General features: G+C 62.4%; 31 protein-coding genes (1 of these 31 only partly in view). 24 read left to right on the top strand and 7 right to left on the bottom strand.

From position 1 onward, the window contains the following. The 6 genes from G3O01_RS26895 to G3O01_RS26870 all read left to right on the top strand — a co-directional run. Window positions 1-647 (top strand): phosphopantetheine-binding protein (locus G3O01_RS26895; RefSeq protein ID WP_205809670.1); only part of this gene is annotated, 647 nt, incomplete at its 5' end. A gap of 11 nt (window positions 648-658) precedes the next feature. After that, a complete protein-coding gene (locus G3O01_RS26890; protein WP_205809669.1) occupies window positions 659-5641 on the top strand; it encodes a non-ribosomal peptide synthetase in 4983 nt (1660 codons plus the stop codon). Window positions 5642-5657: 16 nt separating this feature from the next. Continuing rightward, window positions 5658-6656, top strand: coding sequence for a GNAT family N-acetyltransferase (locus G3O01_RS26885; protein WP_241024284.1), 999 nt, complete (start codon window positions 5658-5660; stop codon window positions 6654-6656). A 64-nt stretch (window positions 6657-6720) separates the two neighbouring features. After that, entirely contained in the window at window positions 6721-8106 is a 1386-nt protein-coding gene (locus tag G3O01_RS26880) for a lysine N(6)-hydroxylase/L-ornithine N(5)-oxygenase family protein (protein ID WP_205809667.1), read from the top strand. 49 nt (window positions 8107-8155) lie between these two features. After that, window positions 8156-10339 (top strand): TonB-dependent siderophore receptor, encoded by a 2184-nt coding sequence (locus G3O01_RS26875; protein ID WP_205809666.1) that lies wholly within the window; start codon window positions 8156-8158, stop codon window positions 10337-10339. 42 nt (window positions 10340-10381) lie between these two features. Continuing rightward, on the top strand, window positions 10382-11329 hold the full coding sequence (locus G3O01_RS26870; RefSeq protein WP_205809665.1) for a GNAT family N-acetyltransferase: 948 nt from the start codon (window positions 10382-10384) through the stop codon (window positions 11327-11329). A 15-nt stretch (window positions 11330-11344) separates the two neighbouring features. Here G3O01_RS26870 and G3O01_RS26865 read toward each other — a convergent pair whose 3' ends face one another. Continuing rightward, a complete protein-coding gene (locus G3O01_RS26865; RefSeq protein WP_205809664.1) occupies window positions 11345-11818 on the bottom strand; it encodes an Lrp/AsnC family transcriptional regulator in 474 nt (157 codons plus the stop codon). Between the two features lie 490 nt (window positions 11819-12308). Between G3O01_RS26865 and G3O01_RS26860 the strand changes: the two genes are divergently transcribed. From G3O01_RS26860 to G3O01_RS26850, 3 genes are all read left to right on the top strand, one after another. Next, on the top strand, window positions 12309-13778 hold the full coding sequence (locus G3O01_RS26860; protein WP_205809663.1) for an NCS1 family nucleobase:cation symporter-1: 1470 nt from the start codon (window positions 12309-12311) through the stop codon (window positions 13776-13778). Between the two features lie 227 nt (window positions 13779-14005). Further along, window positions 14006-14932, top strand: coding sequence for a LysR family transcriptional regulator (locus G3O01_RS26855; RefSeq protein ID WP_205809662.1), 927 nt, complete (start codon window positions 14006-14008; stop codon window positions 14930-14932). Between the two features lie 109 nt (window positions 14933-15041). Then, the gene (locus tag G3O01_RS26850; protein ID WP_205809661.1) at window positions 15042-15605 is read left to right on the top strand and encodes an Rrf2 family transcriptional regulator; all 564 of its coding nucleotides are present in this window, start codon (window positions 15042-15044) and stop codon (window positions 15603-15605) included. Window positions 15606-15692: 87 nt separating this feature from the next. Here G3O01_RS26850 and G3O01_RS26845 read toward each other — a convergent pair whose 3' ends face one another. The 3 genes from G3O01_RS26845 to G3O01_RS26835 all read right to left on the bottom strand — a co-directional run bounded on the left by G3O01_RS26845 (window position 15693) and on the right by G3O01_RS26835 (window position 18042). Continuing rightward, entirely contained in the window at window positions 15693-16364 is a 672-nt protein-coding gene (locus G3O01_RS26845; protein ID WP_205809660.1) for an NAD(P)H-dependent oxidoreductase, read from the bottom strand. 517 nt (window positions 16365-16881) lie between these two features. After that, a complete protein-coding gene (locus G3O01_RS26840) occupies window positions 16882-17205 on the bottom strand; it encodes a DUF3331 domain-containing protein (protein WP_241024283.1) in 324 nt (107 codons plus the stop codon). A gap of 456 nt (window positions 17206-17661) precedes the next feature. Then, window positions 17662-18042, bottom strand: a complete 381-nt coding sequence (locus tag G3O01_RS26835) for a cupin domain-containing protein (protein WP_241024298.1) — start codon at window positions 18040-18042, stop codon at window positions 17662-17664. A 383-nt stretch (window positions 18043-18425) separates the two neighbouring features. Here G3O01_RS26835 and G3O01_RS26830 point away from each other — a divergent pair, with 383 nt between their 5' ends. Together G3O01_RS26830 and G3O01_RS26825 are read left to right on the top strand one after the other, a co-directional pair. Continuing rightward, a complete protein-coding gene (locus tag G3O01_RS26830) occupies window positions 18426-19637 on the top strand; it encodes a YbfB/YjiJ family MFS transporter (RefSeq protein ID WP_205809657.1) in 1212 nt (403 codons plus the stop codon). Window positions 19638-19841: 204 nt separating this feature from the next. Further along, on the top strand, window positions 19842-20288 hold the full coding sequence (locus tag G3O01_RS26825; RefSeq protein WP_205809656.1) for a hypothetical protein: 447 nt from the start codon (window positions 19842-19844) through the stop codon (window positions 20286-20288). On the opposite strand, the gene G3O01_RS26820 is transcribed toward G3O01_RS26825, so the two are convergent. After that, window positions 20266-21159: a LysR family transcriptional regulator gene (locus G3O01_RS26820; RefSeq protein ID WP_205809655.1), complete on the bottom strand. Its 894-nt coding sequence runs from the start codon at window positions 21157-21159 to the stop codon at window positions 20266-20268. The two genes, G3O01_RS26825 and G3O01_RS26820, sit on opposite strands and share 23 nt — an antisense overlap. 90 nt (window positions 21160-21249) lie before the next feature. Here G3O01_RS26820 and G3O01_RS26815 point away from each other — a divergent pair, with 90 nt between their 5' ends. The 3 genes from G3O01_RS26815 to catC all read left to right on the top strand — a co-directional run bounded on the left by G3O01_RS26815 (window position 21250) and on the right by catC (window position 23806). Then, a complete protein-coding gene (locus G3O01_RS26815) occupies window positions 21250-22407 on the top strand; it encodes a muconate/chloromuconate family cycloisomerase (RefSeq protein WP_205809654.1) in 1158 nt (385 codons plus the stop codon). Window positions 22408-22486: 79 nt separating this feature from the next. Beyond that, complete coding sequence (catA, locus tag G3O01_RS26810; protein WP_205809653.1) at window positions 22487-23389, top strand: catechol 1,2-dioxygenase; 903 nt, start codon at window positions 22487-22489, stop codon at window positions 23387-23389. Between the two features lie 126 nt (window positions 23390-23515). After that, entirely contained in the window at window positions 23516-23806 is a 291-nt protein-coding gene (gene catC, locus G3O01_RS26805; protein WP_205809652.1) for a muconolactone Delta-isomerase, read from the top strand. A 115-nt stretch (window positions 23807-23921) separates the two neighbouring features. On the opposite strand, the gene hmpA is transcribed toward catC, so the two are convergent. Next, window positions 23922-25103, bottom strand: a complete 1182-nt coding sequence (gene hmpA, locus G3O01_RS26800) for an NO-inducible flavohemoprotein (protein WP_205809651.1) — start codon at window positions 25101-25103, stop codon at window positions 23922-23924. 134 nt (window positions 25104-25237) lie between these two features. Between hmpA and norR the strand changes: the two genes are divergently transcribed. The 6 genes from norR (at window position 25238) to G3O01_RS26770 (ending at window position 32504) form a co-directional block, all read left to right on the top strand. Continuing rightward, window positions 25238-26836 (top strand): nitric oxide reductase transcriptional regulator NorR, encoded by a 1599-nt coding sequence (gene norR, locus G3O01_RS26795; RefSeq protein WP_205809675.1) that lies wholly within the window; start codon window positions 25238-25240, stop codon window positions 26834-26836. A gap of 83 nt (window positions 26837-26919) precedes the next feature. Next, entirely contained in the window at window positions 26920-27357 is a 438-nt protein-coding gene (locus G3O01_RS26790) for a MarR family transcriptional regulator (protein ID WP_205809650.1), read from the top strand. A 175-nt stretch (window positions 27358-27532) separates the two neighbouring features. Further along, entirely contained in the window at window positions 27533-27970 is a 438-nt protein-coding gene (locus tag G3O01_RS26785; protein WP_205809649.1) for a MarR family winged helix-turn-helix transcriptional regulator, read from the top strand. Window positions 27971-28015: 45 nt separating this feature from the next. Beyond that, the gene (locus tag G3O01_RS26780; protein WP_205809648.1) at window positions 28016-29524 is read left to right on the top strand and encodes an efflux transporter outer membrane subunit; all 1509 of its coding nucleotides are present in this window, start codon (window positions 28016-28018) and stop codon (window positions 29522-29524) included. Between the two features lie 34 nt (window positions 29525-29558). Beyond that, entirely contained in the window at window positions 29559-30869 is a 1311-nt protein-coding gene (locus G3O01_RS26775; RefSeq protein ID WP_205809647.1) for an HlyD family efflux transporter periplasmic adaptor subunit, read from the top strand. A 75-nt stretch (window positions 30870-30944) separates the two neighbouring features. Next, entirely contained in the window at window positions 30945-32504 is a 1560-nt protein-coding gene (locus tag G3O01_RS26770) for a DHA2 family efflux MFS transporter permease subunit (protein ID WP_205809646.1), read from the top strand. Between the two features lie 68 nt (window positions 32505-32572). On the opposite strand, the gene G3O01_RS26765 is transcribed toward G3O01_RS26770, so the two are convergent. Beyond that, window positions 32573-34222, bottom strand: coding sequence for a tetratricopeptide repeat protein (locus G3O01_RS26765; RefSeq protein ID WP_205809645.1), 1650 nt, complete (start codon window positions 34220-34222; stop codon window positions 32573-32575). Between the two features lie 706 nt (window positions 34223-34928). Between G3O01_RS26765 and mprF the strand changes: the two genes are divergently transcribed. The 4 genes from mprF to G3O01_RS26745 form a co-directional block, all read left to right on the top strand. Further along, entirely contained in the window at window positions 34929-37523 is a 2595-nt protein-coding gene (mprF, locus tag G3O01_RS26760; RefSeq protein WP_205809644.1) for a bifunctional lysylphosphatidylglycerol flippase/synthetase MprF, read from the top strand. Next, window positions 37520-38797 (top strand): virulence factor family protein, encoded by a 1278-nt coding sequence (locus tag G3O01_RS26755; RefSeq protein ID WP_205809643.1) that lies wholly within the window; start codon window positions 37520-37522, stop codon window positions 38795-38797. The genes mprF and G3O01_RS26755 overlap by 4 nt, the downstream gene beginning before the upstream one ends. 656 nt (window positions 38798-39453) lie before the next feature. Beyond that, complete coding sequence (locus tag G3O01_RS26750; protein WP_205809642.1) at window positions 39454-41760, top strand: molybdopterin cofactor-binding domain-containing protein; 2307 nt, start codon at window positions 39454-39456, stop codon at window positions 41758-41760. Then, window positions 41748-42092 carry the 5' portion of a (2Fe-2S)-binding protein gene (locus G3O01_RS26745; protein ID WP_205809641.1) on the top strand. It continues 117 nt past the right edge of the window, so 345 of the gene's 462 nt are visible here — the first part of the coding sequence; the start codon lies at window positions 41748-41750; its stop codon lies off the right edge, out of view. The genes G3O01_RS26750 and G3O01_RS26745 overlap by 13 nt, the downstream gene beginning before the upstream one ends.

Raw genomic sequence — 42092 nt, 5'->3', positions numbered from 1 at the left:
AAAAAAAAAATTACCTGGGCCGCGCCGATCAGCAGGTCAAGCTGCGCGGCCTGCGTATCGAGCCGGGCGAGATCGAAGCACTGCTGCGTGCGGCACCCGGCGTGCACGACGCCGTAGTGATCGTGCGCGACGAGCAGTTGATCGGCTACGTCGCGCGACGCGCCGAAGAAGCCTTCGATCAGTCCGCGCTGTTCGCGACATTGAGCGCTCAGTTGCCCGCTTACATGGTGCCCGCGCATGTCATTGAGCTCGATGCGCTGCCTGTTACGCCGAACGGCAAGTGCGACCGCAATGCGCTGCCTGCGCCGACGTTGCAAAGCACGGAAGTGGCCGAGCCGCAGACGGACACCGAACGCGAGCTTGCCGCGATCTGGGCGCGCGTGCTGCGCATTGAAGCTGAAAACGCGATTGGCCGCGATGCCGACTTCTTCGCGCTAGGCGGCCATTCGCTGCTGGCCACGCAGGTCAACGCGCAAATCAATCTCCACTGGTCGCTCGCGCTGCCGCTGCGCACGCTGTTCGATGCCCGCACGCTGGCGCGCTGCGCCGCTGCCATCGACGCTGCGCTCGACGCGCGCGGCGCGCACTCACTCGACGATGCAGCGCGCGCGATCGACGCGCTGCTCGGTGAACTCGAAGCGCAATAAGGAACGATCGAATGACATCCAAACCCGATCTGCTGGCGCTTGCGGCGCGGTTCGCGCAACTGCCGGACGCGCAGCGCAAGCTGTTTATCACGAAGCTCGGCGAGGCGGGCATCGACTTTCGCGTATTGCCGATCCCGGCGCGCGCGGACCGTTCGCAGGCCGTGCCCGCGTCGTTTGCGCAGACGCGGCTGTGGTTGCACGCACGCATGATCGACGAGCCGGCCGCGTATCACGTGACGAGCCGTCTTCAACTCGATGGCGAACTGAATCGCGCGGTGCTGCGGCATGCGTTCGATGCGCTGATTGCGCGTCACGAGGCGTTGCGCACGACCTTTACGGAATCGGCGGAAGGCGGCGTCGAGCAGATCGTGCATGCGCCCGCGCGCTGCCCGTGGCGCTTCACCGACCTGTCGCGTGCGGCGAAGGACGAGCGTGAGCGCATTGCCGCCGACGTGGCCGCGAAAGACGAAGACCAGCCGTTCGATCTCGCCAGCGACGCGCCCGTGCGCGTGCATCTGATCGCGCTCGACGACGCGACCCACTGGCTCGTGCTGACGATGCATCACATCGTCTCGGATGGCTGGTCGATCGATGTGCTGCTCGACGAGCTGGCCGCGTTCTATCGCGCGTATGCAAACGGCGAAACGGTCGCGCTTGCGCCGTTGCCGGTTCAATATGCGGACTTTTCGCTGTGGCAGCGACGTTGGCTCGACGCTGGCGAAGCGGAGCGCCAGTTGCAGTTCTGGCGCGAGCACGTGAAGGCCGATGCGGGCGTGATCGCATTGCCCGGCAGCGGCGCGCGCCCGATGCAGCGCAGCGCGCATGGCGGACGTCATTACTTCACGATCGACGCAAAGACGGCGCAGCGCGTGCGTACGCTTGCCCAGACGCGCCGCGCGACGCCGTTCGCCGTGCTGCTCGCGGCCTTGCATGCGTTGCTCGCACGGGCCAGCGGCGAAGCGCATGTGCAGATCGGCGTGCCCGCTGCGAACCGCGAGCGGGCGGAAACGGCGGGGCTGATCGGATTCTTCGTCAACACGCTCGTGGTCGGTGCGAACGTCGATATGCGCGAGTCTTTCGACGCGCTGGTCGACGCTGTGCAACGTGCGCTCGTCGAGGGTCAGTCGCATCAGGACGTACCGTTCGAGCAGGTGGTCGAATCGCTCGGCGTGCCGCGCAGTGCGAGCCATCATCCGCTGTTTCAGGTGATGGCCTCGTATGCAGCGCGCCGTACGATGCCCGCATTCGGCGATGTGCGCGTGACCGACCTGCCGTTCGGCGCACCGTATGCGAAGTTCGATCTGACGCTGGGTTTCGAGGAGCGCGATGACGGCGCGCTGAATGCTGCGTTCGTTTATTCGACGGATCTGTTCGATGCGCGCGCCGTCGAGCGCGTTGCTGGCGAATACGCACAGTTGCTCGACAGCGCGCTGGCTGCGTCGCAAGCACCCGTGGGCGAACTCGAATGGTTGACGCGCGACGAGCGCGCGCAACTCGATGCATGGAACACGTATGAGCGTGACGATGCGCCGTTCGTCCCCGTGCATGCGAAGCTTGCGCAACACGCGAAGAAGAAGCCCGATGTGAGCGCGGTGATCGATGCGGACAAAACGCTCACGCGTGCCGAACTCGACACACGCGCTGCGCGTCTCGCGGCGCGAATGATGGCGGCGGGTGTCGGTGCGGAAACCCGAGTCGGCATTGCTGTCGGGCGTTCGACGGACCTGTTTGTTGGACTGCTCGCGATCCTGAAGTCGGGCGGCGCGTTCGTGCCGCTCGATCCAACGCATCCGCGCGACCGCCTCGCGCACATCGTCGACGATGCTTCGATCGATCATGTCGTCACCGAGCGTCAGCATGTGTCGAAACTGCCGTTGCGGGATAACACGCGTGTATGGCTGATCGACGCCGAAGACGAAGCAACGCAACAGGACATCGCGTATAGCGAACCGAACATCGCGCCGACGCAGGCCGCTTATCTGATTTACACATCGGGATCGACAGGCAAACCGAAGGGTGTGGTCGTCGATCATGCGTCGATCGCGATGCACTGCGCAGCAATCGCCGCGCGTTACGGCATGCGCGAGAAAGACCGCGTGCTGCACTTCATGTCGATCAATTTCGACGGCGCGCATGAGTGCTGGCTCGCGCCGCTGACGGCGGGCGTCGATATCCGCATCACCGACGACGCGTTGTGGCCGCCCGCGCAAACGTGCGAGACGATCGCGAGCGAACGCATCACGATTGCAGCATTCCCGCCGAGCTACGCGCTGCAAATGGCCGAATGGGCGCGCACGCATGGCGCGCCGCGTACGCTGCGCTCGCTCACGGTGGGCGGCGAGGCGACGTCGCGCGAGGCGTTCGCCGCGCTGCGCCAGGCGTTTCCCGAAGTGCGCGTCGTGAACGGTTACGGTCCGACGGAGACGGTCATCACGCCGTTGCTGTGGATGATCGACGCGCACGAAGACGCGAGCGATATTGCGGACGCCGCGTATCTTCCTATCGGCACGCCTGTCGGCGAGCGCACCGCGCATGTGCTCGGTGCGAACCTGCGACCGTTGCCTATCGGCGTGACGGGTGAACTGTATCTGGGCGGCACGGGCGTCGCGCGCGGTTATCACGCGCGCGCCGCGCTGACTGCCGAGCGCTTCGTGCCGGATCCGTTCGGCGCGCCGGGCGCGCGGTTGTATCGAACGGGCGATCTGGTGCGGCGACGCACGAATGGCGTGCTGGAATTCGTCGGGCGCATCGATCATCAGGTGAAAGTGCGCGGCTTGCGTATTGAGCTTGGCGAGATCGAAGCGCGACTGATGGCGCATCACGATGTGCGCGATGCGGTTGCCGTGGTGCGCGGCAGCGGCGCGGATGCCGCGCTTGCCGCGTACGTCGAACTCAGTGAAGAGGCTCGCAAGCGTGATGATGTGATCGACGGCGATGCGCTCGCGGCGCATTTGCGTCGTGCGCTGCCGGACTATATGGTGCCGCCGCATATCGTCGTGCTCGACGCGTTGCCGCGCAACGCGAATCGCAAGATCGATCGCGCGGCGTTACCGGAGCCAGTGCGCGTCGAGCGCGCATTCGATGCGCCTGCTGCGGGTATCGAAACTGAACTCGCGGAGATCTGGCGCGATGTGCTGCGCGTCGAACGCGTAGGCCGCGCCGATCACTTCTTCGAACTGGGCGGCCATTCGCTCGCTGCCGTGAGCGTGGCGACGCGCGTGAGCGAACGGCTCGCGCTCGATGTTCCTGTTCGCACGCTATTCGAAGCGCCGACGCTCGCGGCCTATGCGCAGCGTGTCGCTGAATCGCCGAGCGTTGCCACGCGTGAAAGCACGCGTCACGAGTTTGCGGCAAGCGACTCTGCGGACCTCGCGCTGAGCGATGCGCAACGCGCGTTGTGGTTCCTGTGGCGCGCGCAGCCGGAGAGCGCGGCGTACAACATTCCCGTTGCGCTGCGCTTGCGTGGCGCAGTGGATGTGAGCGCGCTTGAGAACGCATTCGATTACGCGGCGCAAAAGCATCCGGCATTGCGCGTGCGCCTGGTGTCCACGAAGGGCGCTGCCGAGCCGCGTCAGGTGATCGACGAGCATGTGCGCGTGACATTGCCCGTGGTCGATCTGCGTGCGCTTGCGTCGATGGAAGAGCGCATCGCGGCAGCCACGCGGCTCACCGACGAAGATGCGCTCGCGCCGTTCGATCTCGCCAACGCGCCGTTGTGGCGCGCTCGTCTGATCCGCGTTTCCGATGACGATCACGTGCTGTCGGTCGTGATCCATCACATCGTCGCCGATGGTCACTCGATCGACGTGTGGCTCAATGACGTGCAGCACGCTTACGCCGCATCTGTGACGGGCGAACCGTTGAGCATGTCGTCGATGAAAGCGTCGTTCGCTGCGCGCGCGAAGCCGAGGCAAGTCGACCTGAAGTTCTGGCGCGACGCGTTACGCGATGTGCCCGCGATCCACTTGCCGCAGCCCGCAGGCGAGCGACCTGTTTCGCCTTTGTGGAGCGCGGCGCGCATCGCATTCGAGTTCGATACGCAAACGGTCGAGCGTGCGAAGGCGTTGGCCGTATCGACGCATGCGACGCTGCCGATGTTGTTGCACGCGGTGCTGAACGTCTCGCTCGCACGGCAGACAGGCGCGCTGGATCAGGCAGTCGGCGTGCTTGCGTCGACGCGCGATGCTGCAACTGACGACGTGATCGGTCTTTTCATCAACGCGGTCGTCGTGCGCACGGCCATGCGCGAGGAAGCGTCGCCGCGTGAAGTGATTGCTTCTGTGCGCGAGTCCGCGTTGGGCGCGTATGCGCACGTCGCCGCACCGTTCGCGCGTGTCGTCGATAACGTGCGTGCATCGCGCACCGCGAACGGCAATCCGCTGTTCCAGGTGATGTTCAACTATCTGCGCCCCGCGCAAAGCGATGCGCGGCAATGGCATGGCATCGAAGTGGATGAATTCAACGACGTGCGTCATCGCGTCGTGTTCGATCTCGAACTCGATATCGTCGAGCATCCTGATGGCCGCGTGACGGGCGCGTTTTCATACGGGCGCGAACTGGTGGACGGCGCATTCGTCGAGCGGCTGTGCAGCGATTATCTGGCCGCTGTTACGCGCTTTATTGATGCGCCAGAAGAAGCGATTGTCATTTCGGGCAATACGGTGTCGCGCGAGCAGACCCGACAGAAGCACACCGAAGAAGCCGCATCGCCGCGCGCCCCACAACTGATGCAGGCGCTCGCGCGCATCTGGGCGTACACCTTTGACAGCGATGCGCCCGATCACAACGACAACCTGTTCGAAGCAGGCGCGACCTCGTTCGACGTCGTGCGTTTCGTCGATGCCGCGAACACGGCTGGCCACGCAATCACGATCGATGACGTGTTCGTGCATCAGACGCTCGCGCGCACGGCACAGGCACTGGCGCTGCGGATCGACACCGACATCGACCGCGATGCGCGCGAACCGGCTACGGAGGTGCGCGATGCACGCTGATTTCACACGGAGCGACATGAACACATACAAGCAGCCGACGCTGGCGGCGTATCTGGAAGGCGATGCAATCACAGTGGCCGAAGACGGCCGCGCCGAGGGCATCGTTCTGAATGCGCGCTGGACGCGCGAAGGTGGCCTGCGCATCGTCGAATGGTGCACGGCGATTTCGCCGCAAGGACAGCGCCGCGCGGTGCTGGCCGCGTTGCGCGCGGCATTCGGCGCGAGTCTCGACAGCAAGTCGATTGCGCTCGATACCGACGAGCTGCATCGCGACGCGCTCGATGCGCTGCGTTACAGCGGCGTGCTGACGGCACAAAACCTTTGCTTGCGCGATGCGTGGGCGCAGCAGCCCGATCTGTGGCTCACGCGCGATGCATCTGTGCCGCTCGCGGCGCTCTCGTATGCAATGACGGAAGGCGCGCGGCATCCACGGCGTTCGCCCTATGCGGACGGCGTCGTCTATACGCGCGATGTGCCCGGCTTCGGCCATCGCTTCACGCTGCATACGGCTTCCGTTGCGAACGACCTCGACCATCTGCATGCGTGGATGAACGAGCCGCGCGTCAATGCGTTCTGGGGCGAAGCGGGCACGCTCGACGCGCATCGCGCGTATCTGGAGCGCGTGCTGTCGACGCCGCATGTGCATCCGCTGATCGGCGCGTTCGACGGCGAGCCGTTCGGTTACTTCGAAGCGTACTGGGCGAAGGAAGACCGCATTGCGCCGTTCGCGGCATCGGCGGATTTCGAACGCGGCCTGCACATGCTGGTCGGCGATACGCGCTGGCGCGGCGCCGCATGCGTGGCGGCGTGGCTGCCTTCGCTCGTGCATTACCTCTTTCTCGACGATCCGCGCACGCAGGCTGTCGTGTGCGAGCCGCGTCACGACAACGCTCGCATGATCGATTACCTGAAGCAGCATGGTTTTTCGAGCATCGCGCATTTCGATTTTCCGCACAAACGGGCGTTGCTGATGCGCGTGATCCGCGAAGCGTTCTTCGACGGCCGTCATCTGTGATGGCCCGCTGCGCTTTCCGTCATACGTACCACGTCCGTCGCCACTGGTAGAAGGGAGACATTTCATGAGTCAACGAGAATACATTCACGATCTGATCGGCGTCGGCTTCGGGCCGTCGAATCTCGCGCTGGCCGTGCGCCTCGCGGAAAACGGCAATGCGCCGGGTGCGCATTGCTTCATCGAACGGCAGCCGGAATTCGGCTGGCATCGCGGCATGCTGCTCGACGACAGCCGCATGCAGATTTCCTTCCTGAAGGATCTCGTCACGATGCGCGATCCGAAGAGCCGCTTCACGTTCATCAACTATCTGTTCGAGCGTGGACGTCTGCAGGATTTCGTCAATCTGAAGAACTTCTACCCGACGCGGATCGAGTTTCATGACTATCTGCGCTGGGTAGCGGGCGCATTCGACGATCAGGTGCATTACGGCGAATCCGTGACGCTGATCGAGCCGATCGCGGCCGACAGCGATCCGCGCAACGTCACGCATCTGCGCGTGCATTCGCGAGATGCACAGGGCAAGGAGCGTCACAGGCTGACGCGCGCGTTGTCGGTCGGCATGGGTGGCGTGCCGCAGATTCCTGCTGCGTTTGCTGCCTTGCGCGAGGCGGCCGTGATCCATTCATCGAGCTATCTGACGTCGATTGGCAATGTGCTCGGCGATGGCAAGGGCGATGCGGCACGGCGACGTGTTGCCGTGGTCGGCAGCGGTCAGAGTGCGGCTGAAGTGTTCATCGATCTCACGCGCCGTTTCCCGCATGTCGACGCGACGCTGATCATGCGCGCGCCCGCCTTGAAGCCCGCCGACGACAGCCCGTTCGTCAACGAGATTTTCAACCCTTCGTTTACCGACCTCATCTATTCGCAGCCGAAGGACGCGCGCCAGTCGCTGCTCGATACGTTCCGCGACACGAACTATTCGGTGGTCGACCGTCCGTTGATCGAGCAGATCTACGAACTGCTGTATGTGCAAAACGTGAGCGGTTCCGCGCGTCATCGTCTGCTGAACAACTGCGCGATCGAGGCCGTGCGTGAAGTGCAGGGCGCGCATGGAGCAGAGATCGACATGCGCATGCGTGACCGCATGGATGGCGATGCGCGCGCGGAGCGCTTCGATGCCGTGGTGCTCGCGACGGGCTATCGCCGCGATGCGCATCATGCGCTGCTCGATCCGCTCGCGGACGCGTTGGGCAAGCCCGTCGAGCAATGCGAAGTGGCGCGCGATTATCTGCTCGCGACGCCCGCGCACTTCCAGCCGCGCATCTATCTGCAAGGCTGCTGCGAAGACAGCCACGGCTTGAGCGACACATTGCTGTCGGTGCTCGCGCGCCGCGCAGACGAAATCGCCGGCTCGCTCGAAGCCGGCAACAACGAAAACAGTTTTGCAGTGCAAGCGCGCACAGGGGCGCAAACCGGGGTGAGCGGCGGCCGCATGGCATTCGCTCTTTGACAACAATAAGCAGCGCGACGCGCTGCATTCCATATTTCCGAGGTTTCAGATGGAGTGGGTCAAAGGCACGCAGCAGCGTGCCATTGCTGTGGCAGCCAGCATGACTTTTCTCGCTTGCGCAACGGGTCACGCGCAGGCACAACAGACTCAGGACAAGGAGAACAACGCGCAGGGGACCACGCTTCCCGCCGTGAAGGTGCAGGGGACGACGGCGGGCGATACGGAAGGCCTTGTTGCACATCGCACGTCGACCGCGACGAAGACGGACACGCCGCTCGACGAAGTGCCGCAGACGGTCAACATCGTGACGGCGGCGCAGATCGAAGAGCAGGGCGCGACGTCGATCAACCAGGCATTGCGTTACGTGCCCGGTTTTTCGTCGTATGGCGCGAGTACGCGCTCGGACTGGTACACGGCGATTCGCGGCTTTGTGCCGAGCGTATTCGAGGACGGGCTGCAGGTGCCCAACACGCTGAACCTCGCGAGCTGGCGCATCGATCCGTATCAGGTGGAGAGCATTACGGTGCTGCGCGGGCCGACGTCCGTGCTGTACGGTCAGGGCGATCCGGGTTCGCTCGTCGATATCCAGACCAAACAGCCGACGGCCGAGCGTATCCGCGAAATTGAACTGCAGCTCGGCACCGATGCGCGCAAGCAGATCGGCATCGATCTGGGCGGCAAGATCGACAAGGACGGCACGTTGACGTATCGCTTCGTCGGCGTGGGGCGCGACGGCAACATGCCGACGGGACCGAACGCGGACCAGCGTCTGATGCTCGCGCCGTCGATCAAATGGCAGCCCACGGCGGATACGTCGCTCACGCTCTATGCGACCTATCTGCGCGACAACAGCGATGTGTCGGATAACTTCCTGCCTGCATCGGGCACGATTCTGCCGAACCCGAACGGCGTCATTTCGAACGACCTGTACACGGGCGACGGCAACTTCGCGCGTTACGACAAGCGGCAATGGTCGGTCGGCTACAGGTTCGAGCATCATCTGAATCCGACGTGGACGTTCCGGCAGAACACGCGCTATATGCATCTGTCGCTGAACAACTCGACGGTGTATGGCGGCGGCCTCGATCCCACCGACCCGACGGAAGCATCGCTCACGCGTTATGCGGGCCTGTTCCAGCCGAACTACTCGCGCTTCGATATCGACAATCAGGCGCAGGCGCAATTCCGCACCGGTTCGATCGAACATACGGTGCTGCTCGGCTTCGAATACAACAGGCAACTGTCGACGGATAGCGAACAGCTCGCGCTCGCGCCGAGCCTGAACATGTTCAATCCCGTCTATGTGCCGGTGACGTCGGCGATCTTCAGCGGACCGGATTCGTTCGGCTATAGCGATACGAAAACGAAGCTCGACAGCTTCGGCGTGTATGCGCAGGACCAGATCAAGCTGACGCCGCGCATCGTGTTCACGATCGGCGGCCGTGAGGATTGGAGCCGTAACACGACGACGGATACGGTTGCGAACACCGAACAGCGGCAGAACGATCACGCGTTCACGTATCGCGTGGGCGCCGTGTATCTGGGCGATTTCGGTTTGTCGCCGTACATCAGCTATGCGACGTCGTTCAATCCGGTGATCGGTGTGAACGCGAACGGCTCGCCGTTCGAGCCGACGAAGGGCAAGCAGATCGAACTGGGTCTGCGCTGGCAGCCGTTCGAGAAGAACCTGATGTTGAACGCGGCGATCTATCAGATCAACCAGACCAACGTCACGACGCCCGATCCAACCGATCCGACAGGCACGTTCAGCGTGCAGACGGGTGAAGTGCGTTCGCGCGGCATCGAGTTCAGCGCGGTCGGCAACGTGACGCGCGATCTGAGCATCATCGCTTCGTACGCGTATCAGGATGTGAAGAACATCAAGGCCAATGACGATTCACTGAACAAGTGGCCCGTGGCGATTCCGCTGCCGCGCCAGACGGCTTCGCTGTGGGCCGACTGGACGTGGCATACGGGGCCGCTTACGGGCCTTGGCTTCGGCGGCGGCCTGCGTTACACGAGCTATAGCGCGGGCGGATCGGACAACTCGCTGCACGTGCCGGGCTACACCGTGTACGACGCTGCTGTGCACTACGACATCAGCAAATGGCGCTTCGCCGTCAACGCCACCAACATTTTCAATCGCCGCTATGTGTCGGGTTGCCAGAGCGCGTTCGCGTGCTTCTATGGCAATCAGCGCACCGTGCTGGCGACGGCGCGCTACGACTGGTAAGCGCGTCGATCACTGGACTATTTGAGGAAAGGAAACACAACCATGAACGCTCGCGTGGCCTTTGAGGAACTCGTTCCGACGCCGGACGGCTTTGCATTGTCGGCGTGGCCGCGCGATGCGGCGCCCGAGCAGCTTTTACCCGCGCTCGCGGAGATCTTTTGCCGCGAGCCGAAGCGCCAGCAGATGTCGCTGACCTTGCCGTTCGAACCCAACGACGCGACGGATGCATTCGTCACGCGCGCGATCCGCGAAGGCATTGTCGATACGGCCGTGCGCGAAGGCTCGACGCTGCGGCTCACGACGTCGCGTGCCACCTTCTGGCAGCAGCCGTCGCTATGGATAACGGCGCCCAGTTCGGCAGGCATGCCGATGCGCTATACGATCGATCACAACCGGCGTCATCCCGTGCGTGCGCCGAAGCCGAAGGGCGTCGTGTATCGCCGCTACATGCCGACGGTGGGCATGACCTTTTCGCTGCGCACCGTCGATGTCGAGCGCGACACCGATATCTTTCACTACTGGCAGAACCAGGACCGCGTCGCGCACTTCTGGGAATTCAAGGGCACGCGCGAGCAGCATGCGGCGTACCTGGCCGAGCAGTGCGCGGACCCGCACGTGCATCCGTTGATCGGTTGCTTCGACGACGAGCCGTTTGCGTATTTCGAAGTCTATTGGGCGAAGGAAGATCGCGTCGCGCCGTTCTACGAGGCGGATGATTTCGATCGCGGCCTGCATCTGCTGGTCGGCAATAGCGACTTCCAGAGCGCGGGCAAACTGCGCGCGTGGTTCAATGGCATCCTGCATTACATGTTTCTCGACGATCCGCGCACGCGGCGTATCGTCGGCGAGCCGCGTATCGATCACACGCGGCACATCGCGTGGATGCACCGGCTGGGCGCGTACACGCTGAAGGAGTTCGATTTTCCGCACAAGCGTGCGGCGCTCGTGATAGTCGAGCGCGAGACGTACTTCGGGCAGTTCGGGCCCTGAGTCCGGACAGTGCGTTCAGACCTGCACGGACGGAATGTTCTTCATGCAGCGCAGCGCGAACATCGAGCGGCTGTGGCGAATGCCTGAGAGCTTGTAGAGCTTTTCGCGCAGGAAGCGCTCGTAGCCCGCGGTGCCGTCAACCGCGACCTTGATCAGATAGTCGTATTCGCCCGATACCAGATAGGCCTCGAGTACTTCGGGCAAGGTCGCGAGTTCGTCGCCGAAGCGCGCCAGTGCGTCTTCGTCGTGCCGGTCGAGCGTGACTTCGATCAGCACGACATCCGCGAAACCGAGCTTCTGCTGATCCAGCAGCGCGACGTAGCCGCGGATATAACCATCGGTTTCCAGTTGACGCGTGCGGTTCCAGCACGCGGTCGTCGACATGCCGACAATCTCGGCGAGTTCCGCGTTCGAGAGGCGCGCGTTCTTCTGCAACGCGCGCATGATCGCGCGGTCCTGGTTGTCCAGCGGGCGGTTGCGGGCTTGCATGATGTGCGTCTGGAAGGATGTTCGGTGATTTCCTATCTTACCGGAATATCATTCCGCATTCAGTAGGTGTGCACCGGGAAACAGGAAGCCTGTCCCGACGGTTAGCCGGTATATTCTTCACCATGCTTCCTTGCCCGCAACGACGGGCGGATTACCCTCCGCCAACGGGCGCCGCGCCATTCGCAAGATGGCGCCGGCAGGGGCGGTCAGCGGCGAAACCCACGCCGTGCGACGCGTTCACCGGTCACGGAAGCATGCACCCCTCTACGCTTTTTTCTTCCCCTTCCAGTTCACATCGATGCGCGTGTTTTTGACGGCATCGACAGCCGCTTTTATTAGTAAAACAATCTATATTGCAGAAATAAGACCTTTCATCGCGAATCGCGATTCCAATCGGGTTTTGCAGTAGACCGTGCCTGTGTGCTGCGCCGCATCGTCAGGCCATGGCGGTCTTCGACAGACAGCCATGCTTCAACCAGCAGGGGGAGCCATGTCTACGTCACCGCTTTTCGATGCACCTCACGGCCTCGGCGATTCTGGCGAACAGGTCGACTCGCGTTTGCACAACCACGATCTCGCGCCTGTCCCGCACAACCGCCGAACGTGGACGGGCTACAGCATCTTTGCAATGTGGATGTCGGACGTGCATAGCGTGGGCGGCTATACGTTCGCGGCGAGCCTGTTTCTGCTCGGCATTTCCGGCTGGCAGGTGCTGATTGCACTCACGGTCGGCATTCTGGTCGTCTACCTGCTGATGAACTGGGTGGGCAAGCCAAGCTATATGCACGGCATTCCGTTCCCCGTGATGGCGCGCGTGAGCATGGGCGTGATGGGCGCGAACCTCGCAGCGGTGATACGCGGCGTGGTCGGCATTGTCTGGTACGGCGTGCAAACTTATTTCGCGTCGAAAGCCGTGGCGACCTTGCTGCTTTTATTCATCCCCGCATCCGCTGCCTTGCAGGGCTTCAGCGTCCTGAAACTGGACGGTCTCGGCTGGGTGAGTTTCCTGTTCATGTGGATCTTCCAGTTGATCATCTTCCAGCGCGGCATGGAGACGATCCGCAAATTCATCGACTTTTGCGGGCCGGCCGTCTATGTGGTGATGTTCGCGTTGATGGCGTGGATACTTTCGCAAGCCGGACTTGGCAGCCTGAGTCTGACACTTGGCGGTAAAACGCTAACGGGCTCGGAGCAGTTCGCGGGCATGGGCAATGCGGTGCTGCTCGTCGTCAGCTATTTCGCTGCGCTGCTACTTAACTTTGGCGACTTCTCGCGCTTTGCCAAGAGCGAGCAACAGATGAAGGTGGGCAATTTTCTCGGGCTGCCCGTCAATTTCATCGTCTTCGCGATCATCACGGTGATCGTCACATCGGGCAGTGCGACCGTGTTCGGCTCGATGATCATGGACCCGGTGGCGATCGTCGCGCATATCCAGAACAAAGTGGCCGTCGTGATTGGCAGTCTCACGTTTATCGTGGCGACAATGGGCATCAATATCGTCGCTAATTTCGTTTCGCCCGCTTATGACATCGCGAATCTTTTCCCCAAACATGTCGATTTCAAGCGCGGCGGGCTGATCGCTTCGATTCTCGCCGTACTCGTGTGCCCGTGGATTTTCGTCGACAGCCCCAAGGCGATCACGATTTTCGTCAGCGTGTTCGGTGCCGTGCTCGCGCCGCTTTATGGCGTGATGATGGCCGACTTCTATCTGATCAAGAAACAGCAGGTGCAAACGGCCGAGTTGTACACGATGGCGCCGACAGGCCGCTTCTATTACGACGGCGGCTGGAACCGGGTCGGCGTCGCAGCGCTGCTGTTGTCGGGCTGCATTTCCATTGGTTGGGAATTGTGCACGCAACTACTGCATGTGCTGCCTGAAAACAACTTCGGCTGGTTGATCGGCGCCATCTCGGGCGCAGTGCTGTACGTGCTGATGATGCGGCTCGCGCGCAGAACCTGACGCTTCGGCGCCATAGCACGAATACTCATGTTTGCGCGTTATGGACCGAATTAGGCGCTAGTTTGTCTTTAGAGGCCGATCGAAGTATTCGATACTCAGGAGTCGATTCGCGGCGCGCTATGGCGCGCCACTGCCGCGTCATGGGTCCGGCTACGGGATTACATGGCGCGACGGCGTACCGGATCGAGATAACTCCACACGGCTACGACTTTCGAACGGGCACAAAGATGGACCGGCTTGACGCGTTAAGGCTGTTTGTCGAAATCGCCGAAGCCGGGAGCTTTTCCGCGGCCGCGCGAAAGAGCACGGTGTCGACATCGACAGTCACACTGGCTTTGCAAAAACTGGAGGAGGAAGTCGGCGCGCGGCTTATTATGCGCACCACGCGCCGGCTGGCTTTTACGCATGAAGGTCAGCGCTTTCTCGACGACGCGCGCCGCGTGCTGGCCGACTGGGATGCCGCGATCCTGAGCCTGCGCGAAGATGGCCCGCTGAATGGGCCGATTCGCCTGACGGCCAGCAACGATTTTGGCCGAACGCGTGTCGTGCCGTTGCTCGACAAGTTCATGAGCCTGCATCCACAAGTGCAGGTGTCCTTGCTGTTGACGGACGGCGTGGTCGATCTCGTCGATCAGCATCTGGATCTCGCGCTGCGCAACGGGCCGCTGATCGATTCGCGGCTGAAGGCGCGGCTGCTGCTGACGGGGCCGCGCGTCGTATGCGCTGCGCCGTCATACTGGGCGACGCATGGCAAGCCGATGCATCCGTCGCAGCTTTCGTCGCACAACTGCCTGATTCTCTCGCGGCCCGATGCGCCGATTTCGAACTGGCCGTTCATCGTCGAAGGCAAGCAGATCGGCGTCAGAGTAACTGGCAATCGCGTTGCGAGCGACGGCGGCGTGTTGCGCGAATGGGCTGTCAATGGCTATGGCGTGATCCTGAAGAACCGCTGGGATATCTATCACGAGCTGATGTCGGGCAGGCTGGAAACGGCCCTCGATGCGTATATCGGCGAGCGCGTCGATCTGTTCGCTGTCTATGCGGGAGCCGTGCCGAGCCGGCGGGCCGGCACGCTGATCGACTTCATTGCGCGCGAACTGGCCGTTGACGATACGCTCGAACTGCATCCTCTCGACAGCCTTCGTCCACTCTAGCGCCCGCATCCGATTGTTTAGACCTTAAGCCCGCGTGTGCCGCGACGCCGGGTTGCGCGTGTTTGCAAAAGCGGGTAGCCTAACTCCGATTGTTTTTGTCGGAGTGGATATGTCTCACATCAGCGCAGGTGTCGAATATGGGTTGCACTGCCTGCTTTTCCTGACGGAAGCGGCGCCCGGCGGGGTGTCCGAGGCCAGCGTGCGTGACCTTGCAGAACTGCAAGGCGTACCTGCCGACTACGTGGCGAAACTGTTTACCAAGCTGCACAAGGCCGGACTGGTCATTGCCACAGAAGGCGCGAAGGGCGGCTTTGCGCTTGCGCGCCCGGCAAACCAGATTTCGGTGCTGGACGTGGTCACGGCGATCGACGGCGACAAATCGCTGTTCGAGTGCCGTGAGGTTCGCTCGCGCTGCGCAGTATTTGGCGAGACAGCGCCGACCTGGGCGACGAGCGGCGTGTGCTCGATCCACGCGGTGATGCAGAACGCCGAGAAGCGCATGCGCGAGGCGCTGGCGTCGCAGTCGCTGGAAGACCTCGCGGTCCGCACATCGGCGAAAGCGCCGCGCACCTATGGGCCGCAGGTGGTCAAGTGGCTGGATGGCCGTACGACCGGCCGGCGGCGCGAGCGCGGCGCTACGCGCGGTGGTTCGACTCCCGGCACGCGCTCCTGATCGCTACGGGTCAATACCCCGCCTGAATAAGGAAGGCCGCAGTGTTCAACGCTGCGGCCTTTTTCATTTGTAGCTTTGTACTGACGATTACACCGTCTCGGCCTGCTCACTGCCGGCGCGTGCCCGTTCCCAGGCGGCCCACTCTGCGGCCACACCCGCCAGTTCTGCCTGAGCGCGCTTGAGCGCTTCTGCGCGGGCGGCCTGATCCGAGAACTGCAGCGGCTGCGCGTCGACGAATTCCGGCGTGTCCGCGCCGATGAAAGCAAATGCGGCCTTGAGCGCCGGCGTCAGCGCATCCATCGACGAAAACACGTTGCCGGGGCGCAAATCTGCGCCGCGCGTGGTGATGAACAACACCTTTTGCCGGCTCAGCTGACCGACAATGTTGCCCTCGGCATCCATCTTGTAGGTGATGCCCGGGCGGGTCACGCTGTCGATGAACGCCTTGAAGACCGAAGGCATCGACCAGTTGTACATGGGCATCGCGAAGACGAGGGCATCCGCTTCCAGCAGCCGCTTGCACAGCGCGTCAGAGGGCGCGAGCGTGGCGCGCATGGCGTCGGTGCGCTCGTGCTCCGCGTGATAGGTCGCGATGGCGAAGGCCTCGGTGACGTGCGGCGGTGTATCGACGGTGACATCGAGATAGTCGATTTCGACATCCACGCCTTCGGCGCGCAGGTTTTCGATGAACTGGCGCGACAGCGCGCGGGAGTTGGACCGTTCGCGCTTGGCGCTCGAATCGACGTGGAAAATTTTCATCTGGCTCTCCAGTAACTGCGATCAAAGTTGTCGTAGCTGTGAGGATAGTGAGTTTGCCGGCTGCGCGCAACTGAGGGGACGTATATGCATGTGCGTCAAAGCGCCGCGCGAACGGGCTGCGAGCCTTGTGCAGCAAGGCGCGGCGCGGCGGTCGACGAAGACGGCCGGGCAAATATGAAAAAAATGGGATTCAGTGTTTCGTGAGCGGGCCCGCGGTTGCGCCCCTGGTCGGCAAGGTCGCGACACCGGTATCACCTTCGTGTCATCGCACTGACGCGTGGCCCCTCGGCCGTCGATAACAAGTCATGCGTATGACAACGACGTACAAAACGATGTCGTAGCGTATGCGCGTAGAAGTTCTGAACCGGCACCCGCAACGAATGTTGCTGCGCGAAAAGGTCGCGCAGGTTATGCGTGCGCGCCGCCAATAGATGGGAGCGCCGGAGCCTTGCGACCCGTGGCGCTTCAGGTTTGTTCAGGTTTTAGTGCGCGCACGAAAAACCGTGCGCATGCGAAATCAATCCAGCATGATTCCGTTCGGGCCAGGCGGAACGGCGGATGCGAGAATCATCCGGTCGCGATTGGCAGGAAAATAACTTTCGCAAGCACGCGGACGGAATACCGGGTCACCGCGCCGGATCGGCATGCCTGTTAGCACACAGAACGAGTCCATGCGCGCAAGGCCGATTCGCCATACCTGATCCGCGTAATGGCCTGAGCGCGGATCGCTCCAGCACACGCTGAGCGTCTTCGACGACAGCTGCTCGAGAATGGAAATATGCGCGGGCGGCGGCTCCACCTCGACGGGTTCGAGTGCTTCGGGCGGAGGCCGCTTGGTCATGCGGAATTTTTTCTTGGGACCGTATTGTGCTTTCTTGATCGAATCAACTGGCGTGGGCATCAGGACGCCTACCAATGCGCGCCTGACGATATCTTCTTCAACCGGACGAGTCATCATTCACCTCCGTCACAGAGTTTGGCGGGCGGCACGCTCTGACGCGGCCGAGGTGCTGCTGCTGACGTCAACAGTGTTGTGCGGTGTGGCTCGCAAGGCAGATCAGCGATATGCCTGCATGGCGCGCAGCGATGCGCGGAGTCGATTCCCGTCATTAACGCGCCGTGTCTCTATATTGGACGTTCAGACGGCCATACAGCAAGTTAAGCGTTGTTAACCGGAAAGTGCAACGTAATAGTTTCCGCTTCAGGTGCTTGATTTTCTTAAAGCCATGGCAAGCCCAATTCTGTATTGGGTTCGCGCTTGCCAAGGCTTTGCCTTCAGCTTAAACATGTACTGCGATTACTTCTTGTCCCATGTGACGAGATCTTTATCGTTGTCGTCTGCGACAAAGATGGCAAGCAGCTTCGCAGGTTTGGTCTTGCTTGCGTTCTCACTGACCATGTGATGCACACCTGGTGTTTCTGTCCAGCTTTCGCCCGCGTGATAGACGCGCTCTTCGCCATCATCGACCTTGCTGCGGATCTCGCCCTGAAGTACATAGCCCACGACGAACGCCTGGCCATGGCGATGCGACGGCGATACGCCACCCGGTTTGTAGTCGACGACGATCGCCGTCATGGTCTTGCCCGGCACGTTGGCAATTGCCGTCTGGAAGGCCGGGCTGATGTGCTCGCGCGGCCCATCGACGCCATGCGCATGCGCCGCGTGCGGTGCCGTCATCGCGATGCAGACTGCGGCCGTGGATGCAAGAACGGTATGAACAAAATTCACTTTAACTCTCCGATAAATAAGCGGTATGCCATGACGCCGCGCAGCAAGCGGCGGGTTCTGCTTCGTTCGAATAGTCCGAACGACATCTGAATGGCTTCCTTAACTGCGACTAAGTAAGTCGTAGTTCGAAGAGTAGCTGCTTTTTGGATATCGTGCAACGGAACGCGCAATTGCGTGCCGGCAATTTCCATTTTCAAAGAATGGATTCTTGCTATCTTTGTCACGGATGTCTAGAATCCGCGAAATTGACAAGCGTGTCAAAGATGGCGGGAAACTGTCCCGTCCCTGACAAACAGCCGCGCGGCGCGCGGCTTCTAGCGGAATCCGTTCTCATGTCCACCGACGCATCACTTTCGACACCATCCGCCGGCGGCCAGGCCGCCGTGTGGCGACATATCTTTGCGGGTTTCAGCGCGAGCCTCGTCGGCATTGGCCTCGCGCGCTTCGCGTACACGCCGCTGCTGCCGCCCCTCATTCAGGCGCACTGGTTTGCCGCGTCGGATGTGGTGTATCTGGGCGCGGCGAACCTTGCGGGCTATCTGCTCGGCGCGCTGCTCGGCCGTCCGCTTGCGCATCGTTTGACGAACACGCACACGCTGCGGGCGATGATGGTGCTGGTGACCGCCGCGTTCCTTGCATGTGCGTTTCCCGTATCGGTCGCGTGGTTCTTCGTCTGGCGTCTGCTGTCGGGTGTGGCGGGGGGAACGATCATGGTGCTGGTCGCGGCGACCGTGCTGCCGCACGTGCCTGCGGATCGCAAGGGGCTCGCCAGCGGCGCGATCTTTCTTGGCCTCGGCGTCGGCATCGCGGCATCGGGGACGATCGTTCCGCTGCTGCTCAATCTGGGTTTGCGCAATACGTGGATCGGCATTGCGATCCTGTCTGCCGCCCTGACGCTGGCGACGTGGTACGGATGGCCGCGCGCGACCAGATCGCACGCGGCGCATACATCAGCGGCCGCGATGGCACGCAATCCTTCGGTCGTCCGCGTGCTTTACGCCGAATACGCATTGATGGCGATCGGCCTCGTTCCCACGATGGTTTTCCTCGTCGATTTCATTGCGCGTGGCCTTGGCGCGGGCGCGCATGTCGGCGCGTCATATTGGATTCTGTATGGTGTCGGCGCTATTTCCGGTGCGCCGTTATATGGCTTCGTGGCCGACCGCTTCGGTGGACGCCTCGCAATCCGTGTGCTGTCGCTGCTGCAGATTGTCGTGGTCGCAGCCTTCGTCATGTCCAGCAATCCGATCGTGATTGGCGTGCTGACGCTCGCAATCGGCAGCTTCCCGCCAGGCATCGTGCCGATGATGCTCGCGCGCATACACGAAGTCGTGCCGCACGATCACGTCAGGCAGCACAAGATCTGGAGCCGCGCCACAACGACGTTTGCTGCATCGCAAGCCATTGCGGGTTATACGTATTCGGCGCTGTTCAATACGAGCGGCGGCAATCATAGATTGCTATTTGCAATCGGTGCAGTCGCGCTGGTGTTTGTCGTCATCGTCGATTATGTCGCGCCGCTATTCGCACGTGAGCGCGCATAAAAGCAGAGCTGAATATGGCGTGAAAATGGCAGCGCAATGACCGCTCTGCCATTCAATGAAAAGCGCACTCGATCAGATCGTTTAATGAGGATAGAAGGCCCTTGCGTTAACAAGGATTAACTACCGCTAGCGCTTTCGGCGACTGACAATTCCCACATTCAGTTCAGCAGTGACGTGCGTGCATCGACGCGGGAGGTTTCGAACGTGAAGGCAGGCGTGGACCGGTCGTTCCGGAACGCACTGGACGGCGTCGAATCACTTCGTCCCGAAGACGCGCCGTCGCCGTCGTTGCAACGCGGCAGCCTGCGTCTCGAGCTCATGCCGCGTCTGCTCATTCTCGGTGTCTGCGGCTGGTCGTTGATCGAAACGCCCGCGGAGTTCGATCCTTCTGCCGGCGACCTCGGTGTCGCGGCGCTCGCCGTGGCGAAAATCGCGTGGACGGTGATCGGCGTGGCGGCCGCACGCGGTATCAGGCGTGCGCAATGGATCTTTTCGTTCCTGTGCGGACTGAGCCTCGTTGCGATCGTGCCCGCCTTGCCCGTCGAGCTGAATGAGTCGGGGTGGATCTTCACGCAATCGCTCGTTGAATGCGTGCTCAAGGCAGGCGCGCTGCTCGCATTGGCTACAGCTAGACGGACAGCGGCTTCCTGAACAGATCTCTTGCGATCGAACAGAAGAGGTCGGTTGTCGGGCTCTGATCCTGCAAGCGACGGCTCATGATGATGGGCGACGACACGCTCGCTTCTTCTATCGACCGATACGTCACGCCGCGCGCCCGCAATCCCCGCACGCTCTCCGGTACCAGACACACGCCCACTTGCGCGGCGACGAGTCCCAGTGCCGTTTGCAGTTCTCTCACTTCGTGTATTGCAGCCGGTTCGACGGCATGATCGCGAAACGCCGACAATTGCTGATCTGCGTAGCTTGGGCGCGGTGTCGACGGATAGATGATCAGCGTTTCTTTCGACAATGCGTCGAGCGTCAAGTGCTTGACGTCCGCAAGCGCGTGGCCGGCAGGCAACGCGGCAATTAGCGGTTCTTCGACGAGTACCTCGCGCGCCAGTTGCGATTCGTCGAAGCGTATGCGCCCAAAGCCGACGTCGATGCGCCCGCCCTTGAGCGCGCTCAGTTGCTCGATCGTGAACATCTCGATCAGCGAAATCTGGATCAGAGGCGCCGCTTCCCTGAACGCACGGATGACATCGGGCAGCGGGCCATACAGCGTGGACGGCACGAAACCAATCACGATCCGCTCCGCCAGTTGCGCGAGCCGCCGCGTGAGCGGCAACAGTTCATCGCTTTCTTCGAGCAGACGCTTGGCTTGTGCGTAGAACACGCGCCCGGCTTCCGTCAGCTTGAGCGGACGGGCGGCGCGTTCGAACAGCGCCAGCCCGACGCTGTCTTCGATCTGCTGGATCTGCCGTGAGAGCGGCGGCTGCGTCATGTTCAGCCGCTCGGCAGCCCGGGTGAAGTTCCTTTCTTCGGCGACCGCCACGAAATAACGAAGTTGACGCAGTTCCATCTATGCCCCGAAGGTATGGAAATAGACTCAATCGGTCTTGGACGGATTCCGGCCGCGCCCCTAGTATGGGCACATCAGCAGGAGAGCCGTATGATACCAAGCGCCGTTCAGATACAAGCTGTAGAGACCATTCTCGTCGATGTTCCGACGATTCGCCCGCACCGTCTTTCGGTCGCCACGATGAACTGCCAGACGCTCGTGCTGGTTCGGATTCAATGCGCTGATGGTATAGCGGGTTGGGGGGAAGCCACCACGATCGGTGGCCTCGCATATGGCGAGGAAAGCCCGGAAAGCATCAAGACCAATATCGACACCTATTTCGCGCCGATGCTCAAGGGCATGGACGCAACCCGTCCCGGTCAGGCAATGGCGAAGCTGCGCGAATGCTTCCAGGGCAACCGCTTTGCGAAGTGCGCGGTGGAAACCGCGCTGTTCGACGCGCAGGCACAGCGCTTCGGCGTGCCGCTGTCGGAGCTGTTCGGCGGCCGCGTGACGGATTCCGTCGAAGTTGCGTGGACGCTGGCGAGCGGCGACACCGGCCGCGATATCGACGAAGCGCATGTGATGCTGGAGAAGAAGCGTCACCGCGTGTTCAAGCTGAAAATTGGCACGCGTGCGCCGGCCGACGATGTCGCGCACGTCGCGGCCATCAAGGCGGCCGTGGGCGAACGCGCCGAAGTGCGCGTCGACGTGAACCAGGCGTGGAGCCAGGCAGAAGCGATCTGGGCGAGCGAACGTCTCGCGGACGCAGGCTGTAATCTGATCGAGCAGCCCATCGCCGCCGACGACCGTCGTGGCCTGAAGCGCCTCACGCACCAATCGAAAGTACCCATCATGGCTGACGAAGCGCTGCACGGTCCCGTCGATGCATTCGACGTCGCTAGCGCCCACGCAGCCGATGTATTCGCGGTGAAGATCGCGCAGTCGGGCGGTTTGACGGGCGCGGCGAGCGTGGCTTCGATTGCGCTTGCAGCGGGCGTCGACCTGTATGGCGGCACGATGCTCGAAGGCGCGGTCGGCACTATCGCTTCCGCACAACTGTTCAGCACGTTCCGCGAACTGAAGTGGGGCACCGAGCTGTTCGGTCCGCTGCTTCTGACGGAAGAAATTCTCACCGAGCCGCTGCGCTACGAGAACTTCTCGTTGCACTTGCCGCAGGGCCCGGGACTCGGTATTCAACTCGACCTCGACAAGATCGGGAGACTGCGCCGCGATTCGAAGTACGGCGCGAGTGTGGTCAAAGGTTAGCTATGGCGGTGCTGAATCCGCAGCGCCCTAAGCACATTTGGCATCGTCATCAGTGATTGGACTAAAAGGAGACATCCCCATGGACATCAAAACCATCGACGCCCTGTTGAACAAGATCAACGCAAGCGCCACGCACGAAGGTAACGCCCGCACGAAGCAGGTGGTCAATCGCATCATCCGCGATCTGTTCATCACGATCGACGAACTCGACGTGAGCCCGAACGAATTCTGGTCCGCGCTCAACTATCTCGGCGAAGCGGGCCAAAGCGGCGAGCTGGGTCTGCTCGCTGCCGGTCTGGGCTTCGAGCATTTCCTCGATGTGCGTCTCGACGAAGCAGAAGCGAAGGCTGGCCTGCAAGGCGGCACGCCGCGCACGATCGAAGGTCCGCTGTATGTGGCAGGTGCGCCGGAAACGACGGGCCATGCACGCCTCGACAACGGCAACGAACCGGGCGAAACGCTGGTGATGCGCGGCCGTGTACTCGACGACGCTGGCAAGCCGGTGAGCGGCGCGCTGGTCGAAGTGTGGCACGCGAACCATCTGGGCAATTACTCGCACTTCGACAAATCGCAAGCCGCATTCAACCTGCGCCGCTCGATTCGCACTGACGCAGACGGTGTCTACAGCTTCCGCAGCGTGGTGCCGATCGGTTATAGCGTGCCGCCGGAAGGCAAGACGCAGCAACTGCTCGATCTGCTTGGACGTCACGGTCATCGCCCGGCGCATATTCACTTCTTCGTGTCGGCGCCCGGCTTCCGCAAGCTGACGACGCAGATCAATATCGAAGGCGATCCGTATCTGTGGGATGACTTCGCTTTCGCGACGCGTGAAGGTCTCGTGCCTGCCGTGAAGAAAGAAGAAGGCGCAACGGGCAAGCCTTATGGCATCGACGGCCAGTTCGCGTTGATCGATTTCGACTTCAGCCTCGTCAAGGAAAGCAACAAGGTGCCGACGAGCGAAGTGGAACGCGTGCGCGCCTGAGATCGGCGGGATCGCTTGAAAGTATGAATCGCGGCCGCCGTTCGAGGTGGCCGCATTGTTTGAAGGCGTGGCCCGAAGTAACAGTCGCGCCATTGCAATTGCATTGAATCTAAAGGGAGTGCACGAATGCTATTTCACGTGAAGATGGTCGTTAAGCTGCCGCCCGATATGCCCGTCGAGCGCGCCAACGAATTGAAGGCCACGGAAAAGGCCCTGGCGCAGCGTCTGCAAAAGGAAGGCATCTGGCGACACCTGTGGCGCATTGCAGGACTCTACGCCAATTACAGCGTGTTCGACGTGGAAAGCCCGGCGCAACTGAATGAGATCCTCATGCAATTGCCGCTTTATCCGTATATGGAAGTGACGGTGGATGCAATGTGCCGTCATCCGTCGTCGATTCATGACGACGATCGCTAAAGGTCTTGCGCAAATAAAAAAGGAAGAGGCGCGGAGTACGTCTCTTCCAAAGCACTACCAGGGTAGCCTCAACAGGCAACAACTATAACAACAAGAAGCTCTGAATCAATCCAGCTCAATCGAGTGATGAAGCCGGGCCGAAGAACTCGAAACGGCTCTGCTTTTCAGGTACGCCAATCGCCTTCAGGTGCCGCTTCACCGCCTTCATGAACGACTTGGGTCCGAGGAAATACACATCGACGTCGCGATTCGCGGGCAGCCATTCGATCAGGCGCGCTTCGTCGATATACCCTTGCGCGTGGTGCGCGTCGTCTTGCTGACGCGGCTTCTCATACACATAGAAACGCTTGAGTTGCGGATGGCGCGCAGCCAGTTCGTCGATGTGATCGCGGAACGCATGCACGCCGCCGTGACGCGCGGCGTGAATGAAGTGAATCGGACGCGACGTTTGCAGCGCGGCGTTCAGCATCGCCAGCGTCGGCGTGATGCCAACCCCGCCGCTGATCAGCACGAGCGGCTTGTCGCTCTGTTCCAGCGTGAAATCGCCCGAGGGCGTGAGCAATTGCAGCGTCGCGCCTTCGTGCACCGAGTCGTGCAGATAGTTCGACGCCTTGCCGTTCGGCTCGCGCTTCACGCTGATCCGATATTCGCGGCCGTTTGCCGCAGCCGACAATGAATAGTTGCGGCGAATCTCTTCACCATCAACAGTCAACTTCAGGCCGATGTACTGGCCCGGATGGAATTCGAGCAGATCGCCGCCGTCCGCGGGACGCAGATAGAACGACGTGATCTCGTCGCTCTCCTTGACCTTGCGCGCCACGACGAACGGACGCGTGCCGCGCCAGCCGCCCGTGGCCGTTTCCTTCTCGACATACACGTTCTCTTCGAGGCCGATCAGCAGGTCGGCGAGTTGCTGATATGCAGCGCCCCACGCTTCGATCACGGCATCCGTGGCGATTTCCGGTCCGAGTACTTCGCGGATCGCGCGCAGCAGACATGTGCCGACGATCGGATAATGCTCGGGCAGGATGTTCAGCGCGACGTGCTTGTTGACGATCTGCGAAACCAGTCCGCCGAGTTGTTCGAGTTGTTCGATATGACGCGCGTACATCAGCACCGCATTCGCGAGCGCACGAGGCTGATCGCCCGATTGCTGGTGCGCCTGATTGAACAGCGGGCGCACGCTCGGGTACTCCGCCAGCATGGTCTTGTAGAAGTGCGTCGTGAGCGCTTCGCCACCGCTTTCGAGCAGCGGTACGGTTGCCTTGACGATTGCGCGATGTTCGGCTGACAGCATGAGTGAATTCCTCGCAGTGTGGAGTGAGTGGAGTCCCGCGCAAGCGCGGCGGGTTTTCAGATTCTTCTAATGCATCTATCGGGCCAGCTTGGAATCGTCTTAAAATCAGTCGCTTAGAAACATCGGCCGTGAATATGACAAGGGTTAAATCGACTCCATCGGGGGTCAAACTGACTGCACCGGAGGTGCTCGACGCGTTGATTCCGCTCGTCGAGGATCTGTCACGCGATCTGCCCGAGCGCGAGCGCTATCGCCGTCTGCTGACGACGTTGCGCACGCTCTTTCCAGGCGACGCCGCGGCGCTGCTGCGTCTGGATGAAGACACGCTCGTGCCGCTCGCCATCGACGGACTCGCGGGCGACACGCTCGGCCGCCGCTTTCGCGTGAGCGACCATCCGCGTTTCGAAGCGCTGCTGTCGAGCGAAGAGCCGACGCGCTTTCCGGCCGATTCCGATTTGCCCGATCCCTACGACGGTCTCGTGCAGGGCGTCAGCGGCCATCTCGAAGTGCACGACTGCCTGGGCTGTCCGCTGCTGATCGGCGGCAGGCCGTGGGGCTTGCTGACGCTCGATTCGCTCGATCCGGCGCGTTTCGACAGCATCGACATGAACACGCTGCAGGCCTTTCTGAGCCTCGCGGCCGCGACGGTGAGCGTGGCGGAGCGCATCGATACGCTGGAGCGCAACACCGAAGAGGAGCGCCAGCGCGCGGAGGCGTACCGGCAGGCGAGCGGGCAGAGCAGCCGCGAACTGATCGGCAGCAGCGCGGCGCACCAGCAACTGGTCAACGAAATCCGCGTGGTTGCGAATAGCGATCTGACCGTGCTCGTCACGGGCGAAACGGGCGTCGGCAAGGAACTCGTGGCGAACGCGATTCACACCGGCTCGCCGCGCGCGAGCAAGCCGATGATCAGCCTGAACTGCGCGGCGTTGCCCGACACGCTGGTGGAAAGCGAACTGTTCGGCCATGTGCGGGGCGCGTTCTCGGGCGCGTCGTCGGACCGGCGCGGCAAGTTCGAACTCGCCGATGGCGGCACGCTGTTTCTCGACGAAGTCGGCGAGTTGCCGCTCGGCGTGCAGGCCAAGCTGTTGCGCGTGCTGCAGAACGGGCAATTGCAGCGCATCGGTTCGGATAGCGAGCACAAGGTCGACGTGCGGCTCATCGCCGCGACCAACCGCGATCTCGCGGAGGAAGTGCGCGCCGGCCGCTTTCGCGCGGACCTGTATCACCGGCTGAGCGTCTATCCGCTGCGTGTGCCGCCGCTGCGCGAGCGCGGGCGCGACGTACTGCTGCTGGCAGGCTTTTTCCTCGAAGAGAACCGCGCGCGGCTCGGTCTGCTCAGCATCCGCCTCGGGCAGGATGCGCAAGCCGCGCTGCTGTCGTACAACTGGCCGGGCAACGTGCGTGAACTGGAGCATATGATCGGCCGCAGCGCGTTCAAGGCACTGTCGCGCCATCGCGAGCGGCCGCGCATTCTGACGCTGACGGCGGCGGATCTGGGCATGTCGGCGAACAACGGCGGCGAGTTGCCACTGGGTGCTTCCGGCGCAGCTTCGGCGGGTACAGACGAAGCCGCCGTCGCCGATTTCCGCAGTGCCGTCACCGCTTACGAGCGCACACTCGTCAGCGACGCGCTGGAACGCAACGACCACAACTGGGCCGCTGTGGCGCGCGCGCTCGGCATGGACCGCGCGAACCTGAACCGGCTAGCGAAGCGCCTTGGCCTGAAATAGCGCACGGTTGGCCGCGTGGCAGAGAACTGATTTGGTAGTATCTGATTTGTCAGTCAGATTGCCGTTTCGTCAGGAGGCTCCGCGTGCGTCACTACACCAAAGACAATTTCAAACTCACCGAGAGCGTCGGCTTTCAGCTCGTGAAGGCGCGTAACCTCATCACGAACGAGATGGACGCGGCGCTGAAAGATCTCGACATCTCCAGCCAGCAGATGGGCATTATGTTGATGCTCCGGCAAAAGCTGGCGTCGACGCCGTTCGAACTGTCGAAGATGCTTGGCATCGACACGGGCCTGATGACGCGCATGCTCGACAAGCTTGAAACGAAAGGGCTGGTGGTGCGCTCGCGCGACGAAGAAGACCGCCGCGTCGTCAACCTCGCGCTGACCAAACCGGGCGCTGCGGTGGCCGACCAGATTCCCGACATCGCCCCCGACGTGCTCAATGCACGCCTGAAAGACTTCACGAAAACCGAACTCAACGAACTGCGCCGTCTGCTGCGCAAGTTTCTGAGCGACTGAGCACCGCTCGCGCTTCGCCATCCTTCCCGCCGCGCCCGCGCGGCGCGCGTCCGCCGGATTATCCGTCTGAAAGATAAGCATTGCTGCGACTACTGAAACAATGAGTTGCCCTCCGATACCGTTGACTGTATCTGACATGTCAATTATTGTTCTTGCAAATAGCGAGGAGTCAGAGATGTCGCACTATTCGAAGGAAGATTTTCATTTGACCGACAACATCGGTTTCGCGATCAGCAAGGCGCGCAATCTGTTGACGGTGCAGATGGATGCAGCCGTGAAGGGCCTGAACGTGCGGGCGCACCACGTCGGCATTTTCATGTCGCTATTGCGCGGCACGGAAACCACGCCAGTCATGCTGTCGCGCCATCTGGGCGTCGACACGGGGCTGATGACGCGCACGCTCGACAAGCTCGAAACGCTCGGCATGCTGACGCGCACGCGCAGCCAGGATGACCGCCGCGTCGTGAATCTCGAGCTGACCGGCGCGGGCCGCGAGGTTGCGCTGCGTATCGCGGAGATCGCGCCCGATGTGCTGAACGCCCGCCTGCAATGCTTCACCCGGGACGAATTCGACGAACTGCGCCGTCTGCTTGGCAAGTTCTTAAATGACTGAGCGCGATTGAACATTTTTTTACCCAATTATCTGATAGGTCAGACAATGAGCAATCAAATAAATGTCAGACGACACGCTTCGCGGGCGCTAAAAGTGGGCGTCACGGCGATGTTTGCTGCGGTACTGTCGGCATGCGTGAACTATGCCGGCATCCACAGCGACGCAAAGACGGCCGAGCCGCAGCAGTATGCAACGCAGCAGAGCATTCCCGCTGAACAGGGGCATTGGCCTGCCGCGAACTGGGCCGACCAGTTCGGCGACGCGCAACTGAAGGCGCTGATCGACGAAGCGCTGAAGAGCAGCCCGACGCTCGAGCAGGCGCGTGCTCGCGTGGCGGCGGCCTCGGCGTATAGCGAAACCGCGAAGGCGAGCACGATGCCGCGCGTCGATGCAAGCTACTCGCTCACACGCCAGCAATTTTCAGGCACCGCGCTCGTGCCGCCGCCGACCGGCGGCTCGTGGCAGACGGAGAACAAGGGGCTGCTGAGCGCTTCGTACGATCTCGACCTGTGGGGCAAGAACCGCGAAGCACTGAAGGCGGCGATCTCGCAGTTGCAGGCGAGCCAGGCGGACGCGGAAGTCGTGAAGCTGACACTGACGACCTCGATTGCCCGTACGTATAACCAGCTTGCGCGTCTCTATGCGCTGCGCGATATCGCGCAGCAGGAGATCGCGCAGCGCGAGCAGATCGACCGCATTACGGCGGGGCGTATTGCGACGGGGCTCGACACCGAAGTGGAGCGTAAGACCGCGCAGGCGAATCTCGCGACGAGCCGTGCCGCGCTGAAGTCGCTGGACGGACAGATTCTCACGACGCGATACCAGATCGCCGCGCTGATCGGCGCGGGTCCGGACCGTGGCTTGCAGCTTGCGCGCCCGACGCTCGGCATCGGCGACGACGTGAAACTGCCCGACAACCTGCCCGCCGATCTCGTGAGCCGCCGCCCGGACATCGTGGCCGCGCGCTGGCGCGTCGATGCGCAGACGCACGACGTGAAGGAAGCCAAGGCTGAGTTCTATCCCGACATCAACCTGAGCGCCGCGCTCGGTCTCGACGCGTTCGGTTTCGGCCGCTTTCTGACGGCAGCGAGCCGTACGGCGTCGGTCGGCCCCGCGATCCATCTGCCGATCTTCGACGCGGGCGAACTGCGCGCGCAGCTGAAGGGCCGTTACGCGGATTTCGACTATGCGGTTGCGACCTATAACCAGACGCTCGTGACTGCATTGAGCGAAGTCGCCACGCAACTCGCCGGCGTGCGCTCGACGGACGGACAGCTTGTCGATGCGCAGACCGCGCAGACCGCCGCGCGTCAGGCCGACCAGCTCGCGCTCGTGCAATACAAGGCGGGGCTTACGAACCAGCTGACCGTATTGAACGCCGATGTGAACGCGCTCTCCGCCGATCAGGCCGTCGCGAATCTGCGCATGGATCGCCGCGACCAGCAGATCGCGCTTGCGTCCGCGCTGGGCGGCGGTTTTGTCGATGCATCGAATGAAGATCAGAACGCGCGCGTCGCGTCTGCCACCGAAACGTCTTCCGCCGCCGCGCATTGAGCGGCCACCGATCGAACTGCCAGGAGAATAGATAATGAGCGAAGTCGAAACCACCGATCGCGAAACGACGCAAACGCCGGGCGCGAAGCAGGACTCGGCAACGAAGCCTGCGGCCGCTGCTTCAGGCGAGCCGAACACGCGCAAGCGCAAGCTGATGCTCGCGCTGCTGGGCGTGGCCGTGGTTGTGTCGTCGGCGGCGTATGGCGCGTACTACATGACCTACGCGCGCTACCACGAGTCCACCGACGACGCGTACGTCAGCGGCAATCTCGTGCAACTGACGCCGCAAGTGACGGGCACGGTGATCGCCGTGAACGCGGACGATACGCAGATCGTGAAGGCAGGCGACCCGGTCGTCACGCTCGACAATGCCGATGCGAAGATCGCGCTGGGCAACGCCGAAGCGACGCTCGGCCAGACCGTGCGCCAGGTGAGCGGCCTATACGTGAACAACGATTTCTACGCAGCGAATGTCGCGCAGAAGCAATCCGACCTGGCGCGTGCACAGGACGATTTGCGTCGTCGTCAGGCGGTCGCCAGCACGGGCGCTGTGTCGATGGAAGACATCGCGCATGCACGCGACGCCGTGACGGCCGCGCAGGCCGCGCTCGACGCCGCGCGCCAGCAGGCCGAAGCGAACCGCGCGTTGACCGATCGCACCACGGTCGCCGAACACCCGAACGTGCAGGCCGCCGCCTCGAAGGTGCGCGACGCGTACCTCGCGTATGCGCGCAACACGCTGCCCGCGCCCGTCACCGGTTACGTGGCGAAGCGCTCGGTGCAGGTCGGCCAGCGCGTATCGCCGGGTACGCCGTTGATGGCCGTGGTGCCGCTCGACGGCGTGTGGGTCGATGCGAACTACAAGGAAAGCCAGTTGCGCAACATGCGCATCGGTCAGCCCGTTACGCTGACGGCCGACGTGTACGGCAGCAAGGTGGAGTATCACGGCCGCGTGGTGGGCTTTTCGGCGGGCACGGGCAGCGCGTTCGCGACGCTGCCCGCGCAGAACGCAACGGGCAACTGGATCAAGGTCGTGCAGCGTCTGCCCGCGCGTATCCAGCTCGATCAGAAGGAACTCGAAGCGCACCCGCTGCGTATCGGTCTTTCGATGGATGTCGACGTCGACACGCGCGACAACACGGGGCCGCAACTCGGCGCCGCGATGAACACGACTTATCGCACGGATGTATTCGCGCAATACGGCGCGCAGGCCGATGCCGAGATCGACCGGATCATCGCGCAGAACATGGTGCCGACGCGCGCGGCGTCGCATGACACGGCGCGGGCGCCGCTCGCGAAGCGCGACGCCTCCGATAAGGCCGTTACCGCGCCGCACGCCGGCTAAGCCGAAGCAGAGGACGCGCACACCAACGCGTCCTCGTCTATGCAATTACCTGACAGGTCAGATAAAGAAAGCGCCATGAATCCCTCGACGCAAACTGCACCGGCCCCGTTCACCGGCGGCAAGCTGGTCCTCGCGACACTCGCCGTCGCGCTCGCGACGTTCATGAACGTGCTGGATTCGTCCATCGCGAACGTTGCGATTCCAACCATCTCCGGCAACCTCGGCGTCTCCGTCGACGAAGGCACGTGGGTGATCACGCTGTTTTCCGCGGCCAATGCCATCGCCATTCCGCTGACGGGCTGGCTTACGCAACGCGTCGGCCAGATCAAGCTGTTCGTGGTCTCGATCCTGCTGTTCGTGTTTTCGTCGTGGTTGTGCGGCATCGCGCCGAATCTGACTGTGCTGCTCGCTGCGCGCATCTTGCAGGGGCTGGTGGCGGGACCGTTGACGCCGCTTTCGCAGGCCATTCTGCTCGCTTCGTATCCGAAGGAGAAAAGCTCGACGGCACTGTCGCTGTGGGCGATGACGGCGACCGTTGGCCCGATTGCAGGTCCTGCGCTCGGCGGCTGGATCACCGACAGCTATAGCTGGTCGTGGATCTTCTACATCAACATTCCCGTTGGCATCTTTGCCGCTGGCGTGACGTGGATGCTCTATCGCGACCGCGAATCGCAGACGCGCAAGCTGCCCATCGACAAGATCGGCCTGTTGTCGCTGGTCGTCTGGGTTGCATCGCTGCAGATCATGCTCGACAAGGGCAAAGATCTGGACTGGTTCAGCTCGCCCGTGATCTGCGTGCTCGCGGTAGTCGCGGCGGTCAGCTTTATCTTCTTCCTGATCTGGGAGTTCACGGAGAAGAACCCGGTCGTCGATCTGCGGCTCTTTGCGGTGCAGAACTTCCGTGGCGGCACGATTGCGATTTCAGTCGCGTATGCAGTGTTCTTTGCGAACCTCGTGATCTTGCCGCAGTGGATTCAGGGCTATCTGGGCTATCGTTCGGTGGATGCAGGTCTTGTCACAGCGCCGCTCGGTATCTTCGCCGTGCTGCTCGCGCCCGTGATGGCGAAGATCATGCCGCGCTCCGATGCACGTGTGCTCGCCACACTCGCTTTTCTCGGCTACGCAGGCGTGTTCTTCATGCGCTCGCAATACACGACGGGCGTCGATCAATGGACGCTGATTCTGCCGACGCTGCTGCAAGGCATTCCGACCGCGCTGTTCTTCGTGCCGTTGACGGCGATCATCCTGTCGGGCCTGCCCGCTGAAAAAATTCCGGCTGCGGCGGGTCTGTCGAATTTTGCGCGGATCTTCGCGGGCGGCGTGGGGACGTCGCTGATCTCGACGGGCTGGAACAACCGGACGATCCTGCATCACGCGCAACTCGCGGAACAGTCGAGCGTGAACAACCCCGATTACGCGAACGCGCTCAATACGATTCACTCGGCGCTCGGCGGCAACATGGATCAGGCGGTTGCGTTCTTCGAGCGCTCGCTGAATGCGCAGGCTGCGATGCTCGGCCTGAACGATATCTTCTGGTTGTCGGCGGTGATCTTCATCGTGATCATTCCGCTGATCTGGCTGACGAAGCCACGCAAGGGCGGTGGTGGCGGCGCTGCGGCGGCAGGCGCGCACTGATCTGGCGTTACGTTGAAGGGAGAAGGCCCCGCTCGCATTGCGAACGGGGCCTTTCTCTTTGTGCGCTTTCAGCCGCGTTGCTGCTGCGCAATCGCTTTGCGGATCGGATCGGCGTGACCGGGTGCGACGTCCCGTGGTTTCGACATATCGTCGACGTTCTTCACTTCGATGATGCGGCTGGCTTTATTCACCCCGCCGGCAGGTGTCGTTGCAGGCAGTGCCAGTTCGGGCTTGCTGCAGATCTGGCTGCTCGTGGCGGCACGCAGTGCCACGGGTTGCACATCGGCCGAGTCCTGATCCGCGCCTGCTTCGATCTGCGCGTCGCTGCAACCCCACGATTCGAGCAGCGAGCGCGCCATGCCCGTCGCGCATTGCGTGCGGCTGCGCGTGATGCGCGAGGCGACCTTCACGAACGCGCGGTCGCTCAGCGTGACCAGTCGCTCATAGGCGCGGCCCGCGTTATCGATGTCCAACGCAACGGCGGTGCGATACGCGTCGCGTGCTTCATCGAGCGAAGTCGCAGAAACAAGGCCCGTTTTCATCGACGGCAGGCGCAGCGCGTCGCCGAGATTCACATACGCCTCCTGATAGCCGGGGCTTTTCTCGATCGCGATGCGCAATTCACGCACGGCGGCCGCGCGATAGTCGTGTGATTGCGGCCCGCCGCCCGCCAGCGTCGGCTTTTGCGCCAGCGCAAGCCAGGCGCGAGCCAGCGCGTTGTGAGCGGGCGCGTAGTCCTTGTGAAGTTCGACTGCGCGCCTGAGCACGTCGGCCGCCTGCTGGTAGCAACCCATGTCCGTCAGCGCGACCCCCCAGTTGTAATACGCCCAGGGGCGCGCGGGCTGCCATGAATACAGTTCTTCGCTCCTCTCGACGATCGCGCGGGCGTGACGGATCGAGCCTTCGTAGTCGCGCGCATAGGTGTCGAGCTTGGACAGCGCGAGCATCGCCCATGCGGCGTCCTCCTTCGACGCGCCCGATGCATCGCGGCCCGAACCCGCTGCGATCTGCGCGAAGCGCTCGCGCACGTCGTCGAACTGGCACGGCGCGTCGCCTTTCAGGCAGCGCTTCTGCTCCATCTGCGTCAGATACGACGCGTGCAGCAGCGGGCTCTGATGCTGAAGTATCGTCATCGCGGCCTGGCGCAGCGCAACGCGCATCGCCTGCGATTCGTTGGTCACGTTCGGCTTGCCACCCGTGTCGGGCGGCACGTCGTTGCCGAGCGCGACGGTGCGGCCATCCGGGTCGCGCAGCGTGAGCATCACCGCAAATGACGACGGCGAGCCGACCACGGTCCCATACACCGACGAATCGCGCTTGAGCAGCGTGCGCGCAAATTCGATCATCGGACGGATCGACAGTCCCGTTCCCGGCACGGTGAAGTCGGGCAGCTTGAATTCGGAGAGGACGTGCTCGGTGTCGTTGGCGGGCGTGACGGATTCGGCTTCCTTGCGCAGATCGCTGAGGGTATCGACTAGCAGGTGTTGCAAGGTCTGATCGGTATAGCCTTGGCGCCGGAAATCGTCGGAAACCTCGATCGGCTGGACGAGCGTCAACGGATCGAACCACGCGCCGCACAGCGCGATGATGCGCGGCCCGAGATAGAACGCGGCGACGAGGATCAGCGGCAGCACGATGCCGAGATACAGCACGTGACGGCACAGGAACCGGACCGCCGCCCAGAGCAGCGAGGCGAGCGGGGTGTCGAGGGGTTTCATGCGGGTCTCCTTGCGGGGCGCAGCGATTGGCGCACCTGTCACAAGGCATCGAACATGCCAATTTGTCTGAGGCTTGATGGCACAGGGTACTGCGGGAGAGGGGCCGGAAAAGTGTTGGTTCGCCAGCAACTGACATGCGGCAGGAAGTTGGGTGGCGCTGCTCACATGCGGCCGCGCGACCCTGATATGAAGAGAAACAGCCGGTTTCCACAGCGCGTCCGTTGACGATTCGTAGGGCTTTGAAAGCCCATCGAACGTTCGATAAGGCTAAACGTAATGTCAAATCTGGTATCGTGCAGCCCTGCTCGCGTGGCTGGAACCCGGTGCAAATGCCGTCGGGGTTTGTACCAGCCGGTACACCGGCGGCCCGGGCGCTGGCCGGAAAGCAAGCCGTCATGCGGCCCGTGGCTGCGCGGCGCGAGGCGATCTGGCAAGCGGCGCTGCTTCGGCGCATCGGAAATTTCGACTCGTTTTCAGGTCGAATTTCACTCACATCAGGATTTCTTAAGCGAAAACTGCAAAAAATCGCCTCCGGGTTGCTCCCGGTGTCAACCTTTTGGGCAAATTGCCGTTGTCCATTTGTAAAGAGTTGAAACAGGCGAGATCAGGACGGTTAAAACGTCCGGCGCGCTCCGAAATCCAACCTCATTCGATGCAGTAGCAACGAGACCATTGCTGCTGCATCAGGCAACACCCGGATTCATCCATGTCTGACCATCCCCGTCCGTTTTTCAGCCGCGCTGCCGCGCTGCTCAAGCGCGCATTTGCCGCGGCGAGCAGCCGGAGCGTGTTGTCGCCTGTGCTGTCGCTCGGCGTCTGCGTGCTGCTGCTGATCGTATTGCAGCATCTGTCGCAGGCTGTCGACTACCGCTCGGTGATCCGCCATCTGCGGCATCTGACGGCGGGCGAATGGTCGGCGGCGCTTGGCGCGACGATTCTCAGCTATATCGCACTCGTTGGTCGCGATGCTGTCGGCCTGCGCTACGTCGGCAAAGCGGTGCCGCGCGCGGCGCTGTGGATCGGCGCGACGGCGGGCTCGGCGCTCGGCAACGCGACCGGCTTCGGCGCGCTGACGGGCGGCGCGGTGCGCGCGCGCGTTTACGCCGTTGCCGAGGTAACGCCGGCACAGATTGGCCGCATGACGGTGTTTACCAGTGTGTCGCTGGCTTTGGCCCTCGTTCTGATGACGGCGCTCGGCATGCTGTGCGACGCGCGCACGCTCGCGCCGATGCTGCACAGCCCGACGGGCGCGCTCGCCTGGGGCGGCGCGGCGCTGCTGACCGTGCTCGGTCTGATGACGCTCGCTTGCGGCAAGACCACGCGCCAGATCCGCACGCGCTGGAACTGGCTGTCATTTGACATTCCCGCGCGTCGCGATTTCATCGAACAGGTGCTGCTGGCGGTGCTCGATGTCGTCGCCGCCGGCCTCGCGCTGTGGGCGCTGCTGCCGCACGCGCACGTGAGCTTCGTGTCGTTCATCACGATCTATGCGGCGGCGATGCTGCTCGGTTTGATCGGTCATACGCCTGGCGGCGTCGGCGTGTTCGAGGCGGCGATGGTGTTCGCACTGGGCGGCAGCGTGCAGACGCATTCGATGGTCGCCGCGCTGCTCGCCTACCGCGCGATCTATTTCGGCTTGCCGCTGATCGTGTCGGCGGGCCTGCTGGCAGGCTTCGAAGGCCGCGCGCTGAAGAAGCATCTGCCGCTGCATCATGCGGCCACCGTCTCGCAACTCGCGCCGCTGTTCCTGAGCCTCGTGACCTTCGTGGTCGGCGGCATGCTGGTGATTTCGAGCGCGACGCCCGCGTTCTGGCAGCGTATCGCGATCCTGCGCGATCTCGTGCCGCTGTGGGTGCTCGAAAGCTCTCAGATGCTGTGCAGCGTGGTCGGCGTCGCGCTGCTGTTCGTTGCGCGCGGGCTGTCGCGGCGTCTGGATGCCGCCTGGTGGCTCACGCTGGGTCTGGCGGTCGTCAGTCTTGCGCTGTCGCTGACCAAGGGTCTCGCGTTCGTCGAAGCCGGCGTGCTGACGACGCTGATCGTGCTGCTGATCGCGACACGCTCGCGCTTCAACCGCCGCTCGTCGCTGTTTTCGGAGCCTTTCACGGCGGGCTGGCTGGTTTCGGTGGCGATGGTGCTGATGCTCGCCGTGTGGGTGATGCTGTTCGCGTTCCGCGACGTGCCCTATACGCGCGACCTGTGGTGGCAATTCGCCTTCGACGAGCGCGCGCCGCGTGCGTTGCGCGCGACGCTCGCCGCCAGCCTGTTCGCCGCGACCTTCGCGTTCTGGCAATTGCTGCGTCCCGCAGCGGGTCGCTTCGAAAAGCCCGTGAAGCAGGATCTCGACGACGCCGCGCGCATCTTTCGCGCACAGGAACGCAGCGACGCGGGCCTCGCGCTGATGGGCGACAAGAGCTTCCTGTTCTCGGAGTCGCGTCAGGCATTCCTGATGTACGCGAAATACGGCCGCACGTGGGCCGCGCTGCACGACCCCGTTGGTCCGCGCGCGGAATGGGCGGAGCTGATCAGCAAGTTCGTTGCGCTCGCGCATGCTCACGGTGGCCGCGCGGCGTTCTATCAGGTGCGCGCCAACGCGTTGCCGCTGTATCTCGACGCGGGCCTCACGCTGATGAAGCTCGGCGAGGAAGCGCATGTCGTGCTCGACGAATTCGATCTGAAGGGCTCGCACCGCGCGCATCTGCGCTATGCGTTGAAGCGCGGCGAACGCGATGGCTTTGCCGTCGAGGTGATCGAGCCGGCGCGTGTGCCCGAATCGATTGGTACATTGCGCGCGATTTCCGATGGCTGGCTCGACAGCCGCGATGCGCGTGAGAAGAGCTTCTCGGTGGCCGCGTTCACGGAAGACTATCTTGCCGCGCAATCAGTGATGCTCGTGCGTCAGAACGGCGAGCCCGTCGCGTTTGTCACGTTCATGACGACCGACCTCAATACGGAAGCGACCGTCGGCGTGATGCGTCACGTGCCGCAGGCGTCGCCGTATGCGATGGAGTATCTGTTCACGCAACTCGCGCTGCATCTGAAGCACGCGGGTTTCCGTTCGCTGAGCCTCGGCATCGCGCCGTTCTCCGGTATGTCGCCGACGCCGCTCGCGTCGCGCTGGCACCGGCTCGCGAACATCGTGTGGCGCTTCGGCGGCCGCTTCTACAACTTCCGCGGACTGCGCGCTTTCAAGAGCAAATTCCAGCCTCAATGGGAGCCGCGCTATCTCGCTGCATCCGGTTCCGTCGGCGTGTTCTTCACGCTGGCCGACCTTTCGCTGCTGGCAGGGGGCCGGCGTTCATGATCATGCAAAAGTTTTACCGGCTCGCCGCAGTGGCGAGCGTTTCGTTGTGCTCGCTTGCAGGCATTGCGCCGTCGGCGCATGCGTATGAGACCGTATCCGGCGGCCGTTATGGCCAGGTCACTGTGACCAAGCCCACGGGCGATGTGCGCGGCTTCGTCGTGCTGTTCTCGAAAGAGAGCGGCTGGAATCCGGCAGATCAACAGGCCGCCGACGCGCTTGCAAAGAACGGCGCGATGGTGGTCGGCGTGGATACCGAGAAATACGCGGCGAATCTCGCTGCGAAGAAAGAAGCGTGTCATCAGCTGGTCGGCGACGCGGAAGCCGTGAGCCATCAACTCGAACGCCAGGTGAAGTCGGATCGCTACTTCATGCCTATCCTGGCAGGCTCGGGCCAAGGCGCCACGCTGTCGATGCAGGTGCTCAAGCAGGCGGCTGAAAACACGGTGGCGGGCGCGGTGTCGGTGGCTGCGCAGCGCGATCTCGACAAGCGCTTCAACCCGTGTCCGCCGGACCCGACCATCACGCACGGCCCCGGCTTGCCGGGCTTTGCGGAAACCGACGCGAACGCATCGGCGGGCACGCAACGCATCGTCGATCTGACGACGCCGCATCTGCGCGCTGCTGCAATGAAGGAAGAAGACGTTTCCGATCTGCCCTTGATCGAACTGCCTGCTGCCCATCCGAACGGCCTGATGGCGATCGTGATTTCGGGCGACGGCGGCTGGCGCGATCTCGACAAGACGATCGCCGAGGAACTGCAGAAGGATGGCGTGTCGGTGATCGGCGTGGACAGCCTGCGTTACTTCTGGTCCGAGCGTTCGCCGCAACAGACGAGCCGCGACCTCGCACGCGTGATACAAACCTACTCGACGCGCTGGCATGCGGACCACGTTGCGCTGATCGGCTATTCGTTCGGCGCCGACGTGATGCCGTTCGCGTACAACCGCCTGCCCGATGCAGTGCGTGCCAAGGTCTCGCTGATTTCGCTGCTCGGCTTCGCGCCCGCGGCCGACTTCCAGATCCGCGTGACGGGCTGGCTCGGCATGCCGGCAAGCGACAAGGCCTTGCAGGTGCAACCCGAATTCGCGCGTCTGCCGCCGAAGATCGTGCAGTGCTTCTATGGCGAGCATGAAGAAGATACGCTGTGCCCGACGCTCACGAAGACGGGTATCGAAGTGATCCGCACATCGGGTGATCACCACTTCGGCCACGACTATGCCGCGCTCGAAAAGCGCATTCTCAATGCATTGAAAAAGCAGGCTGGCGGCGCCTGATGAGATGAGATAAGCAGGGCGGCGACTGTGCGTCGAACGAACAGTCGCCGCGCTTGCGATCGAATGCAGCATGACCTGCATTGCTGCAGAAAGGAAGCGGTCGCAACGACCGCCATGGCTGTGCGTCCTTAGTGGAAAATCAGATAAAGAATCACAAGGACGATAAGCGGCACACCTAGCAACCAACCAATCAGATAAGGCATCTCTCTTCTCCCCTGTGCGACTGCCGAGACCAAGCGGTCGTCGTGACACAGCGCTTGCCGATCCTTTATGCAAACGATATGCCACTGTGAGTGAAGTGCAGCGCAGCATTGCGTTCAGCATGCGCTAAAGCCTTGTCACAACACGCTTTAAACGCTTTTCGACAGCGCTCGCGTGAATTGGCTTATTGCGCTTTCTGCGCGCTTTCCGGCTGCTTTCCTGCAATCGCGAATGCGGTAATTGCCGTTGCTTCGCAAACTTTTCACTCGGTGCTTTCGCTTATTCAATGCGGCGAAATTCCCAACGCGCACTAATATGAACTTTGACGGGATTGAGTGATGCATGTCGAACCGGGTCAATGGCGAATGACGCCGGTGTTCGATAGTCCAGATTTCAGTTGAAGCGCGGCTGGTGCGTTTTACAGGTGTCCATGCTGGATTCCTCTGAGAGATGCCATGCTGAAGCGTCGAACCTTCCTGCTGGGCGGCGTGGGCTTAGCCGGTGCGCTGGTGGTCGGATGGTCGGCGCTGCCGCCGCGTCAACGGCTTGTCGCATCGGAGCCCTTGGCTGTGCGTCCGGGCGAAGCGGCGCTCAATGGCTATGTGAAGATTGCCGCCGACAACACCGTCACGGTGATGATGTGCAGAACGGAGCTGGGGCAGGGCGTGCATACGGGGCTCGCGATGCTCGTCGCGGAAGAACTCGACGCGAACTGGGCGGACATTCGCGTTGCCGATGCACCGCTCGACCAGATCTACAACAACGTAGAAAGCGTGATCGGCGATCTGCCGTTTCGCCCGGACGATGACAGTGTCGTCAAGGAACTGGCCGTGTGGCTCACGCGCAAGCTCGCGCGCGACTTCGGCACGGTGATGACGGGCGGCTCGTCGACCATCAACGATCTCTGGCAACCGATGCGCGAAGCCGGCGCGTGTGCGCGCTCCATGCTGATCGCGGCAGCGGCCGAACAATGGAACGTGAAGGCTGCCGATTGCCGCATCGAGAAGGGCGTCGTAGTGCATGAAGCGGGGCATCGCGCATCGTTCGGTCAACTCGCGCTGGAAGCGGCGCGCCAGCCTCTTCCGCGCAAGCCCGTGCTCAAGGACCCCGACCATTTCCAACTGATCGGCAAGCCGCTCACGCGCATCGAAGCCGCGTCGAAACTTAACGGCAGCGCCGTGTTCGGTATCGACGTCGTGCCCGGCGGTCTGCTGTACGCGAGCATCGAAATGTGTCCTACGCTGGGCGGCACCGTCCGGCATTTCGACGGCGCGGCCGCGGCGGCGCTGCCGGGCGTGCACAAGGTCTTTGCCGTCGATGCGTACAACGGCGGCACAGGCGGTGTCGCGGTAATAGCCGACAACACATTCATCGCGATGAATGCGCTGGAAACGCTCAAGATCGACTGGAGCGACGGCCCGACGAAAGGGCTGACCAACGAAGAAGTCGACAAACGCCTCAAGCAGGCGCTCGACGAAAGCGACGGGCACCCCTGGTATAAACATGGCGACGTGGAGGACGCGCTGAGCCGCGCCACGCACAAATGGCACGCGGAGTATCGCGCGCCTTACCTCGCGCATGCGCCGCTGGAGCCCGTCAACTGCACGGCGCAGGTGAAAGACGGCAAGGCGACTGTTTGGGCGGCAACACAGGTTCCCGCAGTCGCGCGCATGCATGTCGCGCGGCTGCTCGACATCGGCACGGCAGATGTCGACCTGCAGCAGCAGATGCCGGGCGGCGCATTTGGACGCAGGCTCGAAGTCGACTTTATCGCGCAGTCAGTTGCCATTGCACGCGAAGCAGAGGGGCGTCCGGTACAGACGTTGTGGACGCGTCAACAGGACATGCGCCATGACTTCTATCGGCCCGCGTGTCTGTCGCGCTTCAGGGCGGGACTCGATGCGCAGGGACAACTGATTGCGTGGCATAACACATCGGTGAGCCAGTCGATTGTCGCGAAGTGGCTCGCGCGGAATTACCGGCTTCCCGATCTCGGCATCAACTTCGACAAGACGGTTTCCGAAGGCGCATTCGATCAGCCTTATGAAATGCCGAACGTGTGGATCGGACAGCGCATCGTCGATTTGCCGATGCCTGTCGGTTTCTATCGCTCGGTGGGGCATTCGCATCAGGCATTCTTTATCGAAAGCTTTATCGATGAGCTGGCTGCACTCGTGCACAAAGATCCCATTGCATTTCGTGCGGGACTGCTGACGCGTCATCCGCGGCATCTCGCCGTGCTGCAGAAAGTCGCGAGCATGTCGGGTTGGCGAGCACCGCTCGCGTGGTCGGATAAAGGTGTCAGGCATGCGCGCGGCGTCGCGCTTCATGAGGCATTCGGCAGCGTGGTCGGGCAGGTCGTGGACGTGTCGCTCGACGCGGGCGATACGGTGAAGGTCAATCACGTGTGGTGTGCGATCGATTGCGGCTTGCCTGTGAATCCGAATCTCATCCGTCAACAGGTGGAAGGCGCGATCGTGTTCGGACTTTCTGCTGCGTTCAAGGAAGACATCACACTCGATAACGGCGCTGTTGTACAGAGCCTGTACAGCGAATTCGACGTCGTGCGCATGGACGAGTGTCCCGACATCACCGTCGAGATCATGCCGTCCAGAAGTCATCCGCAAGGTGTTGGGGAATCGGCCGTGCCGCCTGTCGCGCCTGCCGTCGCCAATGCGCTATTCGCGCTGACGGGCACACGCTATCAGGCGTTGCCGCTGACCATGAAGCTGTATCCCGGGGGCGCAACATGCTCAAGCTGAACATCAACGGCAAGACCGTCGAAGTACATTCGGATCCGATAACACCGTTGCTATGGGTCTTACGTTGCGAGCTGAAAATGACGGGGACCAAGTTCGGCTGCGGCGTCGGCGTATGCGGAGCGTGCACGGTGCATGTCGGCAAAGAGGCAAAGACTTCGTGCCAGCAAACGCTCTCCGATATCGGCGCCAACAGCATCACGACGATAGAAGGACTGCAAGGACCGCAAGCGCGTGCGTTAAGAGCCGCATGGACGCGCATCGACGTCGTGCAATGCGGTTATTGCCAGAGCGCGCAACTGATGGCCGCAAGCGCGCTGATACAGCGCAATCCA

Source organism: Burkholderia sp. Ac-20365, assembly GCF_017104715.1.
Lineage (GTDB): Bacteria > Pseudomonadota > Gammaproteobacteria > Burkholderiales > Burkholderiaceae > Paraburkholderia.
Note: the sequence above shows the minus strand (reverse complement) of the source record. Positions and strands in the feature narration are given on the sequence as shown.

Excerpts from the sequence above, each read along its gene's own strand:
- G3O01_RS26775 (WP_205809647.1), top strand. The coding sequence starts at position 29,559 with ATGAGCGAAGTCGAAACCACCGATCGCGAAACGACGCAAACGCCGGGC.
- hmpA (WP_205809651.1), bottom strand. The coding sequence starts at position 25,103 with ATGCTGTCAGCCGAACATCGCGCAATCGTCAAGGCAACCGTACCGCTG.
- norR (WP_205809675.1), top strand. The coding sequence starts at position 25,238 with ATGACAAGGGTTAAATCGACTCCATCGGGGGTCAAACTGACTGCACCG.
- mprF (WP_205809644.1), top strand. The coding sequence starts at position 34,929 with ATGTCTGACCATCCCCGTCCGTTTTTCAGCCGCGCTGCCGCGCTGCTC.
- G3O01_RS26845 (WP_205809660.1), bottom strand. The coding sequence starts at position 16,364 with ATGAAAATTTTCCACGTCGATTCGAGCGCCAAGCGCGAACGGTCCAAC.
- G3O01_RS26870 (WP_205809665.1), top strand. The coding sequence starts at position 10,382 with ATGAACGCTCGCGTGGCCTTTGAGGAACTCGTTCCGACGCCGGACGGC.
- G3O01_RS26765 (WP_205809645.1), bottom strand. The coding sequence starts at position 34,222 with ATGAAACCCCTCGACACCCCGCTCGCCTCGCTGCTCTGGGCGGCGGTC.
- G3O01_RS26875 (WP_205809666.1), top strand. The coding sequence starts at position 8,156 with ATGGAGTGGGTCAAAGGCACGCAGCAGCGTGCCATTGCTGTGGCAGCC.
- G3O01_RS26815 (WP_205809654.1), top strand. The coding sequence starts at position 21,250 with ATGATACCAAGCGCCGTTCAGATACAAGCTGTAGAGACCATTCTCGTC.
- G3O01_RS26860 (WP_205809663.1), top strand. The coding sequence starts at position 12,309 with ATGTCTACGTCACCGCTTTTCGATGCACCTCACGGCCTCGGCGATTCT.
- G3O01_RS26835 (WP_241024298.1), bottom strand. The coding sequence starts at position 18,042 with ATGACGGCACCGCACGCGGCGCATGCGCATGGCGTCGATGGGCCGCGC.
- G3O01_RS26785 (WP_205809649.1), top strand. The coding sequence starts at position 27,533 with ATGTCGCACTATTCGAAGGAAGATTTTCATTTGACCGACAACATCGGT.
- G3O01_RS26840 (WP_241024283.1), bottom strand. The coding sequence starts at position 17,205 with ATGACCAAGCGGCCTCCGCCCGAAGCACTCGAACCCGTCGAGGTGGAG.
- G3O01_RS26755 (WP_205809643.1), top strand. The coding sequence starts at position 37,520 with ATGATCATGCAAAAGTTTTACCGGCTCGCCGCAGTGGCGAGCGTTTCG.
- G3O01_RS26820 (WP_205809655.1), bottom strand. The coding sequence starts at position 21,159 with ATGGAACTGCGTCAACTTCGTTATTTCGTGGCGGTCGCCGAAGAAAGG.
- G3O01_RS26750 (WP_205809642.1), top strand. The coding sequence starts at position 39,454 with ATGCTGAAGCGTCGAACCTTCCTGCTGGGCGGCGTGGGCTTAGCCGGT.
- G3O01_RS26850 (WP_205809661.1), top strand. The coding sequence starts at position 15,042 with ATGTCTCACATCAGCGCAGGTGTCGAATATGGGTTGCACTGCCTGCTT.
- G3O01_RS26885 (WP_241024284.1), top strand. The coding sequence starts at position 5,658 with ATGAACACATACAAGCAGCCGACGCTGGCGGCGTATCTGGAAGGCGAT.
- G3O01_RS26890 (WP_205809669.1), top strand. The coding sequence starts at position 659 with ATGACATCCAAACCCGATCTGCTGGCGCTTGCGGCGCGGTTCGCGCAA.
- catC (WP_205809652.1), top strand. The coding sequence starts at position 23,516 with ATGCTATTTCACGTGAAGATGGTCGTTAAGCTGCCGCCCGATATGCCC.
- G3O01_RS26780 (WP_205809648.1), top strand. The coding sequence starts at position 28,016 with ATGAGCAATCAAATAAATGTCAGACGACACGCTTCGCGGGCGCTAAAA.
- G3O01_RS26880 (WP_205809667.1), top strand. The coding sequence starts at position 6,721 with ATGAGTCAACGAGAATACATTCACGATCTGATCGGCGTCGGCTTCGGG.
- G3O01_RS26865 (WP_205809664.1), bottom strand. The coding sequence starts at position 11,818 with ATGCAAGCCCGCAACCGCCCGCTGGACAACCAGGACCGCGCGATCATG.
- G3O01_RS26830 (WP_205809657.1), top strand. The coding sequence starts at position 18,426 with ATGTCCACCGACGCATCACTTTCGACACCATCCGCCGGCGGCCAGGCC.
- catA (WP_205809653.1), top strand. The coding sequence starts at position 22,487 with ATGGACATCAAAACCATCGACGCCCTGTTGAACAAGATCAACGCAAGC.
- G3O01_RS26855 (WP_205809662.1), top strand. The coding sequence starts at position 14,006 with ATGGACCGGCTTGACGCGTTAAGGCTGTTTGTCGAAATCGCCGAAGCC.
- G3O01_RS26770 (WP_205809646.1), top strand. The coding sequence starts at position 30,945 with ATGAATCCCTCGACGCAAACTGCACCGGCCCCGTTCACCGGCGGCAAG.